The sequence below is a fragment of the candidate division WOR-3 bacterium genome, assembly GCA_039804025.1.
In the GTDB taxonomy this organism is placed as follows: domain Bacteria; phylum Hydrothermota; class Hydrothermia; order Hydrothermales; family JAJRUZ01; genus JBCNVI01.
Genome location: JBDRZP010000001.1, coordinates 115,344 through 173,014, shown reverse-complemented (window position 1 = coordinate 173,014; position 57,671 = coordinate 115,344). Strand labels below are relative to the sequence as shown.

Sequence of the window (57,671 nt, the reverse complement as noted above, 5' to 3'; positions counted from 1 at the left end):
GAATCACCGGATTCTCCTTTAACTGATGAGGAAATAAGGAGGATAATAAAGTTTGAAAAAGGTATTGATATAACAAGGAGAGAGGTTTGCAAATTGAGAAAGGAAATGAAAATAGAAAGTTATGATAAGAGAAAAAGGAAAAAAATTTGAAATAGATTCTTAATAAAATTTTTGGAAAACTTGACAATTAATTTCTTTTGTGTTACAATTAAAGGAAAAGGTTTAAAGGTTCAATTCCCCAAAAGATTATTAAGTATGAAAATAATGAAAAAATATAGAGTTGATTATAAAACTAAAGTGTGTGATTTATATACATATTAGAATAACAATTGTTCTTTATATAATTAATCAAGAAACGGGATATTTCGCACCCTAAAGGGTGCGGCTACAATAAAATTATGGAATTGTAGGAATAAATGTTAAAAAGATTTTCAAAAAAACTGGTAGGCGCAGGCTTTAGCCTGCGAAAAGTTGGAATCAATATTTTTGCTACCATAAAATTATGGAATCAAGGGAATAAATTTTTAAAAAAATTTCAAATAAGAATATTACCATAAAATTATGGAATCTTTGCTACTCCAAAAATTAAGGGTGGAGGAGATATGAGGGACGATAGAAACAATATTTTAAAAATTTTAGTATTTTACACCTTAAAAGATTTAGCTTCCTACTGAAGCGAAATATTTCTTTTCTGACCCAAAAAGAGCAGAGTAGGGTGAAAAATTTTAAAGAGATATTAATTATTATCAAATTTTTTTAAAAAATAGGGTACCAGGAGATAGTGAAAGGGTCAAAAAATTCAGGTTGTGAATATCAGTGAATGAGGTACAATAATTAAAGTGCTCTTTAATGAATTTTGTAAGAAAAAAATTAAAATCTCTTTTTGTCACTTCTATTCTATTGATTATTTTTCAAAAACTTATATTAAAGAACTTTATAAATCTTAAATATTTTTGAATAATAAAAGATATTTAAAACTATGTAGCTAACCTATTCAATATTATTCCTGAAACAATTAAAATTAGACCAAAAAAGGTGCTTATCAAAATTTTCTCCCTGAGTATTAAGTTGATAAAAAATAAAGATAGAAAAGGAGATAAATAAATTATGTTTGATGTAAGGGCAATATTTTTTGATTTCTTTAAGGCTTTTAACCATATTAAAAATGTTATACCCATTTCAAATAAACCAATATAAATTGAACCTAAAAGACCTTTAAAATTTATTATTTTTAAAGAACCTGTTAAAAATTGTGTTATTAGAATATAAATAAATCCAAAAAAGAAATTTAAACTCAATTTCTCAACCTCTTCTCTTTTATCCTTTAAATTAAAAATCCAGTATAGAGCAAATATAAAAGAACTTGATATTGCAAGAAAAACTCCCAATGGTTCCTGAATTTTTATTTTAAAAATATTACCTTCAGTTGATATAATAAAAACTCCTGTAAAACTTATTAATAAGGATAAAATATTAATTTTTTTAATTTTACTTTTAAGAATTAAAGCAGAAAAGATTGATAGAACAATAGGCCAGGTATAATTTAAGGGCTGTGCTATCTGAGCCTTTAAAAGGGAATAAGCCCTAAATAAAATTAAATAATAAAGATAAGGATTCAAAAAACCAAGAAAAAGGGAATTTAAAATTTCCTTTTTTGACCTGATAGTAAAAATTTTTTTGTTTTTAAATAAAGTTATTAAAGAAAGAATTAAAAATGAAGTAAGAGAGGAATAGAAAAGCATATTTCTGAAATCTAAGTATCTTAATGTTAATTTAAAAGCAGTGGCAACAGTGGACCAGAAAAGTGTTGTTAAAAGTGCTAAAATTAATCCCTCATCCATTTTTTATAAAATTCATTAAATAAATTAACATTTTTAAAAAAATTTTTTTTATCATATTTTCTTAGATATAAAAGTAAATTGTAAGTTGAAACTTCTTTCTGAATTTCACCATTTTTTTCTATTTCTTTTATTAATTCTTTTACACTTTCTTCAAGTATGGTTCTTTTTTGTGTTTTGTTTATATAAAATCTTATAAACCTAAAAGCCTTTAATAAGTTGAACCATAAATAGAAATCTTTCACAAAGTTTTTAAAATGTTTTGTCTTATTTCTAATAATTTGAATTCTCTTTTTTATTTTTTCTCTTAATAGGTAAGCTTTTAATAAATCTGGAAGCTCATCAATATTTTTATCTCCCTTAACAAAAAATTTTAACTCTTTTAATTCCCTGAAAGGCTCAAAAGGGAGGGAATAATAAAATTTCTCTTTCCCTTCTATAAAATCTTTTAGGGCTTTCCCTGTTCCAAAAGGAACCCTTTCTGAAATTCTTGCTTGTGGATAAACTGTTGTATCTATTATCTCTGTAAATTTAATATGTGGAAGTATTTTTTGAACGAAGTAGAAATCTTCTCCTGCTTTTCTTTTTGCTTTAAATCCACCAAATCTTGCATATGTATCTGCTCTTATTGCAAGACATGAACCTATTGTATAGGATACATAAGGGTAATCAGCAAAAATTAAAGAATTTTTATAAAACCTTAAAAAAAGTTCATAATAAATAATTCCTGTTTTTAATTTTTCATCTTCTATATCGTGAAGAGGATGTTCAAAATAGATATGTGCAAACTCAGTTTCATAATCTGAAAAAGTTTTTATCACTTCGTCAAAATAGTTTTCCTTTACAGTGCAATCTGCATCAAGAGTGGCTAAAATTCCTTTTTCTTTTTTTATAAACTCATATCTTCTTATAGCTTCGTCACAGGATATCTTTCTTGCATTTCCGATTCCAAACTTTTTTCGTGGGATATTATTTACATAGAGAGGATGAATTTTAAAATTTTCTTCTTCCAATTCTTTCTTCTTTTTGTTTAAGAATTTTATTATTAATTTATGTTTTTCTTTAACTTCTTCTTTTTCATCTTCAGGTTCATTAACTAAAAATATTAATTCAATTTTAAATTCTTTCTTATAAGCTTTAATCAATGAATTTAATAATCTTTCCAGATTTCCTATATCTTCATTATAAACAGGAATTGAGACAATTATATCAATATCTTTAATTGTTTTTTCTTTAATTAGAGGAATGCTGGAAGAGAATCTTTCTAAATAGTATTCAAGGATCAAAGGTGATTTAAAACTTCTTCCACATGACCTTCAACTTTAACATTATAAAAGGTTTTTTTGATTTTTCCCATTTCATCTATTATAAAAGTTGACCTTATTATACCTGTTTTCTTTTTTCCATACATAATTTTTTCCCCGTATGCACCATATTTTTTTGCTACTTCATACTCAGGGTCAGAAAGTAGAGGAAATTGTAAACCGTATTTTTCTTTAAATTTTTTATGTGATTTTATACTGTCAGGACTTACACCAAGGATAATTGCTCCTTTTTCTTTTATTTTATTAATGTTATCTCTGAAACTGCATGCTTCTTTTGTGCAACCAGGGGTATCATCCTTCGGATAAAAGTAAAGGACAATTTTTTTGCCTTTATAATCTTTAAGGGAGAATTCTCTTTCTTCTCCCTTTTCGTCAATTCCTTTTAAAGTAAATTCTGGTGCTTTAAGTCCTTCTTTTAACATTTTTTTCCTCCTTTATAAGATATTTTTTATTTTTCTTTTTTAATCCTTCCCAGGTTTCAAAGGCTCTTCTTAAGTGAGGTATAGTTATTGAGCCTCCTACAATAAGTCCAACACTTAGTGCTTCTACAAGCTCTTCATCCTTAACCTTTTCCTCTTTACATCTAATAAGATGATAGGTTATGCAATCATCACATCTTAAAACAAGTGATGCTACAAGACCGAGTAATTCTTTAAATTTTCTTGGTAATGCTCCTTCTTCATAAACTCTACTATCCAGATTAAAAAATCTTTTTATTTCAAGATTTGACTTTTTAAAAATTAAATCATTCAGTTTTTTTCTTTCCCTTATAAATTTATCAATTTTTTTCATAGTTTAATTTTATACTATTTTAAAGTTATTTCACAAAATAAAATCTTTTATAAATTTGATTTGTTTTTCACTATAATCTCTAATTTTTTCTTTAAATTCAAACTTTTTTTTCTCCTTTATAATTTCTTCTATGTAATTTGATAAATAATTAAGCTTATCTAAAACAAGACCTGAATCAGTTTCTTTTATAAAATTTGCATTACCCTGTTCCTGACCTGGTAAGGGATTTATTGCTATTAATGGTTTTAAGAGGTAATTACTTTCTGCTACTGTGCTACCCCCTGGTTTTGATATAATAATAAAAGCATCCTTCATTAATTCATAGATTCTATCGGTGTAACCGATAATTTCAATATGATCAAGTTTTTTTTCCTCTTTTACTTTTAATAATTTATTTTTTAGTTTTTCATTTGTTCCGCATATATAGATTTCTTTTATTTTAAAATTTTTAAGGATTTTAAAAATTTCAAGTATTGGTCCTGCTCCCCTTCCACCTCCCATAATAAGTATATAATCTTTCTTTAATTCAGTAATATTTCTAAAACCTCTTCTTACAGGATAACCGAGAACCTCATAATTTCCCTTTAGTCCAGTTTTCTTTTCTATTTCCTTTTTAGTAAATTCAGAGGGTATCCATAAAAGGTCATAATTATTTATAAGCCATGCTTTATGAATTTCTCCGAAGTCAGTTATTACTGATATGATTTGAAATTTTTTGATAGATTTTAGTTCATTAAGAACAGGAACAAAAAAGGGATGGGTACAGAATATTATATCAGGTTTTGTATTTTCAACAATTTTCTTCAATGTATCCTGTAAAAAGAAGTTCTGTATTTTTAAGAATTTTTCATATTTTTCATCATTTGAGAGATAATAAAAAAATTTCCATAAGGAGGGTAAATTTGAGAGAAAATAGTATATTTTATCAGAAATTGAGTAAGGGAATTTACTTAATTTAAGAGCGTCAATTAAAGGGACTTCTTCTCCTTTTATATCCTCAATAAGTTCTTTTATAGATATACCTGCAATTTTATGACCTGCACCAGTTGATGAAACGAGAATTATTATTTTTTTCAAGTTTAATTATTATATTTTTTGTATAAGTTTAAAAAACTAAGTGGAAAAGTTTTTTGTCTTAATGTTTTTTTGTTGGGAATTATATGCTCTAAATTATTTTCCTTCAAAAAAGTGAATGCTTCTTGTTTTTTTCCTTTTGCGAGAAGATAGATGAAGTATAATTGTGGATATTCTTTTTCGCTGCCATTTATTTTCTTAATGAAACTATCCAAATTACCATAATACAGATGGAACATATAAACATAAATTGGGGTAAGATTGGCTATTTTTGCAATTTCATCAGATTTTTTTGCAAACAAAAAGGCTTTTTGTTTTTTTCCTAACATAACATAAAGATTGGATAGTGCTCCCAAAGCTATACTTTCCCAATAAGGAAATCCAGAAAGCCGAAAATTTTTTAAAGCTTTTTTAAGATAATTTAAGGAGATTTCAAAATTTTGTTTTAACATTTCAATCTGACCCAGTCGCAGAAGACAACAACCTTCTGAAAATAAATCATTTTCATCAGTAAATTCTAATGATTTAAGAAAGTATATTTCCGAGAGTTTATAATCTTTTTCCTTGAAATAAATCCAACCGATATTGTAAAGATTTGTTGATATGGAGTATTTTTTCTTGAATTTTTTAGCTAATTTAAGTGCTTTTTTGTAGCTATAAAGTCCTTTTTCATTCTGTCCGGTCATATCATAATAAATGCCCCATAATTCAAGGTAGTTTATTTTTTCTTCAATATTCATTTTAAATTTTTTTAATTTATTTAAAACTAATTTCATCTTATTATATTGATTACTCCAGTCATAAAGTTGAGCGAGTCCAAAAAAAGCGTTTTTTTGAAAGATTTTATTTTTTAAAAGATCTAAAAATATTTCTTCTGCATCATAATAATCTGCCATTCTTGTTAGATAAAAGCCGTTTAATAACATACCAATATTCCTTTTTTGTTCATCTTTCTCCAACAATAAATTATTAATTATTGTAGAAATATCATTGAGTAGACCTTGATCAGATAGATTTGAATATGTATTAAGCCAGTAAGGTAATGCCTTATAGATTTTTTTACCTTCTGTGAGGTGGTAAGCAATTTCGTATGAGGTTCTCTTTTCTCCAATAAATACTTCCCCAATCATTCTGTGATATTTTATTTTTTTACTTTCAGTTAATGTTTCTAATATTGCTTCCTGAATTAATCTATGTCTGAATATACATATTGGGTCTGATAATGTTATTATACCCTGTTTGTATGCTTCTTTTAAATCAATGTTTTGTTTTTTTATAATTTTTTTCAAAGTTATCAAAGAAAATTCCCTCCCCATGCAGGATCCTATTTCTAATGGCTTTTTTATTTTCTCTGATAGATTATTAAATTGAGATAATATAATAGATTGAATACTGAAAGGAATGGTTTTTATATCAGAAGAAATTGAAAAAAAATTTTCTTTTTTGATGATATTTTTTTTAATGTTTGTATCTTTAAGAATCTGTTCAAAATAGAAAGGGTTCCCCTGTGTGTGTTCTATAAGAAAACTGAGTAGTTTTTTGTCCGGAGGCAGACCAAATATACTTTCAAAAAGTTTAATTAAAGAAGATTTTGATAAATTTTTGAGTAAGATTTTTTGAATTTTGAGTCCATTAATAAATTTTTCACCATCAGGTCTTGAGGAAGCAATAATGGTAAAGGGTAAAGGTGTTAATTCTTTCAGTAATGAAAAGGAAGCATCATCAAGCCATTGAAGGTCATCAATAAATATAATAAGATTATTCCTTGTTTTCAAGAGTATTCTTAGTAAATCAAGAACTTTGTTAAAGGAAAGTTTTATTGAGCCTTCCAGATATTTCTTCAGTTCTGGTACTTCACCTTCTGGAAAATGTTTGAATATTTCTTTAATAAAAAATAGTGGTGGTGCTAAGGGGGGTAGTCCAATTTCAATAATATTATTATCCTTTATTTTTTTTCTTATTTCATACAGCATTCGAGATTTGCCAGTTCCTGCATCACCTATAAAACAAAAACTCTTTCTTTTATTCAAAAGAAGTGTTGCTTGTTTTATTTCTTTTTTTCTTCCGACGAATTTATTGGGAAATAGGGAATGTTCAAATATATAAGAGATTCTTTCACTTGGTCGGAACACATTTACTTTTTCAAATTTACCTTTTAACTTTATTGCTCCAATATTAACAATATGATATTTACCACGCAGTGTTTTTTCAATTTCTTCAGAAAAGTATATACCATTATCAGGAGCAATTGAACACAAACGAGCTGCTATGTTTACTTTATCGCCTATTACTGCAAATTCCCTAAATTTTTTTGTTTTTATTTCTGCAGTAAAAACAATACCTGCAGAAATACCCATTCTTATTTTATAATCTTTAAAAGCATTTTTTAGAGTATTGAATGTATCAACCATAATTTCTGCTTCTCTCCCTGTAGAGATTGGAAAACCTGAGATAAGAAGAGCTCTGAAACTTTTTTTAGAAGGTATCCACTTAAGAATTTTTATTTTTTCTTTTTGGTATCTTAAGAAATCAGTTATCTTATGCACTAATAAAAAATCCTGAGGAACTTCAAGAAAGGCAACAAAGAGAGGACTATGTGCAGCTCTTTTACTCAATACTTTTGACTTTATTTGAATATCTGGAATTGAAGATTCCCTTATTTTGTTTGCCATTGAAACAATTCTTACTTCACCCGCAGGTGTGTTTTCCTCAAGCAGGTCAAGATCATAAATAGCTTTCCCTGAAATAAGCAAATCACTAAATTTATCAGAAATTTCAATCAACTTGCCTGAAACATATCCCTTGGTTGCAACAAATCGAGTTTTTAGTTGAGCTTTTTTTAATGTCTTTAAATTTAAAAGTTTATAGCCTAAATCTCTTATTTTTTGTTCCTCAATGTAAGATGGAAATATTGCATAATAAGCATCACCTGCCAACTTGAAAATAATTCCATTATAATTTAATATTTCTTCTTCTGCTTCTTTAAAAAATCTGGTAATTATATTAAATAATTCCTCTGTCCCTTCTTTACCTTTTTTAGCGAGTTCTTCGCTCAAGGAAGTAAATCCACCGATATCCTGAATTGCAATCCAGTAATTTCCCTTAATTGTATTCATTCTAATAAATTATAAAAAAAATTATACTTTAATTGCTTTTGATATATTTCGCTTTTATAATTCCAATATGGAAATATTTGTAATAGGATTTACATTGCTTGCAGGAGTTTTAACTTATTTTGCATGGAGTAATGGCAGATGGATGAAAGAAATGATAAGCAAACAAAATGAAATGCTAAATAAACAGAATGAAATTTTAAATAAACATACTGAAATATTAAACAAGCAGACTGAGATGTTAGAAAAAATAAGTGAGATGCTTTATAAAATGGACGAGACTTTAAGGGTTATGGAAAAGAATGCAGAGGAAAGACATAAGGAAGTATTGGAAATTATAAGACATTTGAAATAAAGAGTCAAAACCACTAAACTTGATAAATTAAATCTATATATGGTATTATTTAAAAAACCCTTCTTTTTGGGGAGAGGGTTTTAAATTTTCCGTCCCCCGGGTTCAGAAAAAAATCCCTCTCCCCCTTTTATTTTAAAATTTAGTTTATGTATAATTTTAGACTATGGGAACAGAAATAATTTCAGTAGGGCATTATGTACCGCCCTTTATACTTTCAAACTTTGACCTGGAAAAGATTGTTGAGACTTCAGATGAGTGGATTACAGAGAGGACCGGGATAAAAGAGAGAAGAATAGCAGAACCAGGAATTGCTACAAGTGACCTTGCTAAAGAAGCGGCATTAAAAGCACTTTCTAAAGCTGGTATTTCTCCTGAAAAAATTGAAGCAATAATTGTTGCCACTGCTACTCCTGATACCTATGTAGTTTCAACAGCCTGTCATACACAGGATAAATTGGGAGCAAAGAATGCTTTTGCCTTTGACATCTGGGCAGCCTGTCCTGGTTTTATTTATGGTCTCAAATTGGCAAAAGGTCTTATAAATAGTGGAGAAATTAATAATTGTCTTGTAATTGGAGCTGAAACTCTATCAAGATTTCTTGACTGGGAAGATAGATCAACCTGTGTTTTATTTGGAGACGGTGCAGGAGCAGTATTAGTAACAAATTCAAATTCAAAGGATAAAATTATTGATGTGTTTCTTGGTTCTGATGGTTCTTTAAAAGACCTTCTTATTATGCCTGCAGGGGGTTCTTTAAAGCCCTTTTCACCTGAAGTTTTTGAAAAGAGAGAATGCTTTATAAAAATGAAAGGTAAAGAAGTTTTTAAAAATGCAGTTTTAAAAATGGAAGAAGCCGTTGATATTATTCTTAAAAGGAACAAAATTAAACCTGAAGAAATTGATTTTTTTGTTCCCCATCAAGCAAATATAAGAATTATTGAAGCTTTGAGAGAAAGGTTAAATATGCCAAAAGAAAAGGTATATGTGAATATTGATAAATATGGTAATACTTCAGCTGCTTCAATTCCCATAGCTCTCTCTGAAATGGAAGAAAAAAATATTCTTAAAAAGGGAGATTTAGTTCTTCTCGTTAGTTTTGGAGCAGGTTTTACCTGGGGTTCTGCTTTGATAGAATGGTAAAAGCTATTTTCTTTACAGGTCAGGGCTCTCAGTTTGTTGGTATGGGTAAAGATTTATATGAGAAAAATGGAATATTTAAAAAAGTTATAGATGAAGCTGAAAAAATCCTTGATTTTCCTTTAAAAAAAATTATGTTTGAAGGTCCTGAGGAAGTGCTTACACAAACAGAAATTGCTCAACCAGCTATACTTGCACTTGGAATAGGAAAATTTGAAATTTATAAGGAAGAAAAAGGATTAGATGATATAGCTTATGCACTTGGACATTCACTCGGAGAATTTGGAGCACTTTATGCTTCTTCTGTTTTAAATTTTGAAAGTGTAATAAGACTTGTTAAGATAAGGGGAAAACTTATGCAGGAAGCAGGAGAAAAAACAAGAGGAACAATGGGGGTAGCTCTTGGAATGAAAAAGGAGGAAGTTGTTGAAATAATTAAAGAAATAGATGATCAGAATCTTGTTATAGCAAATCATAATACAGAAGAGCAGTATATAGTTTCAGGACCTGTTTCAAGTGTAGAGAAATTTTTAGAACTTGCAAAAAAGAGAAATTACAAAAAAGTTTTAAAATTAAATGTTTCAGGAGCATTCCATTCACCTTTAATGAAAGATGCTGCAATTGAATTTGAAAAATACATTGAAAGGGAAGAATTTAAAAAACCCTTATTTAAGATTATTCAAAATTCAACTGGAAAGGCAAGCAATGACCCGGAAGAAATAAAAGAAAATTTAAAAAAACAGATTTTATCACCTGTTTTGTTTATTGATTCAGTTTTATTCTTAAAAAAGGAAGGGGTAAAAGAAGGGATAGAATTTGGTCCAAAACCTGTTTTAAAGGGACTTATCGAGAAGATTGAGAAAGCTTTTTCTGTAGAATTTTTTTAATGGAAAAAGAGTTTATACTTTTAATTTTTTTTCTTCTTTTTTTATCCTTTTTATGTTCTGGATTTGAAACAGCCTTTGTTTCCCTTGATATTGATAAAATTTTTTTAGCTTCATCAAAATATGCAAGAAAAGTATTTTTAAAAAAACCAAGAGAAATTTTAAATACTATTTTACTTTTAAATAACTTAGTTAATGTTTCTATAGCAATTTTATTTACAGGATATTTTAGTCTTGAAGTTTCAATGTGGGAGGCAATTTTTTCAGGAGCTTTTTTTTCTTTTCTTCTAATAATAATAGTTGGTGAATTTTTACCTAAATATTTAGCTTCTAAATTCTCTTTTAATTTTATAAGAATTTTTCATCCAATAATCTTTATTTTTTACTTAATTTTTTCCCCTTTTATTAACCTTTTAACAAAAATTTATAACAAATTTTTGAAAGGTGAATTTCAATCTAAAAGGGATGAACTTTTATGGCTTATTTTTCTTAAAGAAAGAAAAGGTATAATTCCACCAGAGATAGGAAGAAGCCTTAAGTCATCTCTTTATTTCAGCGAAAAAGAAGTTATAGAAGTTTTGAAACCAAGAACAGAACTATTTGCAATTAACATTAATGAGCCTTTAGAAAGCATTAAAAAAACAGTTTATAGTATTGAATATAAAAAAATTCCTGTTTATAAAGATAATGTTGATAATATAATAGGTTACCTTTTAAAGAAAGATATACTGAATTCCTTAGCTAAAGAAGAACTTTTACAAAAAGTAAATAAAATTTTATTTTTTGCTGAAAATACAAAAATTGAAATGGCTCTAAAAAAAATGAAGGAAAATAATATTCATATCGCAATTGTTGTAGATGAATATGGTGTGATAAAAGGTTTCTTTACAATAGAGGATATTATTTTTGAACTGCTTGGTGAATTTCATGAATTTGAAAAAGAAATAGTTGTTGATGGAAAAACAAGAATAGATGATTTAAAAGAAGTTTACGGAATTATTTTTCCAGAAGGACCTTACGAAACAATTGCAGGTTTTCTGATAGAACTTAAAGGTGATTTTCCCGAAGAAAATGAAATTCTTGAGTTTAGTGATTATAAATTTCAAATAATATCAAGAGATGAAAAAAGTATAAAAAAAGTTAAAATTTTTAGATAGATTTAACTTACCTTTAAAACAATTTTTCCAAATGCTTTTCTTTCCTCTAACATTCTATGTGCTTTAATGATTTCTTCAAGTGGCAAAACTTCGTAAATAACTGGTTTTATTTTTCCCATATTAACAAGTTGAAGTCCATCAAGAAGATCCTTTCTTCTTCCCATAGTTGAACCTATTAAACTTATTTGTTTAAAAAATATATACCTTAAATCGATGTTTGCATTAGCTCCAGAGGTTGCACCACATGTTACTATTTTTCCTCCCCATTTTACAATTCTAAAAAGGGAAGGTAAAAATTCCTTTCCTGTGTGATCAAATATGCAATCTATTGTTCTACCTTTAAGTTTTTTTTCCCAATCATTTTCTGAATAGTTAATAACTTCGTCAACACCAATTTTTTTTGCTCTTTCAAGTTTTTCTTTTTTACTTGATGTTGCGATTACATAAACATTGAGAGCTTTTAAAATCTGAATTAACATAACACTTACCCCACTACCTGCCGCCATAACAAGTGCTGTTTGATAGGGTTTTATTTTACTTTTTTTAACCATATGCATTGCTGTTAATAAAGTAAGAGGTAAAGAAGATGCTTCTTCAAAGCTTAAATCAGATGGAAAAGGAAAAATTAACTCTTTTTTCACAACAATGAATTCAGCATTTCCGCCCCAGATGTTTTCTCCGAGTATTTTATATTCCTTACATAAATTTTCTTTTCCTGATATACATTTATCACAAACACCACAGAAAGTGGCAGGATAAAGAATTACTTTGTCGCCTTTTTTAAATAAGCTTTCTTCCCCCTTTATATCTTCAATTATTCCAGCTATATCAGAACCAAGGATATGGGGAAACTGGATTTTTAAATTTGGGAGTCCCTTTCTAACCCATAAATCAAGATGGTTTAAACTAACAGCCTTAACCCTAACTTTTACATATCCCTCTTTTAATTCAGGTTCTTTCAATTCCCCAATTTTTATAACCTCAGGACCACCATGAGATTCTATGTAAGCAGCTTTCATCTATAAATTCTTTTTGGCCTTATAAACATTCCATGAACCTTTTCGGGTGTATTCAAGAGAATTTATAATTTTTTTTACTGAATATAATCCAAGTCCTCTTCCTCTTTTTATTATTTCTTTCCATTCTATTTTATTATTACTATCAAGAGGCGGCTTTTCTCCTTTATCCATTATTTCAATTTTTATGTAGTTTTTGAATTTACAGATCTTAATTTTAATTTCTCCTCCTTTGCCTTTGTATCCGTATTCTTCAGTATTTGAAACAAGTTCATCAATTACATATACAAGCTGGTGGGAGAGATTATTATCAAAATTTCTTTTTAAAATTCTGTATATTTTATCTCTGAACTTATCCCTTTCTTTGAGCGGAAGCATAATAATATCCTTGAAGAGAACTGTTCCAGGAGACATTAAAAGAATTATAAATTTAAGTCTTGAAAAAAATCAAATAAAAGAGTATATATAAAAATAAGTTAATCGAACGCTATGCGAATATTTTCTCATATAATTTTGTCCGGTATTAATTCATATTTGAATTTCATAAATTCTAAAATTTTTTTCTTTTCAAGGGTTCAAGTCCCTTTTTATTTTGAGAAAAGGAGGATTAGGTAATGTCCAAAAAGTCTAATAAATTCCCAGTAAGACCACTTGCAGATAGAGTTGTTATTAAAAGAATCGAAGAGGAAGAGGAAAAATCTCCGGCTGGTATAATTATACCTGATACAGCCAAAGAGAAACCGCAGAAAGGTGAGGTTATGGCAGTTGGTCCAGGAAGGCTTGATGATAATGGAAATAGGCTTCCAATGGAGGTTAAAGTTGGAGATAAGGTTTTATTTTCTAAATATGCAGGAACAGAAGTAAAAATTCAGGGAGAAGAATATTTAATAATGAGAGAGGATGATATCCTTGCAATAATTGAAAAAACTGAATAAAAAAGGAGGTAAAAAAATGGCAGCAAAAGATATTCGCTATAATGAAGAAGCGAGAAGGAAACTTTTAAGAGGTGTAGAAATTCTTGCTAAAGCTGTAAAGGTCACACTGGGTCCAAAAGGTAGAAATGTAATTCTTGAAAAAAAATTTGGAACTCCACAGGTGACAAAGGATGGTGTAACAGTTGCCAAGGAAATTGAACTTAAAGACCCCTTTGAAAATATAGGTGCTCAGCTTGTTAGAGAAGTGGCTTCAAAAACAAGTGATGTAGCAGGAGATGGAACCACTACCGCAACTGTTCTTGCTGAATACATTTTTAAAGAGGGTCTTAAAATGATGGCTACTGGTGCAAATCCAATGGAAGTCAGAAAGGGTATTGAAAAGGCTGTAAATACTGTTGTGGAAGAATTGAAGAAAATTTCAAAAGAAGTAAAAGATAGAAGGGAAATTGAACAGGTAGGTACTATCTCAGCTAATAATGATGAAGAAATAGGTAAAAAACTTGCTGATGCAATGGAAAAAGTGGGAAAGGATGGAGTAATTACTGTTGAGGAAGCAAAAGGAATTGAGACTTATGTAGAATTTGTAGAGGGAATGCAGTTTGATAGAGGATATATTTCACCTTACTTTGTTACCAATCCTGATAAAATGGAATGTGTTCTTGAAGATCCCTATATTCTAATTCATGACAAAAAGATTTCCTCTTTAAAGGATATCCTTCCTGTTCTTGAAAAAGTGGCACAGAGTGGAAGACCACTCCTTGTTATTGGTGAGGAAGTTGAGGGTGAAGCCCTTGCGACACTTGTTGTAAACAAGTTAAGAGGGACATTACTATCCTGTGCTGTAAAAGCACCTGGTTATGGTGAAAGAAGAAAGGCAATGCTTGAAGATATTGCGATTCTTACAGGGGGACAGGTGATTTCAGAAGAAAAGGGATTAAAGCTTGAAAACGCAAGACTTGATGACCTTGGAAGGGCTAAAAAAGTTATAGTTGATAAGGATAATACTACCATAATTGAAGGTGCAGGAAAAAAAGAAGATATTCAGGCAAGAATTAAACAGATTAAAAAGCAGATTGAGGAAACAAAGAGTGATTATGACAGGGAAAAACTTCAGGAAAGACTTGCAAAACTTGCTGGTGGTGTTGCGATAATATATGTTGGTGCTGCTACAGAAGCTGAAATGAAGGAGAAAAAAGCAAGAGTTGAAGATGCAATGCATGCTACAAAAGCTGCTGTTGAAGAAGGAATTGTTCCTGGTGGTGGAGTCGCTTATTTAAGATGCATTCCTGCTTTAGAAAAACTTGAAGCCACCCTTGATGGCGATCAAAAACTCGGTGTCCAGATTGTAAAGAAAGCCTTAAGAGAACCTACAAGATGGATTGCTGAAAATGCTGGATATGAAGGAACTCTTATTGTTGAAGAAATTTTAAGGAGAGGCGGAAATATAGGGTTTGATGCAAGGGATGGACAGCTTAAAGACATGTTTGAAGCTGGAATTATTGATCCTACAAAAGTTACAAGAATTGCCCTTCAGAATGCTGCATCTGTTGCTGCACTCCTTTTAACCACTGAGGCTCTTGTTACTGAAATAAAAGAAGAAAAGAAAGATTCAGGAGTTCCAACACCACCTATGGATGAATACTGATTAAAAAAAGGGGGAGGGGTTTAAATGAAAAAATATACCCTCCCCCTTTTATTTTATAATATAATTTAAAAAGGAGGTAAAATATGCCTATATATGAATATAAGTGTGAAACATGTGAAAAAAGTTTTGAAGAACTTGTTTTACCAGGAGAAAAAGAGCCTGAGAAATGCCCTGAATGCGGAACTAAGACTTTAAGAAAAGTATGGAGAGGAAGTGTAGGTTTAATTTTTAAAGGTTCTGGTTTTTATATAACTGATTACGCAAGGAAGAATAGTGGGGGTAAAAAAGAAGGAGAGAAAGAAAAAGAAAGTAAAGGTAATTCCTGTTGTTCCGGTGGAAGCTGTTCTTGTGAGTGATGAAAAGAAAGAAAGTAAAAGTTAAAGATATAGAGTTTGGAGATGATAGATTAGTTTTTATAGGTGGACCCTGTGTTATTGAAGATGAAAATTCAACTTTAAGGACCGCAGAAAAGATAAAAAAAATAACCGAAAAACTTTCCATTCCTTTTGTATTTAAATCCTCATATTTAAAAGATAATAGATCCAGTGAACTTTCCTATCAGGGTCCTGGTCTTGAAAAGGGTTTGAAAATTCTTGAAAAAGTTAAAAAAGAATTTGATGTTCCTGTTCTCTCAGATATCCATACACCTCAGGAAGTGGATATAGCAAAGGAAGTTCTTGATATTTTGCAGCTTCCTGCTTTCCTTTCTATGCAAACTTCTTTAACCCTTGCACTTGCTAAGACAGGTAAAACTATAAATGTTAAAAAAGGACAATTTCTTTCTCCTACTGATATTAAAAAAGTTGTTGAAAAAATTGTAAGACAAGGAAATGAAAATATTTTATTAACTGAAAGGGGGACTTTTTTTGGCTATCATAATTTGATAGTTGATTTTCGTTCTTTCCAGATAATGGCTGAAAATGGCTATCCATTAATTTTTGATGCAGGTCATTCAGTTAGGAATTATGGAATCCCCTCATCTGATCCCAAGGGCGGTGATAGGAAATTCATACCCCTTTTAGTAAGGACAGGTCTTTCTTCTGGGTTTGTTGATGCACTTTTTCTTGAAGTTCATGAGGACCCTGAATGTGCTAAATGTGATGCTTCTACCCAGTGGCCCTTAAGTAAATTAGAAGATTTGCTTTTAATGGCAAAAGAGTCTTTTATAAAAGGTAAAGAGTTAATTAAAAAATATAATTTTTAATTTTGTTAAGTTTTTTTCAATTTACAGGTATCAATACGGAAAAGGAGCCACAGGGGACAGAATCCGATTAAACCGGTAATTAGAGGAATAATTCCAATCAATCCCCAAAGTGTTTTAAAAATGATGCCAATTAAAATTATTAAAATACCCAAAATAATTCTTACTGTTTTATCTAAACCACAAACATTCTTTTTCATATTTTTTAATATTTTTTTAAGGATTTGAACCTGTATTTAATATTATAATATAGTTTTCTTAAAATTTTCAAATGCAAAAAGTAAATCCCTTTGAAATAAGTTTCGAAAGCGAAAAGAGATTAAATAAATTTTTTTTTATTTTTAAGAAAATTTTTAATACCGATTATAGGGTTATAAATATTTATGAAGTTTTGAGTTATTCTCTCGGTTGGAGAATATTTCCCTTGATAAGGGATGAATTATTATCAGAAAGATGCAATGATAAAAGCTATTTAAATATTTTTAACAAAATAAAGGAAAGGGAAAAATTTTTGAAATATAAGCTTTTTTTAAGAATTTTTAAGTTTACGGTTTTATTTTTTATTTTTCTTATTTTAAGAAAAAAAAGGAAAGCAAAGGTATTAACTACTTTTTATTTAAAAGATATTGATTTTTTGTATTACACTCAATCCTTTAAATTTTTTCTTAAAAAAAGGGATTCCTTTTATTTTCCTAAATATTCTTTTTTTTTAAAATCTTCTTTTAATCTTTATTTAGATTCAAGGAAATTTTTAAAAAAACTATTTTTTAAATTACCATCAACCTTAAGAGAAAAATACAGAGAGATTTTTACATACTATCTTTTTTACAGGATTCCCTTTCTTTTCTCTTATTTATGTTATTTAGAAAGAGAACTGAAAAATTATGAATATTTTATAAGTCACGAAAATGTAACTAAATTTATGATAATTTTAAAAAAATTTTTTAATAAATCTTTTACACTTCAACATGGTCATGTTTGGAAAAAGGGTAGTGTTCCAATGGGTGAGTTTGGCTTTTTTATTAAAAATAAAGATAATTTCTTCCTTTGGGGTGAGGAATTTAAGAAAAGATTTTTAGAGAGAAATATAGATAAAGAGTGTACTTTTGTAACAGGTTCTCCCTTTCATGTTTCGCTTTTTAAAAGAGAAAAAAAATATGAAAAAGAAAAGGGCAGAATACTTTATATTACCCAGCAAGCAAAAGGGATGGAAGATGAACTTATTTATCTGTTTTCTACTTTTCTTGAAGGTTATAAAAGAGCACTTGAAGTTAAAAAAGATTTGTTCCTTGTTATAAAGGCAAGAAAAAGAGAAAATTTAAAGATTTATAAAGAATTACTCAAAAAATTTAAATTAAAAAATTATTTTATTTTAACTACTAACTTATGGGATGAGATAGAAAAAGCAGAAATTGTTTTTTCTTCCTATTCAACTGCAATTTATGAGGCTCTTTTTTTAAATAACTACATTTTCTGTATCTTTCCCAGAAATTTAACTTTTCCTTTCCCATATGATTTATTCAAAATCCCCTTTTCTACTGATCCTGAGGAAATAAAAAATTACATAATTAATCCCTATCCTATTAATAATGATAAAAATATTTTAAAAAAATTTTTTGATAATCTTTTAGAACCTGATTCGGTTTTTGTGAAAATTAAAGATATTATAAAGTAAAATTAAAGAAATGATTTTTGATACACATACTCACCTTAATGATGAAGTTTTTGAAAAGGATCTTGACTCAGTTATTGAAAGAGCTTTTGAAAAGGGTGTTGAAAAAATGATTGTAGTTGGGTATGATGTTCCTTCTTCAGAAAAGGCTATTGAAATTTCAAGGAAATATAAGGGGAAAATCTTTGCTTCCTGCTCAATACATCCTCATGAAGCTGATGATTTTGAAAAGGATTTTCCAAAAATAGAAGAACTTTCAAAGGAAGAAGGAGTAGTTGCAATAGGTGAAACAGGTCTTGATTTTTATAAGGATTTTTCTAAAAAAGAGGCTCAAATTGATTGTTTTAAAGCCCATATAGAACTTTCCAAAAAAAGAAATTTACCCTTAATTTTACATGTAAGAAACGCCTTTCCAGAAGTTTTTGAAATTTTAAAAGACAATAAAAATTTAAAGGGTATATTTCACTGTTTTTCAGGAGGAATAAATGAAGCTAAAAAGGCTTTTCAAATTAATTTTTTTATTTCTTTCTCAGGTTCTCTTACATACGGGTCAAAAAAACTTGAATCCTCTCTAAAAATTTTACCCTTAGATAGGATTTTATTTGAAACAGATTGCCCTTATTTAACTCCAAGACCTTTAAAAGGCAGAAATGAACCCTCTTATATTCACTACACAATAGAGTTTGCAGCTAACCTGCTTAAAATCGATTATAAAGAATTAAGCAAGATCTCCTTTGAAAATTCATTAAAAATTTTTAACCTTGAATAAGAAAATTCTATTTCTTTTAAAGTTCTTTTTAACTTTCATAATTCTTGGATTTATTTTTTATAAAATAGATATTAAGGAGTTTCTGTTAATATATAAAAAGACAAATTTTTTCCACATTATTTTATCAATTATATTTTACTATTTAGCTTTTGTCTTTCTTTCAATAAGATGGAAATTGCTTTTGCTTGAACATTCAAGAAATTTTACAGTTTCAGAAATTTTTAAAATTTATTTACTCGGTATGCTTGTAAATACTGTTTCCCCTGCAACCCTTGGTGTTGATGTTTTAAGGGGTTATATGATTGGGGAAAAAATCAAATCCGGGAAATCTTTTGCTTTTGCCTCAGTCCTAGTGGATAGATTTATAGGTCTTTTTGGTATTTTCTCCTTTGCTCCTTTTGGCATTCTTTTTTTAAAAGGTATACCCAATTCAAAGAAATTGATTTTTATTTCCTTTTTCTTTTCCTTTTTAATAATTCTCCTTTTTTATATTTCTTGGACAGATATATTTGAAAATATTTATAAAAAAATTTTATCAAGATTTCCCTTTACATCTTTAAGAGATAAATTTTTTAAATTGTATGACTCTTTTAAAATATATTCAAAGCATAAGAAACTTTTAATTTTGAGCTATTTTCTTACAATTTTTTTGCAAACTTTTTTTTCAATTCAAGCATACTTCTGTGCAAGAGCAATTTCTATTAATCTATCTCCTCTTGTCTTTATTTTTATAATACCCCTCATTAATTCTCTAAATTCAATCCCACTTACAATCTCTGGACTTGGAATAAGAGAAGCAGGTTTTTATGCCCTTTTCAGCTCTTATTTTTCTCTTGAGACATCAGTTTCTCTTTCATTACTTTATTTTATTTCTGGTGTTGTAGCTAACATCCCTTTTGGGGTATATTTATTTAAATCTCCTTTTAAAAGTGAAAAAGATATATAATTTGTTATATAATTGATTTTTAATGAATATAAAAGAACTTTATGAACCCGTAAGAGAAGGTATAGAAAGAGTAAATGAAAAACTTAATGAAATTTTTAAAAAAGATTACTTTCCCTATATACCCGATAATTTATTAATGGGAAAAAGACTTAGACCTTTACTTACCCTTTATTCTTCTTTTGCCTTTGAAGATTTGAAGGAAGAGAAAGTTGATGTTGCATGTGCTACTGAACTTGTTCATTTTGCATCTTTGATTCATGATGATGTTGTCGATGGCTCAACCATAAGAAGAAAGTCTCTGACTTTAAATTTTTCTTATGGAAATCACACGGCTATTTTAATTGGAGATTATGTTTTTTCAAAGGCAATGGAATTTATAGGAAAAGCCAAAAATGTAAGGCTTTTTGAGATTCTTGCACAGACTTCTGTTGAAATGTGTGAAGGAGAAATAATTGATGAATTTCTTGATAGAGAAAAAAGATTTGAATTAAAAAATTATTTACTTCTTATAGAAAAAAAGACAGCTTCTTTATTTTCAGCCTGTTGTGAAATGGGGGGGATAATTGTTAATTATAAATATGTTGAAAGTTTAAAAAAATTTGGAAAAAAATTTGGAATTCTTTTTCAAATTCTTGATGATTTATATGATTTTTATAAAGAAGGTGAAGATATAGAAAAGGGAAAGATAACGCTTCCCCATATACTCTTTAAAGAAGAAATTGAAAAAAAATTTCCAGAGTTTTTTAAAGAAAAAAATTTTGATTTAAGCAAAAAGGTTAGGGAGTTTCTTTTAGAAAAAGGTGTAATGGAAAGGTGTTATGAATATTTAATTCCAGATTTTTTAGAGTTGAAAAAACTTGTTTCAGAACTTGATAACCCAATTAAAAATTACTTATACTCTTTTATTATTTATCTTGAAGAAAATAGACATTTTTTATTTAATGAAGAAGAGGTTCAATCCCCTTAAAATTTTAATAAAAAATGATATCAAAACTTTTGAAACCAGAACTTGTAATTTTAGACCTTAAGGGGAAGACGAAGAGTGAAGTTTTAAAGGAAATGATTGATGTTTTACCAATAAGTGAGGAAAAGAAAAAAAGTGTTTATGAATCAGTTTTAAAAAGGGAAGAAATAGGTTCAACGGGTATTGGAAAAGGGATTGCAATTCCCCATTCAAGGAGTGTGATGCTTGATGATGTTTATCTTGTTGTTGGATTAAGTAAAAAAGGTGTTGATTTTGATGCTATAGATGGAAAACCTGTTCACCTTATTTTTTTACTTTGTGCTACCCCTATTGATCCTGATTCAAGATACCTTATTACTCTTGGGAAAATTGCTCATCTCGCGAGGATACTTTCAAAGGATAAAAATTATTTAAATTTTGATAACGAAAAGAAATTTATAAATTATTTAAAAGAACTGGAGGCGAAAGGTGGCTAAGGAGAAATCAAATCTTATTAATATTTTAATAGCAATTAACGACCTTGATGCTCAACTAAGCCTACTGGAAAATCCCTATTATAAAGAGTTAGGTTTTGAAGTTGATGAGAAAAAAATAGAGAAACTTAAAGATGTCAGGAAAAAGGAAATAGATAAGTTGCCTCCTGATATACGAGATGAATATGAAATGCTTTTAAAAAGGTATGGAAAAGGTGTTGCCCCACTTATAGAAGGAACCTGTTTAAATTGCTTTGCTGTGCTTCCCACCTCACTTTTAACAGTAGAGGGTAAAACGAAACTTATTAGGTGCCCCAATTGTTCAGTTTTCCTTTACAGGGTATAAGAAAATGGAAGAGAAAACATTACATCAACCCCCGATACAGATTGAACTTGGAGAAAAGGAAGCTGAGGGAATATATTCCAATTTTGTAATGATAATACATTCCCCATCTGAGTTTATTTTTGATTTTGCGAGAATAATGCCAGGGGTCCCGAAAGCAAAAGTTCAGGCAAGGATAATAATGACACCATCTCATGCAAAGTTACTTTTGAAAGCATTAGGTGAAAATATTGAGAAATTTGAAGAAAAATTTGGTGAAATTAAAATACATGAACAGGAAATAAAGAAAATCGGTTTTACACCAAAATAATTAAATAAAATTAGTATTCTTTACCCTGAAATAGTTGAATTTATAAAAATGTCTATGTTGAAAGATTTAAAGAAGATTATACAGGAACATTTTATAGAATGGTATTCTACAGATTATTGCTTTTTCACTTATTGTATATTATATTATAAAGATGAAAATTTTTCTAAAAGAACTTAAGGAAGGAAAAACTGATTTTTCTTATACTCTTGAAGGTAAAGAAAGTGAAGAACTATTTAAAGATTCTGAAATTAAAAGAGTAAATTTAAATTCTTCTGGATGGATACAGAGAAAAGGTCTTGAGTATATTTTTTATTTACATGTAAAAGGCTTTGGAACCTTAATCTGTGCAAGATGTCTTGATGAATTTCAGTTTTTTTTCAATGAAGATTACACCTATAATGTTTTTCTGGGAAAAGACCCTTCCATATCAAAAAAAGAATATAACATTTCTGATAAGGATGTAGCATCAATTTATGTTGAAAATTATGAGCTAAATGTTTTACCATTAATAAAAGAAATTGTTCTTCTTACAATACCTATGAAACCTTTATGTAAAGAAAACTGTAAGGGATTATGCCCTGTTTGTGGGGCAAACCTGAATAATAAAAATTGTGGCCATGAAACTAAAGAAACTTATTCCCCCTTTACTTATTTACTTAAAAGGATAGAAAAAAAAGAATAAGGGTTCAACCCCCTTTTAAAAATTAAAAATAAAAATGCCTGTACCCAAAAGAAGACACTCCCGTGCAAGAGGAAGAAAAAGGAGGACTCACTATAAAGTAAAACCAATGAGTTTATCAAAATGCCCCAATTGTGGAGAAGCTAAATTACCCCATAGAGTTTGCCCTCATTGTGGATATTACAAAGGTAAAGCTATAATACAGATAGAGGAAAAAATAAGTTCTTAGTTTAAATGAGGATTGTTCTTGACCTTCTTGGAACAGATAAAGCTCCTTCTCCTGAAATTGCTGGGGCTGAACTTTTCTTAAAAGAAAATCCTAAGTCCTTTTTGTATATAGTTGGCACTCCGGAGTTTAAAAATCAAATAAAATTTAATGGAAGGTATGAGTTTATTGAGGCTGAAAATAGAGTCTATTTTGAAGAAAAACCCTCTGAAGTTTTAAGAACAAAAAAAAATTCAACAATTGCTATTGGTCTTTCACTTTTAAAAGAAGGTAAAGCTGATGCTTTTGTAAGTGCTGGTAATACTGGAGCAATTCTTGCCTATTCAATAAAGATTTTAGGGAGACTTAAAGGTGTTAAAAGACCTGCAATATGTGCCCTTTTCCCTTCACATAAAGGTTTTTGTGCTGTACTTGACGTCGGTGCAAATGCTTTTGTAAGACCTTTATTTCTTTATCAATTCGGTGTTATGGGTAAGATATTTGTAGAAGAAATAATGGGGATAAAAAATCCAAGAATAGCTTTACTTTCAATAGGTGAGGAAGAAACAAAAGGAAATGAACTTATAATGAAATCTAAGGAACTTTTTGAAAAGGACCCAAATTTGAATTTTATAGGATTTATTGAAGGGAATGAAATTTTAAAAGGTAAAGCGGATGTTGTTGTAACAGATGGATTTACAGGAAATACTCTTTTAAAATTTGGTGAAGGTGTTGTTGAGTTCACCCATAATTTTTTTCTTGATTCAATAGAAAGTTCAATAAAAAACAAAATAGGGTTTTATTTTATGAAAAATTCCTTTAAATCCTTTTTTAAAAAGGTAAGTTATGAAGAATTTGGAGGAGCACCTTTGCTTGGAATTAACGGAGATGTTTTTATATCTCATGGAAGAAGTTCAAAAATTGCAATTAAAAATGCTTTAAAATCTGCTTTAAAATTTGTTGAGTTGAGAATTAACGAAAAAATTGAAAAGTCGCTTCTTGAGTTTGAAAAAGTTGATATAGAATAAATTTTTAAAACCCCATTAGTTTTGAAAAAGACCCTGAAAAGGAACTCATCTGTATTGTTAAAGGAAAAATTAAGGCACCTAAACAATTGAGTCTCCTTGTTCCAAAAAGAGGTGGTAATAAACCTATGGAGCTTGATACGATAAGTATAATAATGCCTTTAAAACCTGTTATTAAAACGGTTAGAAATAATATGAAAATTATAATAATAATTGATAAGTTTTTGTAAGGTATTTTGTGAATTTTTTTTGCTATTAATTTCGACATTTTTATAGTAAAATAAAAGGAAATAAAAGAGGATAAAAGTATTATCCCAACCATTAGAAAATACTCGCTGTAAGATTTTGGACTGTAAAAAATGTTAAGCATCCAGGCAGCACCTCCTCTTCTTATATGAAGGAAAGGAACAAAAAAGAGTAAAAAACCCCCAACATAATATAAAAATCTGTTTGCACCCTGACCTATTAAGAAAATATCATCCCCCCTCTGTGCTGTTGCATGACCTGAAAGAAATGCTCCAATTCCTCCTGTTATGACTGGAAAAAAAGCAGCAAGTGAACCTCCAAGAGAACCTGCAAATATACCCCTTAAAATTCTTTGATAATTTGTTGTTAATTTGTCTTCTATTATCTGTGGTGGTAAAATTGGATTTGTGATTATATTAAGTATAAGCCAGGGTATTGCAAAGAGTCCCAGAAATAAAGGCATAAGATTTTGAAAGGAAGTTTCTGGATCCATTATCCCCCCTCTTAAAACTATATAACCTAAAATTCCGGAAAGGAAAAAAACAAGAATTCCAGCACTTAGAGAACCCCAGGCTTCTTTTAATCTTCCAAGCCGTGTCCTTGATCTATCAGTTGTTCTTGGCCACTCGGAGAGCAGCATAAAGGCACCTATGGAAGCTAAAATCCATTCCATATGGGGTGTGAGTAGTTCTCTTATAGGGGGGAGAATATAGGGTAAAAAGATAGCGAAAATTAATATTAAGAAAGAGGCACCCAGAGACCCTGTTAGGGAAAGTAAAACTGCCTCGTGAGCTCTTCCATACATCAGAAACTTCTGTGATGGCAAAAGATAAAATAAAGTGGAATCATCATTTGTAGAAAAATATATCGCAGGTAAAATTCCTGCAAAAGTATAACTAACAATAGATCCTGCAAAAAAATAAGGTATAAGTTCTAAAGGTAAAAAGTCTGTTTGAACTTCAAGGAATATAAATAAAGCTAAAATGTTGTAAATATGAAGTGCAGGAATCCAGGAAAAAAGTATTCCTGTTATTGTTCCTATAAGAGAAATTAAAATAGGATAAATTAAATTCATTTTAAAGGGACGACATCATCTTTAATTCTCGGTACAAGCTCAATTTTACCTTTATATTCTTTTAATTCTCCTGCAACAATAATATTATCCTTCTCCTTAAATGAACCTTTTAAATCTTCCCATAAATCACTCCATATCCACACAGTTAATTCACCTGTATCATCTTCAAGAATTACTCTTGTTCCAGCTTTAAATTCTTTAATCTCCTTTATATTTCCCTTTATTTTTAAAAATTCACCAATGTTCTTTTGAATTGCTTCCTTAATTTTATATGGATTTTGTGGATAAGAAATTATTTTTAAACTTTTAACATTTTTTTCCATTCGGCCCTTGTATTCCTTTTCATATACTTCAAATTCTACTATGGAACCTGTAAGGAGTTTGTTTGATTGACCTTTATAATTTTTTTCAAGTGTGCTTTTCCATAAGGTAACTTCCTCGATTCCCTTATCAGTTTTAATTTTGAACCTTATTCCTTTTTTAAAAGTATAGCCTGATAGAATTTCGCCTTTTAACTTTAAATTTTCATTTTTTTGAGAATATGTAATTTCCTTTTTACCTGCAACACTTATATCACTAACATAGTGGGGTATAATCTCTGGTTTATCTTTATACAGAAAAACTGCTCCTTTTACCTTTATGATAGTTCCTTTTTCAAGAGATAGAATTTTCTCTTTTTCTTTGTAATAAAAGGGAATAAAAACTGTAATATTTGCATCCTCGTCCTGCATTCTTAAACCTATTGAATTATTCCTATATTGGGTTATTGAATAAATAGTTCCTTCTGTTTCTACTCTTTTTCCGGTTAGTGTGTCTGTTATATCTTTAATTTTTACATTTTTGGGCTCGGGTGTTTTTATTTTTAAATCCTTTGCATTATTGATAGTTAAAATAAAATTTTCTCTTGCATAAAGTGTCCCTGTAACAAAAACAGAGTCGGAAACCGAAGGGTATAAATCCTTTTCTATAAGTTCCTTTGCGACATCTCTGAAAGCCCTCACTTTAATACTACCTGTTCCATCATTAAGCCAGAAGGAAAAATACCCTCCCTTTTCTTCATCATAATAAGGTGAGGATTCAACAATTCCCTTCATGCTGACTTTTGCAAAATTCATTGTAGGTTTAAGCTCTTTAACCTTTACATAGGGTGCAGATTCTGTTCTTGCTGATATAAAAAGAAAAATAACACCACCAATAGCAAGGAAGAGACTTATCCATCTTAAGAATTCAATTCCAACAGGTTTTAATTGTTCCTCACCACAATAAGGACATATGTCCTTATTACCTATATATCTTCCACAATTAAAACATATTCTTATTTTTTCCATTTTTTTCATTTATTATAAGACATAAATAATTTGAAAGAAAATTGTTCTTAATCTTAAAATGTTCTATGCTAATACTTGGAATTTCGGGTTCACCGCATAAGAAGGGAAAAGTTACAATATTATTAAATTCTGTTTTAGAAAAAGCAAAAGAACTTGGCTCTGAAACAGAAATTATTTTTCTTACCGATTATCCTATTACTTACTGTATGGGATGTTATTCCAAAAATGTGAGGGATTGTAATCCTGAAGTTTTTAAGGGAGTTTTGCCAGCAGTTTATGAGAAAATATTGAAAGCCGACGGAATTGTATTTGGAACCCCTGTTTACTGGTTTGGACCTTCAGGATTAATGAAGAATTTTATTGATCTTTTAACAGCATTGGAAAATATTGAACCTTTACTTGCAGGTAAAGTTGTTTCCTGTGTTGTTTCCTGTGAGGAAGATGGAGCAATAAGCACAGCTTCCTCTATTATTATTCCTTTAAATTTTATGGGAGCCATAATCCCTCCTTATTCTATTACCTATGCTGTGGGACCAATTGAAGAAAATATGGATACACTTTTAGAATGTGAAAGGATTGCAAAAAATATGGTTGAAACAATTAAAAGGACAAGGGATTTAAAAAATGACTTCTGGTTCAGACCTTTAAAGAAAAAGAATGAAAATTAAAAGTATCCTTCTACATGGTTTTAAATCCTTTTATGAAAGAGAAGAAATATTTTTTTCAGATAAAATATCTCTTGTTATTGGACCAAATGGCTGTGGGAAAACTAATATTTTTGAGGCTATTAGATTTGTCCTTGGAGAATCAAGGTTAAATAAATTAAGGGTAAGAGAACTAAAAGAGATAATTTTTGCAGGAAATAAAGAAAAAAAAGCTTTGCCCTATGCAGAAGTTACAATTGTACTGGAAAATGAGAAAGGTGAGAGTAAATTTACAAGAAGGGTTTATAGAGACAATTCGCAGGAGTTTTTCTTAAATGATGATAGAATATCCGAAAAACATTACAAAGAGGAAATTGAGGGAATTTTTGGTAAAAAGAGCTATTCCCATTTTCAGTGGGAAGATGTTGAAGAATTAATAAGAAAACCAAAGGAGAGAATAAAAGAAATGATTTTAGAGGCTTGTGAACTTTTTGATTTTGACCATAAAAAGAAAGTTATGGAAAGAAGGCTTGAAAAAGCAGAAAGAGAACTTAAAGCTTTTGAGATTGTTATTAAGGATAAAGAAGAAAGAATAAAGAAACTTGAGGAGGAAAGAAAAAGGGCTTTAAGGTACAGAAGTCTTCAGGAAATTTTAAAGGAAAAGAAATTGCTTCTCGTTAAAGCAGAATATTCAAAACTTTTGAAAGATAAAGCGAAAAAGGAAAAAGAATTGAAAGAAAATGAAGAATTTTTTAAAAAACTTGAGGAAGAAATTTTTATTCTAAAAAAAGAAATTGAAGAAATAAAGTTAGAAAGAGAAAATTTATCTAAAGAGGAAGAACTTTTAAAGAGTTTGAAAATACCCTTAGAAAGTAAAAGAGAGAAAATTCTTTCAGAACTTAACAGAAAATATGGTGAGTTTTCAGGATTAAGGGACAGGGAAAATTATCTTAACTTATTAATAGAGGAACGAAAAAAAGAAATCGAAAAATTAAAGGAAGTTTTGAGGGATAAAATAGCTTATGAAGAGATTGATGAAACCAGTTTGGAGAAAACTGAAAGAGAATTTTTTGAAATTTCAAAGAAGGTAAGGGAAATTGAAGGTGAATTTTTAAAGTTAAATATTAAAAATGATGAGTTAAATATAAGATTAAATAATATTTTAAAAAGAGAAGAGGATTTAAAAAGAGAGATGATAGAAGTGGAAAATAAAAAGAAAATTAAAGAGGATGAAATTGAAAGTCTCAAGAAAGAAAGAGAAAAATTAGATAGTATTTATATTGAAATTGAAAAAAAATATGAGGAACATTTAAAGGAAGAAAAATTTTTAACAAGTACCATAGATAAAATTGAGAGAGAGATAAATATATTAGAAGGAGAGCTTTTGAAATTAAAATCAGCAAGAGAAGTTGATGAAAATCTCTTACCAGAGCTTTCCTTTCTATCTTCTTATATAGATTTTAGCAAAGAAGATAAATTTATATATGTTATTGATGATTTGCTTGAAGCAAAAATTTTAAATAATGAAAGTATAAATGGTATAGAGAAATTCCTTGAAAAGGGAGGGAAAATAATAATTGAAAGAGAGGAATTTAAGGGTGAAATGCCCCCTGTTTTAAAACGAAAGGAAGGAATAGGTGACCTTTTAAATACGAGATTTTTGAATTTCAAAGTTTTTAAAAATTTTAAAGAAGGAATAACTGCATGGAAAAATAAAGAATGTGATTATATGGTAACTGAAGATGGATTTGTAATTACCAAAGATGGTGTTTTAAGAAAAATTTTTACTCAAAAAATTGAAAAAAATAAAAGAATTACAGAAATAGAAAAAATTCTACCTGAAAAGAAAAGGAAATTAAATGAAAACAAAGATAAACTTGAGAGTTTAAGAAAGATTATTGAAAAAATTTTAAAAGAAAGAGAAAATATAAAGGAAACCCTTTTTAAGTTAAATTTAAAAATAAATGAAATAAATTCAGAAATTAACTTTTTATCTTTTAACATAAAAAAACAAAAAGAAGATTTGGATAAAATAAAAATTGATTCAGAGAAGATAAGAAGAGAGAGGGAGGAAGTTTTATTTAAAATAGGCGAAAGGGAAAAAGAGTTGAAGGAACTTAAAGATAAAGAAGAAAATTTTTCAAAAAAAATTAGTGAAATTAAGTTAATCAGAGAAAAGTTAAAGGAACTAAAGAATACAAGGGAAAAAGTTGAAATCTATGAAAAGTCTTTAAAGGAAAGAGAAGAGGAATTAATTGATGTGAAAGAAAAAATGAAAAATCTGGAAGAAGATTTAAAAAAACTTGAATCTGAGAGAAAAAAAATAGAGGAGGAGCTTTTTGAAATAAATAAAAGAGAAAGTGAACTTGAAGAAAAAATTAAGTCAATAAATGATAAATATGAGGAGAAAAGAAATATTTATCACATAAAGGAAAATAGTATTGATAAAATTTCAGAGAGGATTATAAAGTTAAAACAAGAAATTGATGAGATTGAAAAAAATATAGAATTCTACCCTGATAATATTGAATTTATCCCTGATAATATTTCAATTAAAAAATTAAAGGAAGAAATTGAAGAAATCGAAAGGGAGATTTATTCAATGCATGATGTTAATTTACTTGCTGATGAAGAGTATAAAATTCTTGAAAAGGATTATTTTGAAAAAATAGATGCTTATAAGGACTTAAAGGATAGTATTGATAAATTGAAAGAATCTATAAGAATTATGGAGGAAAGGGGTAAACTTCAATATACGGAATTTCTTGAACTTTTCAAAGAGGAATTAAAAAATGTTTCCTCTGTTTTAATGGGGGGTGAAATTAAAATAAAACCTCTTGATGAAAAGAATATTCTTGAATCCGAGCTTCTTATAGATGTTTCTCCCAGCGGAAAGAAAGTAAGGTCAGTGCTTTTGCTTTCTGGAGGTGAAAGGAGTTTATTTGCTCTGACAGTTTTATTTACCCTTGCCAAACTTTCACCTTCAGTTTTATTTGCTCTTGATGAAGTTGATGCTGCTCTTGATGATGCAAATACTCTGAGATTCAGAAGTTATGTAGAAAAATTGTCAGAAAGCTCACAGGTCTTAATCATAACACATAATAAAAGAACAATGGAGATAGCAAATAGAGTTTATGGAATAACAATGGAAAATGGGGTCTCCAAAATATACGGGATTAAATTTGAAGATTGAGCAAATTTTTTAGTTGAAAATCATCGTAATAAAATTGCAGCTACACTAAGATAGGAGAAAGTCCCGAGAATATCTGCTATTGTTGTTACAAGAGGAGCACTGGCAGATGCCGGGTCTTTCTTGAATTTTGTGAGAATAAAAGGTAAGGATAGTCCAACTAAACTTCCAATCATAACATTTATAATTATAGCAATAAAAATACAAAATGTTATGATCAAGGATTTGCTTCTCAATATTCCTATAAAGGAAATTCCTATTCCAAGAGTTAAACCAAGCGAAGCTGATACTAAAATTTCCCTTAAAATTAAATAAACATAATCTTTTATTTCTACATTTTTTAATGCCATTGCTCTTATTACAAGAGTTGCAGACTGGGAACCAGCATTACCAGCTGTATCTATAATAACTGGTAAAAAGGTAACAAGAACAATATACTTTGCAATAGTTTCTGTGAAGTTATTAATAATTCCACCTGTTATAAGATTTATAAAAAGTAAAAGTAAGAGCCATCCAATTCTACTTTTATATAATTTAATTAGCGGAATTTCCTTTATTTTTGTAATCAATTCAGGTCCAATCAAATCAGGATGAATTGCCGAAATCTTTGCAATATCTTCTGTTTGCTCTTCTTCCATAACATCCATGATATCGTCCACAGTGACAATTCCCAAAAGATGATTTTCATTATCAACAACAGGAAGGGAAATTAGGTTATATTTTTTCATAATTTCAACTGCTTTTTCCTGGTCCTCATAAGGACTTATTGATATAAAGTTATAATCAAGTAAAGATTCAATTTTATCATCAGGGTTTGCAAGTATAATTTTTCTTAAAGGTATATCATCAATTAAACGAAAATTTTCATCAACAATATAGATCATATTTATTGTTTCTGCATCTACACCTTTTTTCCTTATATGCTCTAATGCCTTTCTTACTGAAAAATCTTTTCTTATTGCTACATAATCAGGGGTCATAAGTCTTCCAACACTTCCTTTAGGATAACCTAAAAGTGTAAGTGTTTCCTTTCTTTCTTCTGGTGGTAAAAGATTAAGAAGTTTTCTTGTAAGGGAAGGTGAAACTTCTTCAAGAAGGGATGTTCTGTCATCAGGAGATAATTCTGATAAAATAATTTTTATTTCCTCATCTTTTAAACCCCTTATAATTTCCTCCTGAACATTACTATCGAATTCTGAAAAAACTTCTGTTTGTAAGTCTTTTGGAAGCATTAAAAAGATTGATACTGCTTCTTCTTTTTTTAAATTTTCAAGTAGTTCTGCTATATCTGCTGGTTCAAAACTGCTTAAAGCTGTTTTTAATTCTCTATAATTTTTATTTTTTATAAGCTCTTCTATCTCAGGTTTTAGAAGTTCAGCAAGAGATATTTTTTTTCTTCTTTTTTCCATTGGTTTTTAATTATAAATAAAATTTTTAAATTTTGTAAATTATTTTTCCTTCAAATTTTGAAAAATTTCCGCTCCTGTCCTCCGCATATATTTCAAATTTGCTTTCTTTTTTATTTATACTCCTTTTAATAACAGCTTCTGCTTTTCCTGTTAAAGGGTTAAAACTTACGGGTTCCCATTCACCATCAAGGTAAAAATTTATATCTTTTACTTTGAAATTGTCCCTGACCCAGAATTTAATTTCAAAATTAGAAGGATTGATATAGTAAATTTTATTCGCGATTATTTGAGGTTTTAAAGTATCAATTCCCCTAAAAAATTTTCCCCAGGAATAGGTTATAAAAACTGAATCAGAGGAGAAAAAATCATATTTATTTTTAAATCCATTATTTACTAATATAACTTCCTTTTCCTTTTTGTTCTTTACCTTTATTTTGAGAGGATTTTTAAAAAGGATTTCTGCAGAGAATATAAAAAGGGTATCTTCTTTTTCTTTAAAAAATAATGGGTAAGGGAAAAATTGGGTTTCTTTACTAATTTCTATTTCATAGTTTTTAAATTTAATATTGTAAGATTTTTCTGGTAAAGGAAAAACATATGTTAAATCTCTAAATTTTCCATAACTCCCAGGGGAAAGTATAATTTTTTTCTCGGTTGAGTCAATAAATACAATTCCATCAAATACAAAATAGGTATTTTTTTCCCTTTTTAAATGTTTTGAGTTTTTCTTTTTCATCCAGAATATTAGGGAATCTTTATTACCTTTAAAATCATAAACAAGAATTTTAAGATTTGTTAATTCCTTTTTTAAACTTATAAAAGTATTCCCGGTCCATAAATTATTCTGTAAATTAATAGGATGAATATAACTTGATGAAAAGGAGTTATTAATCCTCGTATAAAGTGCCCTTGCAATGAAGTTATTACCAAAATTTATGCTGTCATATTTTAAATCACATATAGGTGTATCTGAAAGAAAGACTTTAAGTCCGTAAATAGCCATTCTATCGGAATTTTCAGATTGTAAATCATAGGCTGATATCCATAGGAAAAAGTCAGAGGTTATATAAAGTGTTTCAGGAAAGGGTTTTTTAAATTCATAGGGTGCAAAACTTCCAAAAAGTAAACTTTTACCAAGAGGATATATTTTTATTTTATCAATTACTGGTTTTATTGTATCTTTGATATCAAAAAAATATAAAGGATTTATAGGTTTATCAAAATTTCTTCTTGTTTCAAGGTGTATATGAGGTATAACTGTTCCACTATTTCCTGAAAAACCAAACCTCTCATCTTTTTCAATTTCTAATTCTAAATAAAGGTCAATTTCATTTTTTTTGATTTTTTTCTTTTCAAAATATACTTTTTCTTCTATTTTTTCATCAAATTTATCTAAGTGTGCATAAACATATATTAAATTTTCATTATTCTGTATATAAATTGCTTTTCCATAACCTTCCCATTTATCAACAATTCTAACAATTTTACAAGAAAAAGGAGAAAAAATGGGTATTCCATTTTTTTTATATGTGGAAATATCAATACCTGTATGAAACCTTATTCCTCTGTTTTCAAGAAAAGAAGATGTGAGAGTTTGGGTAAGAAGAAAAAGAAAAAGCATTTATAAATTTTATCTTATTTCTTAAGACCTATTCCAATGTAGAATCCATCGTAAAAATCATTAGGACCACCTATATATTTAGAGTAACCGGCTGAAATCGTTTTATTTTTACTTAGATTTAAATTTATTGAAAAGGTGTTTATTTGAGGATAAAGATAGGTATAAGAAAGTGTCAATAATTCGGGATTATAAATTCCAAGTAAAACTCCTGCTTTAAAATAATTTGGATAATTAAAACCACCTTTTAAACTCAAAATAAACATATCTGAAGGCATAGATAATTTTAAAAATAAGTCTCCATGACCCCATATTATACCAGGTTGAGATTTTTCTCCCTCTACTTGCATGCTATAAATTGCCCCTGAAGCCTCTACACCTGCTGCAATATTTTTTGTAAATCCATAATAGGCACCACCTGTTACCTGCGAACCGTATACTTTATAGTTTTTATAACTTGTATAACCGCATCCACTCTCCGAGTATCTTCCCGTCATATAATATCCATTGGCTCCAAAATAGAAATTTCCTCCCTTTTCAATCGCTGCCTTGTCATAATTCACAGGCATTACACAGTAATAAATTAAAAAGGGTAAAGAAATTATTAATTTTTTCATAGTTTTATTATAAGAAAAGTTACAGATTGTTTTCAAATTTAAAAATAGATTAAATTTATATTATGATTTTAAAAGAAGTAAAGGTAAAAAGTATTTTATCAAGATCAAAGGTTTACGAATATACTATAAATCCCTATGTTGGCTGTCAGTTTGGTTGTGTTTACTGTTATGCTCAATTTATGAAAAATTATACTGGTCATAATGAAAAATGGGGAGATTTTGTGGATGTTAAGATTAATTCAGCAATATTACTTGAGAGAGAAATTAAGAAAAAGAAAAAGGGAGTTGTTTGGATAAGTGGTGTTTGTGATCCTTATCAACCTGTTGAGAGGAAGTATGGCTTAACAAGAAGGATTCTTGAAATTCTCTCTAAAGAAAACTGGAGTGTTGTAGTGCAGACAAAATCCCCTCTTGTTTTAAGAGATATTGATATTTTTAAAAAATTTAAAAATATTGAGATAGGTTTTTCAATTGGAACAGCAGATGAAAATATAAGAAAACTCTTTGAGCCCAGAACAGCAAGCATAGAAAAAAGAATTGAAGCTTTAAAAAGATTGAAAGAGGAAGGTTTAAGGACTTACTGTATGGTAGCACCTCTTTTACCAGGTGCTTTTGACCTTCCTCAAAAACTTAAAGGTTCTGTTGATTATGTAGTAATAGATAAGATGAATTATCATTATGCTGATCATATTTATAAAAAGTATGGGTTAAAAAAAGATGTTAATATAAATTTACTTATTGATTTATTTAAGAAGGAAAAAATTAAAACCTATCTTGTTAAATAGTTATTTTTGAAATTTTTTAATTTCCCATCAAGGTTAAAAAGGAAAGAATTTTCTGCTTTTTTTAAGAAATCTTCAATTTTTTCTTTTTTAAATCTTTTATTTATTTTATAAACTATTTTGGATTTAATGTATAAAAATCTTTATAATATTATTTAAAAACTGAAAGGAGGGAAATAAATGGCAATACTTTTATCAAAGGAAACAAGAGTTATTGTTCAGGGAATAACAGGACGCGATGGCTCATTTCATGCAATAAAAATGAAAGAATATGGGACAAATGTTGTTGGAGGAGTTACTCCTGGTAAAGGTGGACAAAAAGTTGATAATATACCTGTTTTTGATAGTGTATTTGAAGCTGTTAAAAAAGAAAGTGCAAATACATCGATAATTTTTGTTCCCGCGCAGTTTGCGAAAGATGCAATGTATGAAGCAATAGATGCTGGAATAAAACTTATTGTTACCATAACTGAGGGAATTCCGGCTCAGGATATGGCAGAAGTTCTCGATTATATAAGGGGTATGGATGTAAGGATAATAGGTCCTAATTGCCCTGGAATTATTGCTCCTTCAATAGCAAAGGTTGGTATAATGCCAGGTCACATTTTTAAAAAGGGAAATATAGGTGTTGTTTCAAGAAGTGGGACATTAACCTATGAAGTTGTTTATCATTTAACCAATAATGGTTTAGGACAATCAACAGCTATTGGAATTGGAGGGGATCCTATAATAGGGACAAGATTTATAGATGTTCTTGAGTTATTTGAAAAAGACCCTGAGACAGAGGGAATTGTTTTAATTGGTGAAATTGGAGGAACGGATGAAGAGGATGCTGCAGAATTTATTAAAAATCATGTATCAAAACCTGTTGTTGCTTTTATAGCAGGAAGAACAGCTCCACCTGAAAAAAGGATGGGTCATGCAGGTGCTATTATTGAAGGAGGAAAAGGAACTGCTGAAAGTAAAATTAAAGCATTAGAAGAAGCAAATGTAAAAGTTGCCAGTTTACCTTCAGAAGTTGCCATTTTAATGAAAGAATCCCTTTCAAAATGATAAATTTTTTTTCTTTTTTAATTTTTCTTTTGCCCTGGGAGGAGATAAACAAATATTATTTAAACAATGTTAATGCCCTATACGCGGAGTTTGATGAAATTTTAGTTTCTGATGGAGAAAGGACAGAATACAAGGGAAAATTATGGGCAGATAGAAAAGGGTATCTAAAGTTTTTAATAACAGAGCCTGATTCACAGCTTTTATTTGTCCGTAAGGATAAAGTTTTTTTATATGATTTTGATGATAAAAAGGAAACTGAAATCTTTTCTTCCCCCTATTTACCAGATTTTTTCCTTTTTAATTTTGAAAATTTATATTCTTTAAAAGAAGAAAAAAATAGGAAAGATACTGTTATCTATGTTTTTGAAAGAAAAGATACAAATTATGTTTATGATTTAATAAAGTTATTTTTACCTATAAATGATAAAAAACCTTACAAATTGAATATAATTTCTTCATCACTTTCAGTAGAATATGTGATAGTTTTTAAAAAGTTTATTATAAATCCAATTTTAAGTGAAGAGATTTTTCAAAAGGTTCAATCCCTGAAAAAAGAGAAAAAATAAAATGGAAGATGTAATTAAAAAAGCACAGGAGAAATTTTCAGAAATTTTAAAAAAACAGATTGAAAGAGTCCAAAGAATTAAAACCGGGGAAGACTGGATTGATTATTCAAAATTAAAACCAATTATAATTGGGATTGCAGGGGGAGATGGAATAGGTCCTTTTATAACTGATGAGGCTTTCAGAGTGCTTAAATTTTTATTAAGTGATGAAGAAAAAGAAGGTAAAATAGAATTTAAAAAAATTGAAGGACTTACAATAGAGGAAAGGGCAAAAGTTAATAAGGCAGTACCTCCTTACGTTCTTGATGAAATAAAAAAATGTCATGTTCTTCTTAAAGGACCTACTACCACACCAAAGGCAGGTGATCCTTGGCCAAACATTGAAAGTGCTAATGTGGCATTAAGAAAAGAACTTGATCTATTTGCAAATATAAGACCGGTTAGAGTTCCTTCTGAAGGTATTGACTGGATATTTTTCAGGGAAAATACAGAGGATCTTTATGCTGTTGGAAGTGAAGGAATAGATGTAACAGAGGATTTATCTGTTGATTTCAAGGTTATTACCACACCTGGAAGTGAAAGGATTATAAAACTTGCCTTTGAATATGCAAGGAAAAACGGAAAGAAAAGGGTAACAGCAGTTACAAAGGCTAATGTTATAAAAAAGACAGATGGAAGATTTTTGAAGGTTTTTTATGAAATAGCAAAGGAATACCCTGAAATAGAGGCAGATGACTGGTTTATTGATATCATGACTGCAAAATTGATTGATAAAAAAAGAAGGACTGAATTCCAGGTTTTTGTTATGCCAAATTTATATGGTGATATATTAACAGATGAGGCTGCTGAATTTCAGGGTGGTGTTGGAACTGCCGGAAGTGCCAATGTTGGAAAAAGATATGCTATGTTTGAAGCAATACATGGTTCTGCTCCAAGAATGGTAGAGGAGGGTAGAGCCCGCTATGCTGATCCTTCAAGCATTATGAGAGCTTCAGCAATGCTTTTGAGGCATATTGGTTATAAGGAAAAGGGTGATTTACTTGATATGGCTCTTGATATATGCGGACAGTATGAAAAAAAAGTGTTAATAACAGGAAGATCAACAGGTGCCACAGGTTCTGAGTTTACAGATTATGTAATTGATACTCTTAAAAGGGGAGATTTAAAGGAATACTGGCTTTCTTTTCAGAGCCATATTTAATTATTGACTTTAAAGCAGTAAAACCTTTTTCAAAAATAGCCCGGTTTTACGATGAACTTATGGAATATGTTTCTTATAAAACCTGGGTTAATTATTCCCTTTCCTTTCTTGATATTTTTAATGTTAAAAAGAGAAGATTTCTTGATCTTGCATGTGGCACATTAACTCCAACTATTTATCTTTCTGAGTTTTGTGAAGATATTGTCGGTCTTGATAGGTCAATTCAAATGCTTGAGGTTGGAAAAGCTAAAATTCAGAAATTAAAAGATAAAAAAATTAAGCTTATAGTTTCAGATTTAAGAAATTTCCATTTCAAGAAAAATTTTGATGCTATTTTCTGTTTTTTTGACAGTATGAATTACTTGCTTTCTGAAGAAGATCTTTTCAATTGTTTTAAATGTGCCTACGAAAACCTTGAAAGAGGCGGTGCTTTTATATTCGATATGAATACCATTTTTGCTTTGAAAGAAATATGGGATAAAAGATTAGAAGTAAAAGTTCATAAAAATTTTACTTCAGTATGGAAAAATGAGTGGTTTGAAGATGAAAAAATTTCTAAACTTGAAATACAAATTGAATGGGAAGAAAACGGATTAAAAAAATCTGTTAAAGAATTTCACTTTGAAAAAGGTTATAAAGTAGAAGAAATTATAGATATTCTAAAAAAAACTGGATTCAGAATAACTAATGTATATGAACATTTGAAGTATAGTGAGCCAAATTCTTATACTACAAGAGTGCAATATGTATCAATAAAATGAAATACTTTATTACCGATATTCATGTTCATTCCCCTTACTCAAGAGCGACAAGCTCAAATATGAGGCCTGATATTCTTTCTAAATATGCAAAACTTAAGGGGATTAACTTATTAGGAACAGGTGACATCCTGCATCCTGAATATAGAAGAGAACTTAAAAAAATTTTAAAAGAAAGAGGAGATGGATATTTTGAGGTGAATGAAGTTTTATTTATATTAACTACTGAAGTAAGTCTTGTATTTTCAAAAGAAGGAAAGGTGAGGAAAATTCATATTGTTTTAACCTTTCCCGATTTTATAACAGTTGAAAAACTTGAAAGAAAGTTATCCCTTTATGGTTCTCTCACTTCTGATGGAAGACCCACTCTATCCCTTGATACTGTTAGATTTATAGAAATTGTGAGGGAAATTTCAAAGGATATAATGATTATTCCTGCTCATATATGGACACCTTGGTTTTCCCTTTTTGGTTCCAATTCAGGTTTTGATTCACTTGAAGAGGCTTTTGAAAATTATGTATCAGAAATTACAGCTTTAGAAACAGGTCTCTCATCAGATCCAGAAATGAACTGGATGCTTTCAGGTCTTGATAAATTTTCCCTTGTTTCCAATTCAGATTCTCATTCACCTGATAGAATAGGTAGGGAAGCTAATGTTTTTAAAGGTTATCTTTCATATAAAGAGTTAAAAGAGGTTTTAAAGAAAAAAGATAGAGAAAAATTTTTATTTACTATTGAATTTTTTCCTGAAGAGGGGAAGTATCATTATGATGGACACAGGAATTGTGGAATCTCACTCCATCCAGAGGAATCCAAAAAATTGAATTATATTTGTCCAAAATGTGGAAGATTATTAACTGTAGGTGTGCTTTCAAGAGTTTATAAACTTGCTGATAGAGAAATGGGTTATAAACCTTCAAACTATATACCATATAAAAATCTTGTCCCTTTAAAAGAGATAATATCGCAAGCAATAGGGAAAAGCGAGAATACAAGAGAAACCGAAAAAATATGGGAACTTCTAATAAAAAAATTTGAAAACGAAATTAATGTTTTAATGGATGTTACTTATGAAGAAATTTCAAAAACAGTGGATTCAAGAATTGCTTTAGGTATTAAAAATATGCGAGAAGGAAAGGTTAAGAAAATTCCGGGTTATGATGGTGTTTATGGAATAATAAAAGTTTATGAGGATATCGAAGTAAAAATTGTGGAAAGGGATGAGGATAATGAGGAGAAACCTCCCCAAATGTCTCTGTTTTAGAATATGAGATACTTTCATATTGGAATTGATAAACTTACAATTGATGAACTTTTTTTAATTGGAAAAGGTAAAAAAGTTAAGATAGAACAGGATGTTTTAAAGAGAGTTAAAGAAAACAGGGGAGTTCTTGAGAATATAGTAAATAAAGGTGAAACTGTATACGGAGTTAATACAGGTGTTGGGAGACTCGCTGACAAAATACTAAATTTTGATGAATTGAATGAATTACAGAGAGATATAGTAATATCACACTCTTCAGGCTATGGAGAACCTCTTAAAAAGGAGATTGTTAGAATTGCTATGTTTTTAAGGCTTTATATGCTGTCAAAGGGTTATTCAGGGGTAAGACCTGAAGTTCTTAATAAGATAGAGGAATTTTTAAATAAAGATATTGTTCCTTATGTTCCTGCTTTCGGCTCACTTGGAGCAAGTGGAGATCTTATTCCTCTTTCTCATATAGCTCTTGCCCTTACAGGTAGAGGAATGGTTCTTCATGAGGGCAGAATTTTACCTACATATCTTGTTTTAAAATCAACGAATACATTACCTCTTGAACTTAAGTATAAAGAGGGACTTGCTCTTATTAATGGAACTCAGGTTTCCCTTGCTTTTTTAGTTTATCTAATTAAAATTCTTGAAAATATACTGAATATATACGATAGAGCATATTTATTTTCTTTTGTTGCAGTAGATGGAAATCCAGATATATTTAATGAGAACCTTATAGTTTTAAGAAATTCTAAAAATGAGAAAAAAATAGCTAAATATTACAGGGATTTACTTAAGGATTATAAATTTGAAAAGAAAAAGAAAATTATTCAGGATCCTTACTCTTTCAGATGTATGCCACAGGTAAGAGGAACATGTGATGAAATTTTTGAGTTCTGTAAAAGAGTGATAGAAGAAGAAATAGAGTGTGTAAGCGATAATCCTTTAGTCATAGGAGATAGGGTTATTTCAGGTGGAAACTTTATTGGAATCCGGCTTTCCTTTGTTTCTGAGAATTTAAAGAAGGTAATAGCAGTTTTATCAAATATCTCAGAAAGAAGGATTAATCATTTGATGGGAAGTGAGGTAATTGATATGCCTAAATTTCTTTCTAAGGACCCCGGTAAAAAAACAGGTCTAATGATATTACATAATCTTGTTGTATCTCTTTTATCTTATATAAAAACTTTAACCTTTCCGGATCTTTCTGATTCAATACCAACTTCACAAAATCAGGAGGATTATGTTCCCATGACAATGAATTCCTGTTTTAAACTTTTTGATATGGTTGATAAGTTTAAAGTAATAACTTTTTCAGAACTTTACGCAGGAGTGAGGGCCTGTTTGCTTTTAAATAAAAAATTACCCTCAGAACTTGATAGTTTTCTATCTTCAAATTTTAAAGACTTAAAGATATTTCTTGAAGATTTAGAACCAGGGGAAGTTATTAAAAGGATAAAAAATGTTTTAGATTTTAATTAACCAATGTGAAATTCAAAATCCTTTTTTAAAAGTTCAATAATACTTTTGTCTACTTTTTTCTTATCCTGTGAATAGGTTACAAAAAGGGCATTAGCACAGAAAGTATTAATTAATCTCGGATACCCTTTTGTAGCTTTATAAATTTCTTTAATTGCTTCTTTTTCAAATATATTTTCATCTCCACCTGCAACTTTTAATCTGTGTTTTATATATTCTTCTGTTTCCTTTTCAGTGTAAGGATTTAAAGTATAGGCAATGGCAATTCTTTGCATTATTGCAGGATGTTTTTTTAACTTCTTTTTTAATTCAGGTTGTCCAAAAAGGACGATTTGAAGGAGTTTTCCCTCGGATATTTCCATATTTAAAAGCAACCTTATTTCTTCAAGGAGATTTTTATTAAGAAGCTGTGCTTCATCAATTATTACTATATATTTAAAAGGTTCACTTTTAAGTTTTTTTTCGAGTTCATTCCTTAAAAATGTTTTGTTTCTTTTTATGTTTTCTTCTAACTTTAAAAATTTCTTAGCAAGTATATTAAGGAATTCTAAAGGAGTTATTAAGGGATCATAAAAAACTGTGACTTCTTTACCTTTTTCTCTTAAGTCCTTTTCAAGTAATTTAGCAAGAGTTGTTTTCCCGCACCCTATTTCACCAAGAATAAGTGAAAGTCCACCTTTTAGTTCAAAGATATGATATAAAACCCTTGCATAACTTTCTTTTACTTTATCAGCCCAGAACAAAAAATCAAGGTCTACAGTATTTTTGAAGGGATTTCTTTTAAATCCAAAATATTCTTCAAGCATTTTTAAAGCCTTTCTTTTGCTTTTTGTGCCCATTTTGAATCAGGGGCAATTTCTATTACTCTCCTAAAGCTCTCTTTTGCTTTTTCATATTCCTTTTTCTTTTCATAAGCTATTCCTAAATGGTAAAGGGCTTCAACAAGATTTGGTCCTCTATCAAGGGCTTTTTTGAAAAAAGAAATAGCATCATCATACATTTCTCTGTCAAGGTATATTAAACCTAAATAATAAAGGGCATAAAGTGTCGCTGAAGGATTGTTATCAATTCTTATAACTTTTGCTAAGTGTTCTATTGCTTCACCGTAAATTCCCTTTTTATAACATATAAAACCAATATCTTTCATTGCCAGAGTGTTTCTTGGTTCAAGCTGGAGAACTTTTAAATAAAGAGGAAAGGCATCATCATATCTTCCAGCCTGAACATAAGCCCATCCTAAAAGATTTAAAACCTTTGTGTTATCTGGTGCTTTTTCTTTGACTTCTTCCAGTATCTTAATAGCATTTTCATAGTTTCCTTTTGCTATTTCATTCCATCCTTTTTCTATAAAGGTTGTTATGTCGACTTCTGTAATCTGAAGTCTCTGAACAAATTTATATGGATCAATAGTTCCTGCAGCGGATTTAAGTTTTAGAGTTTCTCTTTTTATTTCTTCAAGAAGTTCTAATAGGAGATCAACTTCATCTTTTACTTCTATATAAAGTTCTTTTAATTCTTCCCTAACTTCATCAAAAGTTGCCCCTTTTTTAATCTTATTTTTTATCTCTTCAAATTTTTCAAACAGAGAAGGATAATGTTTACTCTTCACAATCTAACATAATACAAAAAGCAAGAGCATATTTTCCATTATGTGTAATTGATAGGGAAAATTTTTTATTTTTGAACTTTTCCTTCGTCTTTCCATGAAGTTTAACTTCGGGTTCAAGACCAGGTTTTCTTATTATTTCAATGTTTTTAAAATAAACACCCTTTCCAAAACCTGTTCCCAGTGCTTTCATTACTGCTTCTTTTGCTGCAAAACGACCTGCAAGGTGTGGAAAAGGATTTTTTCTTTTAAGGGCATATTCTATTTCTTTTTCTGTGAAAATTTTTTTTAAAAATCTTTCTCCAAACTTCTCATAGGCTCTTTTGATTCTTTCAATTTCTATTAAATCTACGCCTATTTTTATATTATTCAATCTCATTTAGTTTTTTAACTATATCAAGAAGTTCAAGCGGATCTTCAATTTCATAATGGGCACCTGAATTTTTTGTTCCAAAAGTGTCACCATATTTTGCAAAAACTGTTATCATTCCCACTTCCTTTGCTCCATATATATCTCTTTCAGCCCAATCTCCTACCATTATACTTTCATTGGGTTTAACATCAAGTTTTTTTAAAACTGCAAGAAAAGGTTCTGGTTTTGGTTTTCTTATTCCTGTATCATCCCAGGTTACAACAGCGTTAAAAATTGTATGGAGTCCGACTTCTGCAAGTCTTGTCCATGCTTGGAGCCTCGGAGCATCAGAAATTACACCCAGTTTTAATCCCATTCTTAAAAGTTCAGTTAATACAAATCTTATATGAGGATAAAGTATCATATTTGCTGTTTTTGCTTTCCTATAAGCAACAATTCCTGCTGCAAGTATTTTATAATCAACATATCCGAGTTCTATTTCTAAGAATCTATCAAAAATTTTTTGATCCTCAATATGAGTCTCTGCGTAAAGTTTGAAAATTTTTTCGATTGCTGCTTCTTTTTTAATTTTTAAACCAGCATCAATCATTGCCTCAACTGCCATTTCAACTGATTCTCTTTTCATTCTCATAAAATCTAAAAGTGTATTATCAAGATCAAAAATGCAAGCTTTTATCATTTTAAAGCTTTACGCGCCCGGTGGGATTTGAACCCACAACCTCCGCCTCCGCAGGGCGACACTCTTTCCAGTTGAGCTACGGGCGCCCCTTCTTTAATTTTATTATTTATTTTATAAATTTTCAAAGTAGGGGTAAATAATTTTTCAGTTCATAATCTGTAACCTGAATCCTGTAATCTTCCCATTCCTTTTTTTTATTTCTAATAAATTTTGTAAATACCTCTTCCCCGAGTGCACTTTTAACAAGCTCACTTTTTTCCATTTCAAGAATTGCAGAGTAAAGAGAATCAGGTAAAGCATCAATTCCATATTTCCTTTTTACTTCTTCAGGCATTGCATAAATATCTTCCTCAATGGGTTCTCTTAAAGGATACTTTTCAATTACCCCTTTTAAACCGGCTCTTAATATGACACTAAAGGCAAGATAGGGATTACAGGCAGGGTCAGGAGCTCTGTATTCAATTCTGCAAGATTTTGGCTTATAGGGTTTAAAAGCAGGAACTCTCACCAAAGCTGACCTATTTTTTCTACCCCAGGATAAATAAACAGGTGCTTCATACCCAACTACAAGTCTTTTGTAAGAATTTACCCATTGATTTGTAACTGCTGTTATTTCCCTTGCATGTTTTAAAAGACCAGCAATAAATCCTTTTGCTATTTCTGATAAATTAAATTCATCATTTTCAGAATAAAAAGCATTTTCTTCTCCCTTAAATAAAGATATATGACAGTGAAAACCACTCCCATTTATTCCAAAAACTGGTTTTGGCATAAAGGTAGCATATATTCCGTATTTTCTTGCTATATGCTTTATTATAACTTTTGAAACCTGAACTATATCAGCCATTTTTAAAGCTTTTTGATATCTGAAATCAATTTCATGCTGGGAAAAAGCAACTTCATGGTGAGTTGCTTCAATCATAATTCCCATTTTTCTTAAAGTAAGTAAAGTCTCTTTTCTTGCATTGACAGCTTCTTCAATAGGCAAAATATCAAAATATCCACCTCTATCAAGGATTTCTACTTCTTTATCACTTTTAAAATAAAAATATTCAAGTTCAGGACCAACATAAAAGTCAAATCCCAGCTCTTTTGCAAAATTTAAATTTCTCTTCAAAACATATCTTGGACAGGATTCATAAAAAGACCCATCAGGATATAAAATATCACAGATGAAAACAACAGAAGGATTCCCATCAAAGTTTTCAAGGAAAAAGTAAGAATTTAAATCAGGTTTTGCTATTAAATCGGATTCCTCTATTCTTACAAAACCCTCAATAGAAGAACCATCAAACCCTATTCCCTCTTCAATAGCCCTTTCCAGTTCCTCTCTTGTTATGTTGAATCCCTTAACATTTCCGAGAATGTCAGTAAACCATAAGCGTATTACCTCTATCCCCCTTGAATCAATTTCTTTTACAATTTCATTCATTTTTTTCAATTATTATTTTAATTTGGATTGGAACCTTAATATTTTTTATTTTATAATAAAAGATTATAAATTAATTTTTTATAAGGTTCAAATCCTTTTTAACCAATACTTATTAGAATGAATTTATTTTTTACTTTAATTTTTTTAATGTTAAGTACAAGAGAAAAAATTGGTATAGGTAACCTTATACAGAAACCTGAAAAGTATATTAATAAAGAAGTTCTTGTTCAGGGTAAAATTGTGGATGTTTGTCAAGGTTCTGGATGCTGGGTTTTAATTGAGGAAAATGAAAATAAAATTTTAGCGAAAAGTATTGATCATAAAATTACCTTTCCTATGGATTCAAAGGGAAAAATTGTTGAAGTAAGGGGGATTTTAAGAGGTAAAATAAAAAGTTCTTGTGATATCAAGGAACATGAGGAAGAAGGTCATAAGTGTCCTTCACCCGAATATTTTATAGAGATTAAACAAGCTAAAATTATAAAATAGTTAAATTTTTATAGAAAAAAAATCGTAACCTCCTTTTATTTCCTTTAAATTCCCCTTTTTATCTTTTAAAAATAAACCTTCTCCACTTTCAACTTTTCCAATTATTTTAACCCACTCAGGTAATTTATTCTTTTCTGTTTCAGGAATTGTAAAAAGGATTTCATATTCTTCGCCTGAATTGAGCAAATAATCAATAATATTTTTCTGAAAACTCATTGTGTATTCAAGTAATTCTTTAGAAAAAGGAAGTTTTTCCTCTTCAATTATTATTTTCACTTTTGAACTATCAGCAAGTCTTTTTGCATCCTTAGCAATACCATCTGAAATATCTATTCCTGAGTTTATTTTAATTTTCTCTTTTAATTCAATAATTTCAGCTATCTTGGGTTTGGGAAATTTTAATTTTTGTATTAATTTATTTTTTATGTCTTCATTAATACTCAAATTTTTTTCGAGAATTTCAAGGGATGCTAAAACCCTTCCTGTATCCCCTGTAATACATAATAAGTCATTTTCTTTTGCTCCTTTCCTCAATATGGGGTAATCGTCCACTTCACCTAAACATGTTATTGTAAAGGAAAATTTATCTTTTACTTTTATAAGATCACCACCGGAAGGAGATATTCCAAAAAATTTTGTTATTTCCCTAATTCCTGAATAAAATTCTTCTATATCATTTTTTGTAAAGTTTTCGGGTATTAAAAGAGATATAAGAAGAGTTATGGGTTTTGCTCCGCAAGCTGCAAGGTCACTTAGTGCACCAGCCGTGCATCTAAAAGCTATTTCTTTTAAAGTGAGATAAGTTCTCCTAAAGTGAATATCTTCAGAGTAAGAGTCAGTTGTAATTGCTAAGATTTTTTTATCAATTTCTAAAATTAATGTATCATCACCAATTCCTTCCCTTATATATGGATGGGGGATTTCAAATTTTTTGACAAATTCAACAAATTCTTCTTCTGATTTAAAAAATTTTTCCATAAATAATTTTAATATATTTTGTAAAAATAATTGAAAAAGTATTTAAAATAAATTATTATTATTAAATGGAATTTTTGTTTGGACTTTCCGGTGTTTTAGCATCAATTTTAGGTCTTGTTCTCGCCATATATGCTGTTTTTGTTAACGGTAAAATGACAAAAGAAATATTAAAAAAGATGGATGAAAAAATTGATTTAATGAGAGAGTATTTAGTTAAAATGGATGAAAGGCTTGAGAAGATGGATTTAAGGCTTGAGAAAATGGATGAAAAGCTTGAAAAGATGGATTTAAGACTTGAAAAGATGGATGAAAGGCTTGAAAAAATGGATGAAAGGTCTGAAAGAATTTCTCAAATTTTAAGGTATGTTGCTGATCTTGTTAAGGCAGAGAGTGAAAAGATAATACAGAAGATTAAAGAATAAAATTTTATCTATCTATAGCATCTATATCTGTTAAGTATCTTCCAACAATTAAAGTATGAATTTCATAGGTTCCTTCATATGTATGAACGCTTTCCATGTTGTTTGCGTGTCTCAGTGAATTATACTCTGTTGTTATACCGTAAGCACCGAGAATTGTTCTTGCTTCTCTTGCTACTTCAAGAGCAACCCTTGTATTATTTCTCTTAACAAGGGATACATGAATATATCTTGCTTTTCCCTTTTCCTTCATTCTTCCGAGATGCAAACATAAAAGTTGTGCTTTCCATATTTTTTCAAACATATCAACAAGTTTCTTCTGAGTGATTTGGAATGAAGCAATGGGTTTTTTAAATTGTTCCCTTACAAGAGCGTGTTTATAGGCTTCTTCAAAGCATGCCCAGGCAGCACCAACACATCCCCAGGTTATTCCATACCTTGCTTCATTTAAAGGCATTAAAGCAGATTTTAGTCCCTCTGTGTTTGGAAGTCTCTGCGATTCTGGAATTCTTACCTCATCAAGTATCAGTTCTGAAGTATCAGAGGCTCTCAAAGATATTTTGGTTTTAATTTCCCTTGAGGTAAAACCTTTTGTTCCCTTTTCCACAATAAAACCCTGAACTTTTTCATTTTCATCTTTTGCCCAAATAATGGAGAGGTCGCACATTGTTCCATTTGTTATCCACATTTTTCTCCCGTTTATTACCCATGTATTTCCATCTTTTCTACATCTTGTTTCCATTGAGGCAGGATCACTTCCAGCATTCGGTTCTGTAAGACCAAAACTTCCTATAAGTTTTCCTTTAGCCATAAGAGGTAAGTATTTTTTCTTTTGCTCTTCGGATCCAAAGGTAAATATGGAATACATAGCAAGGGAAGATTGAACTGAACAGAAACTTCTTATTCCTGAATCACCGTATTCGAGTTCCTGCATCATTAACCCGTAAGCTACATAACCAAGACCGGCACCTCCATATTCCTCTGGTATGGTTGGTCCAAAAAGGCCAAGTTCAGCCATCTGTGGTATAAGATGTTTGGGAAATTCTCCTTTTAACCACCATTCACCTATATAAGGCAATATTTCTTTCTCAACAAAATCTCTTACAGTATTTCTTATTAATTTTTCTTCTTCTTTCAAATAATCGTCCAAGTCAAAGAAATTTTTTAATTCAAAAATTTTAGAATCTGACATTTTAAAAAATTTAAAAAAAGAAAAAGGAATCGAACCTTATATTATTCGGTAATTTTTAGATTTTCTTTTTTTCTATTTTCTTCTAAAGCTCTTTTTCTTGATAATCTGATTCTTCCAAGTTCATCAATTCCTATTACTTTAACAATTACTTCATCTCCAGGTTTAACTTCTTTATTCAAATCTTTAATCCTGTATTGAGCCCATTCCGATACATGAACAAGACCTATTTTCCCTGGAAGTATCTCAACAAATACACCGAAATTTTCAACCCTTGTTACTTTTCCCTTGTAATTTCTTCCAATTTCAATATCCTGAACAATCTCTTCAATCAATTTTTGTGCTTCTTCCACATTTTCACTATTTTCTCCATATATAAAAACTTCTCCCTTTGTATCATCAATATCAATTTTTACATTTGTTTTTTCGATTATTCTTTTTATTACCCTTCCACTTGGACCTATAACTTCTCCTATTTTTTCTTTTGGGATTAAAAAGGCTCTTACTTTAGGAGCATATTTTGAAATTGAACTCCTTGGCTTGTTTATTGTTCTTGACATTGTCTGTAAAATAAACTCCCTTGCTTTTTTTGCTTCAAATAGTGCTTTTTCAAAAATTGATAAGGGTAAGTAAGGTTTTTTAATATCAAGTTGAATTGCAGTAACACCTTTATCTGTGCCTGCCACTTTAAAATCCATATTTCCGAAATGATCTTCTGAACCTATTATATCTGTTAGAAGAACATCTTCACCATCGTAATCCATCCATCCAATTGAAATACCGGCACAGGCAGATTTTATAGGTATACCAGCATCCATAAGGGAAAGAGAAGCACCACATACAGAAGCCATTGAAGTGGAACCATTTGACTCAAGAATTAAAGACACAACTCTAATTGTATAGGGAAACTTTTCTTCAGGTGGAATTAGTGGTTCAATTGCTTTTTCAGCAAGACTACCATGACCTATTTCTCTTCTTGAGGGACCTTTTAAAGGAGCAACTTCGCCTGTAGAGAATCCAGGAAACATATAGTGAAGCATAAACCTTTTCACTTCTTCTCCTTCAAGTTCACCGAGTTTCTGAGCATCTTCCTTTGTTCCAAGAGTTGTTACACATAAAGCCTGTGTTTCTCCTCTTGTAAAAATAGCTGAACCATGAGTTCTTGGTAAAACTGAAATTTCACACCATATAGGTCTTATTTCATTTAAAGATCTTCCATCCATTCTTATTTTTTCTTTTACTGTTCTTTCTCTAACTATTTCCTTTTCAAGATTATTAAGAGCTATATTGATTTCTACTAATTTATCCGGAAAGTCCTTTAATACTTCGTTTTTTATTTTCTCTCTAAGCTCATCTAAAGCCTTTGTTCTTAATACCTTTTCCTGAATAAATAGTTTTTTCCTTAATTCATCTCTGTAATTATTTATTCTTTCAATAATTTCTTTATCAATTTCGATTTTTTTGTAATCGTATTTTTCCTTTCCTATTTCCTTTTGAATTTTTTCCTGTAATTCAATTAACTCTTCTATATACGGTTGTGCAAATTTATACGCTTCAACTATATCCTCCTCCTTTATCTCATTTCCTTGGAATTCTATCATACATATTCCCTCTTTTTTACCTGCAAGTAGAAGGTTGAAATCACTAAATTCAAGTTCTGACCTCTTAGGGTTTATCTTTAATTTTCCATTTATCCTTCCAACTCTTACAGCACCTATGGGTCCATTGAAAGGTATATCAGAAATTGAAAGAGCACAGGATGCTCCGATTATACCAAGTAAATCACCTTCCTGTTCCATATCATAGGACAATAAGAAAGACACAATTTCTACTTCATCTGTAAAATCAGAAGGAAAATGTGGTCTTATACTTCTATCTATAGCTCTTCCGTATATTATTTCTTTATCTCTCGGCCTACCTTCTCTTTTTATGAAACCTCCTGGAATTTTTCCTGCAGCAAAAGTTTGTTCTCTGTATTCAACTAAAAGAGGCAAAAAATCAGTTTTTTCTTTTGAAGGTGAAGAAACTGCTGTTGTTAAAACTACAGTTTCTCCGATCTTCACTAAAACAGATCCCTGACTCTGTCTTGCTATATCTTTTATTTCTATTATTAGCTCAGAATCCCCTAATTTTAAAGTATAAGTTTTCAATTTATCCTCTAATGGAAAGTTCGTTTATAACTTTTTGGTAGAGTTTATAGTCCTCTCTTTTCAGATAGTTTAGAAGTCTTTTTCTTTTTCCTACAAGTTTAAGAAGACCGTATCTTGTATGAACATCTTTTTTATGCTTCTTTAAATGTTCTGTAAGATAGTTTATTCTTTCCGTAATTAGAGCAATCTGAACCGGTGCACTTCCTGTGTCTTTTTCATTTATTCTAAATTTTTCTATTATTCTTAATTTATCCTCTTTTGTCAACATATTATTCTAAATTTTTTTCATTGGGATTTGAACCCTTTTTTAAAAAATAAGTATATCCTATATTTATATCTTTTTCAATTTGTTTTTTTAGTTCTTCAACACTATCAAACTTCATGTCATTTCTAATAAATTTGTGAAATTTTACCTTTAAATTTTTGTTCTTAAACTCACCATTAAAGTTAAAAAGATATACTTCGAAAACTTTTTCTTTTTCATTGAAAGTTGGTCTTGAACCATAGTAAAGTAAACCCTGATAGGTTTTGTTTTTTATTTCAGTTTCAACAATATAAACCCCTTCTTTAGGTTTTATCTTTAATTCTGATATTTTTAAATTTATGGTAGGAAACCCAAGTTTTTTACCCCTACCAGAACCTTTAATTTTTGTTCCATTTATGAAAAAGTTGTATCCGAGTAAAGTATTTGCTTCCTCTATTTCTCCCTTTTCTATAAGTTCTCTTATTCTCGTGCTTGAAATTTTTCTGTTTTTGTAAGTTATAAAGGGAAAAATAGTTAAAACTTTACCTTTTTCTCTCGCTATTTCTACCATTGTAAATATGTTACCTTTTTTATCTTTCCCAAAAGTATGATCTGGTCCAAGAATAAGTCTTGAAATTTCTAAATTAAGAAGTTTATCTGCAAAAATTTCAGGTGAAGTCTCAGCAAGTTTTTCATCAAAATTTAAAATCCAGACCTCATTTACTTTCAAACTTTTTAAGATTTCAATTTTTTCTTCAAGTGTGGTCAAAAGGAAATTATTTCTGTTTTTATGAAAGAACAAATAAGGGTGGGGTTCAAAAAACAAAACTACTAAGTTAGTTTTAAGAATTTTTGAAATTCTTCTGCCTTCTTCAATTAGAATTCTATGACCTCTGTGAACACCATCAAAGTTTCCAGGTATTAAAACTGGGGGTTTTTCTACTGAAGGAAAATAAGGGAATTCAATCTTCTGAATTTTCAATTTCTTCAATTTTAGAAAAAACTTTTCTTGGATTGAGAAAATCAACATCTATCTGTCCTATCCCTATAAAGTTTTTATTTTCATCGTAAACTCTAACAAAAGAAAATCTTTTTAAATTGGCAGAAAATCTTATAAAACTGCTGAAAGGAACAGGAACACCCTTTTCAAAGTTTGAAACAGCTTCATTTTTTAGAGAAACTTCACCAAAATGAAGAACACCATACTCAAGGGGTTTCAAATTCTGTATGAGGTCATTGTTTGGATCAATTGATTCCTTTATATAAAAGTGCCCAACTCTTTCTCTTAAGAGGTTTTCAATAACACCAAGGGTTCCAAGTTTCTCGGCTATATCCTTTGCTAAAGCTCTTATGTATGTTCCCTTTGAACAAGTTACCCTCATTGTAAACCCGTTTTTCCTTATATCAAGAAGATTTATCTGCTTAATAAATACCTTTTTTGATTTAGGCGTAACAAGTATACCTTGTCTTGCAAGTTCATATAATCTTTTTCCGCCTTTTCTGACTGCGGAGTAGGGTGGGGGCACTTGCTCTATTTCTCCTTCAAATTCCTTTATTATTTTTTCCAATTTCTCCTTTGAAAATTCAGGAATTTCTTTACGTTGTATAACTTCTCCTGTAATATCCCATGTGTCTGTTAAAATTCCCAGTTTTACATCAGCAATGTATACTTTTTCGAGTTCCATTACATAGGGTAAAAGTTTTGTAGCTTTTCCTATTCCTATAACAACAACACCAGTAGCATGAGGGTCAAGATTTCCGGCATGACCTACTTTTTCAACGTTTAAAGTTTTTTTTACATGTCTGACACAATCATAAGTTGTCCAGCCCCTCGGTTTTTTTATGTTGAGAAACCCGTTAATTTTTTCACTCATATAATCTTTACCTCCTTATAAAAAAAATTTCTGGCATAAATTTAAGTTCTATTTTTTCTGCAATTTTTTTTCTAATAAAATTTTTTGCTTTTTCAATGATCATATCTATTTTTTCTTCTTCCTTTAACTGGGTATAAAAGATTTTCGCTCTCTTTAAATCACTCGATATCTCTACATCAAGAATTACTAAATTTAATAATCTTGGATCATTTATATCGTTCCTTATTACTTCATTCAGGACTCTCATAATTTCTTTTGAAACTCTTTCAGGTCTGTATGTTTTCAATTTAGTCCTCAGGTAGAAAATTTATCTTTAAAACCTCAATACTGTTTTCTCTCATCAAAAAATCCTTTATTTTTGAAATTCTTTCATTTAAATTATACATGTCTTTTGCTGCTATTGCAATATCAAGCACACTTTTATTCCATAATTCATTATCATCAACTTCCGCGACTGAAGCATTAAAATTATTTAAAATTTTCTGTTTTAAACTGTTTAAAATTTTCCTTTTCTCTTTTAATGAAAAGCTCTCGGGAATCAAAATTTCTATTCTTATACCTCCTATGCTCACTTTAATGTTTTTTCTTTTTTGATTTTAATAAATACTTCAATTATGTCACCTTCTTTAATATCTGAATAGTTTTCTATATGGAGGCCACATTCTTTACCCGAATCAATTTCAGAAACATCTTCCTGGTAGTGTTTAAGAGAATCTATTTTACCTTCATGAATAACTTCACCATTTCTTTTTACCCTTGCAAGGTATCCTTTAACAATTTTTCCGCTTTTAACCAAACAACCTGCTACAAAACCAAGTTTTGATACCCTAAAAACTTTTTTTACTTCAGCTTCACCAACTACTTCTTCTATTTCTTCAGGTTCAAGCATTCCAACTAATAATTTCTGAATTTCATCTAAGGCATGGTAAATGATTTTATGTTCCATAATAAGTATTTTTTCGTTTTTTGCAAGATTTCTTGCCTTTGAATCCACCCCAGTATTAAAGGCAAGTATTACCCCCTTAGAAGCTGATGCAAGTAAGACATCGTTTTCTGTTACCATTCCAATGCCTTTATGAATTACATTTACCTTTATTTCTTCATATTGCATTTTAGAAAGAGTATCAGATAAAGCGTCTACTGAACCCTGAGTATCAGCCTTTATTATAAGTGGCAATTCTTTTAATTCACCTTTTAAAATCTTTTCCTGTATATTTGTTAGGGCTGTCTGAAGCTCAGCTCTTTTTATCTGCTCTTTTTTCAATTCCTTTCTTCTTTCAGCTTCTTCTTTAGCTTCTTTTTCAGATGGCATGGTAATAAGTATATCTCCTGGAGTTGGTAGCTCTTCTAAACCCTGAACTACACATGGTGTTGAGGGATAGGCTTCCTCAATAACTTGGTCCCATTCATTATATAGATTTCTTACCTTACCCCACGTAGTTCCCACTAAAACCGGATCTTTTTTTCTTAAAATACCTCTCTGAACTATTACAGTACAAAGAGGTCCTCTTCCTTTATCAAGCTTAGTTTCTATAACAACTGCCCTTGCTCTATCTTTTAAAGATGTTCTTATATCTAACTCTTCAGCAACAAGTAGGATTGCTTCAAGTAAATTATCAATTCCCATTCCTGTTTTTGCTGATATTGGTACTACAATTGTTTTACCACCCCATTCTTCAGGAACAAGCCCTTCTTCTGCAAGTTCTGCCATAACTTTTTCTAAATTGGCATTTGGAAGATCCATTTTATTTACTGCTACAATTATAGGAACACCTGCAGCTTTTGCATGACTAATGGCTTCTCTTGTCTGTTCCTTTACTCCTTCATTTGCAGCAACAACAAGGAGAGCAATATCAGTAACTTGAACTCCTCTTGCTCTTAAAGCTGTAAATGCTTCGTGTCCTGGTGTATCTATAAAGGTTATTTTATGACCCTGATACTCAATCTGATACGCGCCTATATGCTGGGTAATTCTTCCAGGTTCTTTTTCTGCCAGTTTAGTTTTTCTTATGTAATCAAGAAGTGTTGTTTTACCATGGTCAACATGTCCAAGAACTGTAATAACCGGTGGTCTTCTTTCCTCAAGTTCTTCTTTTTCTTCTTCAACCATTTCCTCTGCTTTAATCTCTACTTTAAACCCAAATTCTTCTCCAATTATCATCATTGTTTCTACATTAATAACCTGATTTATTGTGGCAAAAACACCATGGGATATACATTTTTCTATTACTCTTGCAGGATCTACTCCCATCATTTTTGCAAATTCACCCACCGTCAATGCTCCGGGAATGTATAGAATATTTTCCTTTACTTCTTCAAGGGTTTCTGTCTCTTCTTTTTCTTTTTTAATTTTTTTCTTTATTTTGGGTCCTGTTCTTAGTCTGGAAAGAGTCTCCTTTAATTTATGTTCAATTTCTTCTTCTGTTAATACAGGTCCTTCTTCAACAGTTTTTAATTCTTTCTCTTCTTCACCCCATATTTCTTTTTTCTTTTTTAACATTTCCATCTCTTCTGTTTTTTTTCTCTCAATAAATTCTTTTATTTTCTTTTCTGTATCCTCATCAACTAAACTTGTATGTGATTTTACCTCAATTCCCATTTCTTTCATTAATTCCTGTAAAGCTTTAGAAGACATTTCCAGTTCTTTTGCTAAATCCCTAACTTTTTTACCTTTTTCCTTCGGTTTTCTAACCCTTTTTACTTCTTTTGTTTCCTTTTTAGTTTTTTCTTTTAATTTTACTTTTTTTTCTTTTTTCTTTTCTTTTTCTTTTTTTTTCATCTTTCAAATTTCTCCTTATTTTCATTTAAAATTTTTCTAATTTCATCTTCTTCCAGCTTCATTGCTTTTAATCTACCTCTAAGTTCGTGTATTGAAAAAACTCCATCCGTCTCTTTCTTTAATTCAACCTTTATCTCTTCAGGCAAAATCATTTCCTCAATAAGAACTTTTTTTCTTCCTTCCCATTCACTCTGGGATATTACCCATATCTCAACGCCTACAAGTTTTGAGGCAAGTTGAACATTCTGTGAACCTGTTCCTTTCGCAATTTTTATCTCTTCATCATGCACAACAGCAATAATTTTATTTTCTTCTTCAATCATTTGGATTGGTCTTGCAGGTGAGAGTGCATTCTTAGCAAATTCTATTTTATTTTCTGACCACGGGATAACATCAATTTTTTCTCCTGCAAGTTCTCTTGTGATTATCTGTATCCTTGAACCTCTCACACCGATACAGGCACCCTGAGGATCAACTCTCGGATCATGGCTTCTTACAGCAATTTTTGCCCTTTCTCCAGGAATACGAACAATTCCCATTATTTCAACTATTCCATCAAGAATTTCAGGAACTTCAAGTTCCAGTAATTTCTTTAAAAAATTAGGGTGGGTTCTTGAGATTTTTACAAGTGGTCTCCTTCCAGAGGTTTCAACACTCAACACAAGACCTCTTACTTCAGCTCCAATTCTATACTTTTCTTTTCTAATCTGTTCCTCGGGCGGCATAAAACCATCTGCCCTTCCCAGTCCTAAATATACGCCTGATTTATCTACTTTTTGTATAATTCCTCTTACTATATCACCAATTTTTGTTTCAAAATCCTTGTAAATCCTTTCCTTTTCAGCTTCTTTTATCTTTTTTGTAAATATCTCCCTCATTCTATATACTACACCTCTTCCAAGTTGTTCTATATCCATTTCAATTTTAATACTTTCTCCCGGAACAACAAGCGGTTTGATTTTTTTTGCATCCTGATAGGTTATCTCATAGGTTGGATTTTTTAATTCATTAACTACCTTCTTTAAAATCCATATTTTAATTTGTCCTGCCTTATCATTGATTTCAACTTCAACAGGAAAGGCGTTGTCTCTATAATACTTTTTAATAGCTATTTCAAAGGCATCTTTAAGTGATTTTATAACATATTCCCTATCAATTCTTCTCAATCTTGTTATCTGATCAATGTATTCCATAAGTTCATAAGCCTTCATTTAAAATTCCTCCATTTCATATAATTTTATTTTTTTTACTTCTTCAACGGGTATTTTAATTAAATTTTCACCAATTACAATATAAAATAAATTTTCCTTAAAATCAAGTAGATGTCCCTTAAACTCACGATCCTTTGTTATTATTTTTACCCTTTTACCTTTAGCCCATAAATATTCTCTTTCAGATTTAAGTTCTCTGTCCAATCCTGGAGATGTTACTTCAATTTCAGGTTCTATATAAATACCTTCCACTTTAAGAATATTAATTAACCTTTCTGCCCATTTTTCAGTATCTCTTATAGTGATACCGTTTTTTTTATCTATTGTTAAAACTATTCTAAATTTTCTTCCTGTACCTTTAACTTGCAGATCAAGGAGGTATATATTTTCTTCCTCCAGTTCTTTTTCTAATATATTCATAAGGGCTTTTTTAATACTATCTGCATCAAACATTATTAAGTTCCTTTTTCTTTTTTTCTATAATTTCTTTTGTTTTTAAAGTAATATCTTTTAAATTTACCTCTATTTTTTCTTTACTTTCTCTTATGAAAATATCTATTAACCCTTTTTCAATATTTTTACCAAGTGTTACTCTGATGGGTACACCTATAAGATCAGCATCCTTGAATTTAATACCCGGAGTTTCTTCCCTATTATCTATGATATAATCTATTTTATTTTCTTTAAACTCTTTTTCAATTCTTTCAGTTAAATTTTTGTTTAAATTAAAATCAACAATGTGAACCTCAAAGGGTGAAATAGTAATGGGAAGTGAAAGACCATTTTCGTCCTTATAGAGGTCAGCAGCAGATAAAAGAATTCTTCCAATTCCTATACCGTAACTCCCCATAATTATTGGTTTTTTTGAACCATCTTTATCAGTAAAGTATGCTCCCATTGTTTCAGAATACCTTGTACCAAGTTTGAAGATGTGACCCACCTCTATTGCATTTTTAAAAATTAGTTCCTCAGAACAAAAATAACATAAGTCTCCTTCCTTAGCCTCTCTTATATCCCCGATTTCCATTATTTTGAAATCTTCTTTTGGCACTATTCCCTTTATATGATAATCTTCTTCACCAGCTCCAATTACTCCACCTTCAATCTCATAAGCATATTCATCAATAATAAGAGGTAATTTACAATTTAATGGTCCAACAAAACCAGCAG

General features: G+C 29.8%; 61 protein-coding genes and 1 tRNA gene (2 of these 62 cut by a window edge). 30 read left to right on the top strand and 32 right to left on the bottom strand.

All coding sequences use genetic code 11. The annotated features are described in order from the left end of the window. Positions 1-150, top strand: the 3' end of a protein-coding gene (rpoN, locus tag ABIN73_00830) for an RNA polymerase factor sigma-54 (GenBank protein MEO0268272.1). Its footprint begins 1,230 nt before the window's first position; the window shows 150 of its 1,380 coding nt (coding positions 1,231-1,380); its start codon lies beyond the left edge, outside the window; its stop codon occupies positions 148-150. An 827-nt stretch (positions 151-977) separates the two neighbouring features. Here rpoN and ABIN73_00825 read toward each other — a convergent pair. The 6 genes from ABIN73_00825 to ABIN73_00800 are packed head-to-tail and all read right to left on the bottom strand — an operon-like array spanning position 978 to position 8,145. After that, positions 978-1,841: a DMT family transporter gene (locus ABIN73_00825; protein ID MEO0268271.1), complete on the bottom strand. Its 864-nt coding sequence runs from the start codon at positions 1,839-1,841 to the stop codon at positions 978-980. Continuing rightward, a complete protein-coding gene (locus tag ABIN73_00820; protein ID MEO0268270.1) occupies positions 1,826-3,124 on the bottom strand; it encodes a glycosyltransferase in 1,299 nt (432 codons plus the stop codon). Before ABIN73_00820 ends, ABIN73_00825 begins: the two co-directional genes overlap by 16 nt. Beyond that, the gene (bcp, locus tag ABIN73_00815) at positions 3,121-3,585 is read right to left on the bottom strand and encodes a thioredoxin-dependent thiol peroxidase (protein ID MEO0268269.1); all 465 of its coding nucleotides are present in this window, start codon (positions 3,583-3,585) and stop codon (positions 3,121-3,123) included. The genes ABIN73_00820 and bcp overlap by 4 nt, the downstream gene beginning before the upstream one ends. Further along, positions 3,566-3,955 carry a carboxymuconolactone decarboxylase family protein gene (locus ABIN73_00810; GenBank protein ID MEO0268268.1) on the bottom strand — a complete coding sequence of 130 codons (390 nt, stop codon included), beginning with the start codon at positions 3,953-3,955 and terminating at the stop codon, positions 3,566-3,568. Before ABIN73_00810 ends, bcp begins: the two co-directional genes overlap by 20 nt. Before the next feature lie 30 nt (positions 3,956-3,985). After that, the gene (locus ABIN73_00805) at positions 3,986-5,032 is read right to left on the bottom strand and encodes a glycosyltransferase (GenBank protein MEO0268267.1); all 1,047 of its coding nucleotides are present in this window, start codon (positions 5,030-5,032) and stop codon (positions 3,986-3,988) included. Positions 5,033-5,034: 2 nt separating this feature from the next. Next, positions 5,035-8,145 carry an adenylate/guanylate cyclase domain-containing protein gene (locus ABIN73_00800; protein MEO0268266.1) on the bottom strand — a complete coding sequence of 1,037 codons (3,111 nt, stop codon included), beginning with the start codon at positions 8,143-8,145 and terminating at the stop codon, positions 5,035-5,037. Between the two features lie 67 nt (positions 8,146-8,212). On the opposite strand from ABIN73_00800, the gene ABIN73_00795 reads away from it, so the two are divergent. From ABIN73_00795 to ABIN73_00780, 4 genes are all read left to right on the top strand, one after another. Beyond that, complete coding sequence (locus ABIN73_00795) at positions 8,213-8,497, top strand: hypothetical protein (GenBank protein MEO0268265.1); 285 nt, start codon at positions 8,213-8,215, stop codon at positions 8,495-8,497. Positions 8,498-8,660: 163 nt separating this feature from the next. Beyond that, positions 8,661-9,638 carry a beta-ketoacyl-ACP synthase III gene (locus ABIN73_00790; protein MEO0268264.1) on the top strand — a complete coding sequence of 326 codons (978 nt, stop codon included), beginning with the start codon at positions 8,661-8,663 and terminating at the stop codon, positions 9,636-9,638. Continuing rightward, positions 9,632-10,522: an ACP S-malonyltransferase gene (fabD, locus tag ABIN73_00785; GenBank protein ID MEO0268263.1), complete on the top strand. Its 891-nt coding sequence runs from the start codon at positions 9,632-9,634 to the stop codon at positions 10,520-10,522. Before ABIN73_00790 ends, fabD begins: the two co-directional genes overlap by 7 nt. Then, positions 10,522-11,676 (top strand): hemolysin family protein, encoded by a 1,155-nt coding sequence (locus ABIN73_00780; protein MEO0268262.1) that lies wholly within the window; start codon positions 10,522-10,524, stop codon positions 11,674-11,676. The genes fabD and ABIN73_00780 overlap by 1 nt, the downstream gene beginning before the upstream one ends. 2 nt (positions 11,677-11,678) lie before the next feature. Here ABIN73_00780 and ABIN73_00775 read toward each other — a convergent pair whose 3' ends face one another. Then, positions 11,679-12,695, bottom strand: a complete 1,017-nt coding sequence (locus ABIN73_00775; protein MEO0268261.1) for a zinc-binding dehydrogenase — start codon at positions 12,693-12,695, stop codon at positions 11,679-11,681. Beyond that, positions 12,696-13,106, bottom strand: coding sequence for an ATP-binding protein (locus ABIN73_00770; protein ID MEO0268260.1), 411 nt, complete (start codon positions 13,104-13,106; stop codon positions 12,696-12,698). It lies immediately after the preceding gene. 200 nt (positions 13,107-13,306) lie between these two features. Here ABIN73_00770 and groES point away from each other — a divergent pair, with 200 nt between their 5' ends. The 4 genes from groES to kdsA all read left to right on the top strand — a co-directional run bounded on the left by groES (position 13,307) and on the right by kdsA (position 16,476). Continuing rightward, on the top strand, positions 13,307-13,627 hold the full coding sequence (gene groES / locus ABIN73_00765; protein MEO0268259.1) for a co-chaperone GroES: 321 nt from the start codon (positions 13,307-13,309) through the stop codon (positions 13,625-13,627). A 16-nt stretch (positions 13,628-13,643) separates the two neighbouring features. After that, the gene (groL, locus tag ABIN73_00760; GenBank protein ID MEO0268258.1) at positions 13,644-15,272 is read left to right on the top strand and encodes a chaperonin GroEL; all 1,629 of its coding nucleotides are present in this window, start codon (positions 13,644-13,646) and stop codon (positions 15,270-15,272) included. Positions 15,273-15,355: 83 nt separating this feature from the next. Further along, the gene (locus ABIN73_00755) at positions 15,356-15,628 is read left to right on the top strand and encodes a zinc ribbon domain-containing protein (GenBank protein MEO0268257.1); all 273 of its coding nucleotides are present in this window, start codon (positions 15,356-15,358) and stop codon (positions 15,626-15,628) included. After that, complete coding sequence (gene kdsA, locus ABIN73_00750) at positions 15,628-16,476, top strand: 3-deoxy-8-phosphooctulonate synthase (GenBank protein MEO0268256.1); 849 nt, start codon at positions 15,628-15,630, stop codon at positions 16,474-16,476. The genes ABIN73_00755 and kdsA overlap by 1 nt, the downstream gene beginning before the upstream one ends. 5 nt (positions 16,477-16,481) lie before the next feature. Here kdsA and ABIN73_00745 read toward each other — a convergent pair whose 3' ends face one another. Continuing rightward, entirely contained in the window at positions 16,482-16,673 is a 192-nt protein-coding gene (locus tag ABIN73_00745; protein ID MEO0268255.1) for a DUF2892 domain-containing protein, read from the bottom strand. 71 nt (positions 16,674-16,744) lie between these two features. Here ABIN73_00745 and ABIN73_00740 point away from each other — a divergent pair, with 71 nt between their 5' ends. The 10 genes from ABIN73_00740 to plsX all read left to right on the top strand — a co-directional run bounded on the left by ABIN73_00740 (position 16,745) and on the right by plsX (position 23,862). Further along, entirely contained in the window at positions 16,745-18,148 is a 1,404-nt protein-coding gene (locus ABIN73_00740) for a hypothetical protein (protein MEO0268254.1), read from the top strand. 10 nt (positions 18,149-18,158) lie between these two features. Continuing rightward, on the top strand, positions 18,159-18,914 hold the full coding sequence (locus ABIN73_00735) for a TatD family hydrolase (GenBank protein MEO0268253.1): 756 nt from the start codon (positions 18,159-18,161) through the stop codon (positions 18,912-18,914). After that, a complete protein-coding gene (locus tag ABIN73_00730; protein MEO0268252.1) occupies positions 18,907-19,860 on the top strand; it encodes a lysylphosphatidylglycerol synthase transmembrane domain-containing protein in 954 nt (317 codons plus the stop codon). Before ABIN73_00735 ends, ABIN73_00730 begins: the two co-directional genes overlap by 8 nt. A 22-nt stretch (positions 19,861-19,882) precedes the next feature. Then, positions 19,883-20,827 (top strand): polyprenyl synthetase family protein, encoded by a 945-nt coding sequence (locus ABIN73_00725; protein MEO0268251.1) that lies wholly within the window; start codon positions 19,883-19,885, stop codon positions 20,825-20,827. A gap of 14 nt (positions 20,828-20,841) precedes the next feature. Further along, positions 20,842-21,300, top strand: coding sequence for a PTS sugar transporter subunit IIA (locus tag ABIN73_00720; GenBank protein ID MEO0268250.1), 459 nt, complete (start codon positions 20,842-20,844; stop codon positions 21,298-21,300). Continuing rightward, complete coding sequence (locus ABIN73_00715; protein ID MEO0268249.1) at positions 21,293-21,643, top strand: hypothetical protein; 351 nt, start codon at positions 21,293-21,295, stop codon at positions 21,641-21,643. The genes ABIN73_00720 and ABIN73_00715 overlap by 8 nt, the downstream gene beginning before the upstream one ends. 4 nt (positions 21,644-21,647) lie before the next feature. Further along, complete coding sequence (locus tag ABIN73_00710) at positions 21,648-21,950, top strand: DUF3467 domain-containing protein (protein MEO0268248.1); 303 nt, start codon at positions 21,648-21,650, stop codon at positions 21,948-21,950. A gap of 151 nt (positions 21,951-22,101) precedes the next feature. Continuing rightward, entirely contained in the window at positions 22,102-22,632 is a 531-nt protein-coding gene (locus tag ABIN73_00705; protein ID MEO0268247.1) for a DUF177 domain-containing protein, read from the top strand. A 34-nt stretch (positions 22,633-22,666) separates the two neighbouring features. After that, the gene (rpmF, locus tag ABIN73_00700) at positions 22,667-22,858 is read left to right on the top strand and encodes a 50S ribosomal protein L32 (GenBank protein MEO0268246.1); all 192 of its coding nucleotides are present in this window, start codon (positions 22,667-22,669) and stop codon (positions 22,856-22,858) included. Between the two features lie 5 nt (positions 22,859-22,863). Next, positions 22,864-23,862, top strand: coding sequence for a phosphate acyltransferase PlsX (gene plsX / locus ABIN73_00695; protein ID MEO0268245.1), 999 nt, complete (start codon positions 22,864-22,866; stop codon positions 23,860-23,862). Positions 23,863-23,866: 4 nt separating this feature from the next. Here plsX and ABIN73_00690 read toward each other — a convergent pair whose 3' ends face one another. Next, a complete protein-coding gene (locus tag ABIN73_00690; protein MEO0268244.1) occupies positions 23,867-25,180 on the bottom strand; it encodes a tripartite tricarboxylate transporter permease in 1,314 nt (437 codons plus the stop codon). Further along, positions 25,177-26,508 carry an OB-fold nucleic acid binding domain-containing protein gene (locus ABIN73_00685; GenBank protein ID MEO0268243.1) on the bottom strand — a complete coding sequence of 444 codons (1,332 nt, stop codon included), beginning with the start codon at positions 26,506-26,508 and terminating at the stop codon, positions 25,177-25,179. The genes ABIN73_00690 and ABIN73_00685 overlap by 4 nt, the downstream gene beginning before the upstream one ends. A 65-nt stretch (positions 26,509-26,573) precedes the next feature. On the opposite strand from ABIN73_00685, the gene ABIN73_00680 reads away from it, so the two are divergent. Both ABIN73_00680 and ABIN73_00675 read left to right on the top strand, forming a co-directional pair. Then, positions 26,574-27,176, top strand: a complete 603-nt coding sequence (locus tag ABIN73_00680; protein ID MEO0268242.1) for a flavodoxin family protein — start codon at positions 26,574-26,576, stop codon at positions 27,174-27,176. Further along, complete coding sequence (locus tag ABIN73_00675) at positions 27,166-30,345, top strand: AAA family ATPase (GenBank protein MEO0268241.1); 3,180 nt, start codon at positions 27,166-27,168, stop codon at positions 30,343-30,345. Before ABIN73_00680 ends, ABIN73_00675 begins: the two co-directional genes overlap by 11 nt. Before the next feature lie 20 nt (positions 30,346-30,365). On the opposite strand, the gene mgtE is transcribed toward ABIN73_00675, so the two are convergent. Genes mgtE through ABIN73_00660 form a run of 3 tightly spaced genes read right to left on the bottom strand, consistent with a single transcriptional unit; the run spans position 30,366 to position 33,986 of the window. Continuing rightward, positions 30,366-31,751 (bottom strand): magnesium transporter, encoded by a 1,386-nt coding sequence (gene mgtE, locus ABIN73_00670; protein ID MEO0268240.1) that lies wholly within the window; start codon positions 31,749-31,751, stop codon positions 30,366-30,368. 25 nt (positions 31,752-31,776) lie between these two features. Next, positions 31,777-33,372, bottom strand: a complete 1,596-nt coding sequence (locus ABIN73_00665; GenBank protein ID MEO0268239.1) for a M23 family metallopeptidase — start codon at positions 33,370-33,372, stop codon at positions 31,777-31,779. Positions 33,373-33,386: 14 nt separating this feature from the next. Beyond that, the gene (locus ABIN73_00660) at positions 33,387-33,986 is read right to left on the bottom strand and encodes a hypothetical protein (GenBank protein MEO0268238.1); all 600 of its coding nucleotides are present in this window, start codon (positions 33,984-33,986) and stop codon (positions 33,387-33,389) included. A 62-nt stretch (positions 33,987-34,048) separates the two neighbouring features. Between ABIN73_00660 and ABIN73_00655 the strand changes: the two genes are divergently transcribed. From ABIN73_00655 to ABIN73_00625, 7 genes are all read left to right on the top strand, one after another. Continuing rightward, positions 34,049-34,771 (top strand): radical SAM protein, encoded by a 723-nt coding sequence (locus tag ABIN73_00655; protein MEO0268237.1) that lies wholly within the window; start codon positions 34,049-34,051, stop codon positions 34,769-34,771. A 177-nt stretch (positions 34,772-34,948) separates the two neighbouring features. Further along, a complete protein-coding gene (gene sucD / locus ABIN73_00650; protein ID MEO0268236.1) occupies positions 34,949-35,821 on the top strand; it encodes a succinate--CoA ligase subunit alpha in 873 nt (290 codons plus the stop codon). Next, entirely contained in the window at positions 35,818-36,387 is a 570-nt protein-coding gene (locus tag ABIN73_00645; protein ID MEO0268235.1) for a hypothetical protein, read from the top strand. Before sucD ends, ABIN73_00645 begins: the two co-directional genes overlap by 4 nt. Before the next feature lies 1 nt (position 36,388). Next, entirely contained in the window at positions 36,389-37,588 is a 1,200-nt protein-coding gene (locus ABIN73_00640; protein MEO0268234.1) for an isocitrate/isopropylmalate family dehydrogenase, read from the top strand. Beyond that, positions 37,558-38,349: a class I SAM-dependent methyltransferase gene (locus ABIN73_00635; protein MEO0268233.1), complete on the top strand. Its 792-nt coding sequence runs from the start codon at positions 37,558-37,560 to the stop codon at positions 38,347-38,349. Before ABIN73_00640 ends, ABIN73_00635 begins: the two co-directional genes overlap by 31 nt. Beyond that, complete coding sequence (locus ABIN73_00630; protein ID MEO0268232.1) at positions 38,346-39,611, top strand: endonuclease Q family protein; 1,266 nt, start codon at positions 38,346-38,348, stop codon at positions 39,609-39,611. The genes ABIN73_00635 and ABIN73_00630 overlap by 4 nt, the downstream gene beginning before the upstream one ends. Positions 39,612-39,614: 3 nt before the next feature. Then, positions 39,615-41,081 (top strand): aromatic amino acid ammonia-lyase, encoded by a 1,467-nt coding sequence (locus ABIN73_00625; protein MEO0268231.1) that lies wholly within the window; start codon positions 39,615-39,617, stop codon positions 41,079-41,081. Here ABIN73_00625 and ABIN73_00620 read toward each other — a convergent pair. From ABIN73_00620 to ABIN73_00595, 6 genes are all read right to left on the bottom strand, one after another. Then, the gene (locus ABIN73_00620) at positions 41,078-41,884 is read right to left on the bottom strand and encodes an AAA family ATPase (GenBank protein ID MEO0268230.1); all 807 of its coding nucleotides are present in this window, start codon (positions 41,882-41,884) and stop codon (positions 41,078-41,080) included. The two genes, ABIN73_00625 and ABIN73_00620, sit on opposite strands and share 4 nt — an antisense overlap. A gap of 2 nt (positions 41,885-41,886) precedes the next feature. Continuing rightward, the gene (locus ABIN73_00615; GenBank protein ID MEO0268229.1) at positions 41,887-42,687 is read right to left on the bottom strand and encodes a tetratricopeptide repeat protein; all 801 of its coding nucleotides are present in this window, start codon (positions 42,685-42,687) and stop codon (positions 41,887-41,889) included. Continuing rightward, on the bottom strand, positions 42,677-43,063 hold the full coding sequence (gene acpS / locus ABIN73_00610; protein MEO0268228.1) for a holo-ACP synthase: 387 nt from the start codon (positions 43,061-43,063) through the stop codon (positions 42,677-42,679). The genes ABIN73_00615 and acpS overlap by 11 nt, the downstream gene beginning before the upstream one ends. Further along, positions 43,050-43,736 carry a TIGR02253 family HAD-type hydrolase gene (locus ABIN73_00605; protein MEO0268227.1) on the bottom strand — a complete coding sequence of 229 codons (687 nt, stop codon included), beginning with the start codon at positions 43,734-43,736 and terminating at the stop codon, positions 43,050-43,052. Before ABIN73_00605 ends, acpS begins: the two co-directional genes overlap by 14 nt. A gap of 12 nt (positions 43,737-43,748) precedes the next feature. After that, a tRNA-Arg gene (locus tag ABIN73_00600) sits at positions 43,749-43,822 on the bottom strand. Between the two features lie 35 nt (positions 43,823-43,857). After that, complete coding sequence (locus ABIN73_00595; GenBank protein ID MEO0268226.1) at positions 43,858-45,168, bottom strand: glutamine synthetase family protein; 1,311 nt, start codon at positions 45,166-45,168, stop codon at positions 43,858-43,860. Between the two features lie 147 nt (positions 45,169-45,315). Here ABIN73_00595 and ABIN73_00590 point away from each other — a divergent pair, with 147 nt between their 5' ends. After that, positions 45,316-45,657, top strand: coding sequence for a DUF4920 domain-containing protein (locus ABIN73_00590; GenBank protein MEO0268225.1), 342 nt, complete (start codon positions 45,316-45,318; stop codon positions 45,655-45,657). On the opposite strand, the gene thiL is transcribed toward ABIN73_00590, so the two are convergent. Next, positions 45,658-46,635, bottom strand: coding sequence for a thiamine-phosphate kinase (gene thiL, locus ABIN73_00585; protein MEO0268224.1), 978 nt, complete (start codon positions 46,633-46,635; stop codon positions 45,658-45,660). Positions 46,636-46,700: 65 nt separating this feature from the next. On the opposite strand from thiL, the gene ABIN73_00580 reads away from it, so the two are divergent. Then, the gene (locus tag ABIN73_00580) at positions 46,701-47,057 is read left to right on the top strand and encodes a hypothetical protein (GenBank protein ID MEO0268223.1); all 357 of its coding nucleotides are present in this window, start codon (positions 46,701-46,703) and stop codon (positions 47,055-47,057) included. Positions 47,058-47,061: 4 nt separating this feature from the next. Here the strand turns inward: ABIN73_00580 and ABIN73_00575 are convergent, their stop codons facing one another. The 11 genes in view from ABIN73_00575 to ABIN73_00525 are tightly spaced (at most 41 nt apart) and all read right to left on the bottom strand, a layout consistent with a single transcriptional unit that may run on beyond the window. Continuing rightward, a complete protein-coding gene (locus tag ABIN73_00575; protein ID MEO0268222.1) occupies positions 47,062-48,246 on the bottom strand; it encodes an acyl-CoA dehydrogenase family protein in 1,185 nt (394 codons plus the stop codon). A 41-nt stretch (positions 48,247-48,287) separates the two neighbouring features. Further along, on the bottom strand, positions 48,288-50,393 hold the full coding sequence (locus ABIN73_00570; protein MEO0268221.1) for a polyribonucleotide nucleotidyltransferase: 2,106 nt from the start codon (positions 50,391-50,393) through the stop codon (positions 48,288-48,290). A 1-nt stretch (position 50,394) separates the two neighbouring features. Then, on the bottom strand, positions 50,395-50,661 hold the full coding sequence (rpsO, locus tag ABIN73_00565) for a 30S ribosomal protein S15 (protein ID MEO0268220.1): 267 nt from the start codon (positions 50,659-50,661) through the stop codon (positions 50,395-50,397). A gap of 1 nt (position 50,662) precedes the next feature. Beyond that, complete coding sequence (ribF, locus tag ABIN73_00560; protein ID MEO0268219.1) at positions 50,663-51,619, bottom strand: riboflavin biosynthesis protein RibF; 957 nt, start codon at positions 51,617-51,619, stop codon at positions 50,663-50,665. Continuing rightward, the gene (gene truB / locus ABIN73_00555) at positions 51,600-52,511 is read right to left on the bottom strand and encodes a tRNA pseudouridine(55) synthase TruB (GenBank protein ID MEO0268218.1); all 912 of its coding nucleotides are present in this window, start codon (positions 52,509-52,511) and stop codon (positions 51,600-51,602) included. The genes ribF and truB overlap by 20 nt, the downstream gene beginning before the upstream one ends. A gap of 7 nt (positions 52,512-52,518) precedes the next feature. After that, positions 52,519-52,797: a 30S ribosome-binding factor RbfA gene (gene rbfA / locus ABIN73_00550; GenBank protein ID MEO0268217.1), complete on the bottom strand. Its 279-nt coding sequence runs from the start codon at positions 52,795-52,797 to the stop codon at positions 52,519-52,521. Between the two features lies 1 nt (position 52,798). Next, a complete protein-coding gene (locus ABIN73_00545) occupies positions 52,799-53,083 on the bottom strand; it encodes a DUF503 domain-containing protein (GenBank protein ID MEO0268216.1) in 285 nt (94 codons plus the stop codon). Next, entirely contained in the window at positions 53,080-55,290 is a 2,211-nt protein-coding gene (gene infB / locus ABIN73_00540; GenBank protein ID MEO0268215.1) for a translation initiation factor IF-2, read from the bottom strand. Before infB ends, ABIN73_00545 begins: the two co-directional genes overlap by 4 nt. Then, complete coding sequence (gene nusA / locus ABIN73_00535) at positions 55,287-56,501, bottom strand: transcription termination factor NusA (protein ID MEO0268214.1); 1,215 nt, start codon at positions 56,499-56,501, stop codon at positions 55,287-55,289. The genes infB and nusA overlap by 4 nt, the downstream gene beginning before the upstream one ends. Beyond that, positions 56,502-56,921, bottom strand: a complete 420-nt coding sequence (locus tag ABIN73_00530) for a hypothetical protein (protein MEO0268213.1) — start codon at positions 56,919-56,921, stop codon at positions 56,502-56,504. Positions 56,922-56,946: 25 nt separating this feature from the next. Beyond that, positions 56,947-57,671: the final stretch of a proline--tRNA ligase gene (locus ABIN73_00525; GenBank protein ID MEO0268212.1), read on the bottom strand. It continues 979 nt past the right edge of the window; only the last 725 of its 1,704 coding nucleotides appear in the window; its start codon lies beyond the right edge, outside the window; its stop codon occupies positions 56,947-56,949.

Coding starts and splice junctions, on each gene's coding strand:
- ABIN73_00825 (MEO0268271.1), bottom strand. CDS start 1,841: ATGGATGAGGGATTAATTTTAGCACTTTTAACAACACTTTTCTGGTCC.
- bcp (MEO0268269.1), bottom strand. CDS start 3,585: ATGTTAAAAGAAGGACTTAAAGCACCAGAATTTACTTTAAAAGGAATT.
- ABIN73_00810 (MEO0268268.1), bottom strand. CDS start 3,955: ATGAAAAAAATTGATAAATTTATAAGGGAAAGAAAAAAACTGAATGAT.
- ABIN73_00800 (MEO0268266.1), bottom strand. CDS start 8,145: ATGAATACAATTAAGGGAAATTACTGGATTGCAATTCAGGATATCGGT.
- ABIN73_00795 (MEO0268265.1), top strand. CDS start 8,213: ATGGAAATATTTGTAATAGGATTTACATTGCTTGCAGGAGTTTTAACT.
- ABIN73_00790 (MEO0268264.1), top strand. CDS start 8,661: ATGGGAACAGAAATAATTTCAGTAGGGCATTATGTACCGCCCTTTATA.
- fabD (MEO0268263.1), top strand. CDS start 9,632: ATGGTAAAAGCTATTTTCTTTACAGGTCAGGGCTCTCAGTTTGTTGGT.
- ABIN73_00780 (MEO0268262.1), top strand. CDS start 10,522: ATGGAAAAAGAGTTTATACTTTTAATTTTTTTTCTTCTTTTTTTATCC.
- ABIN73_00775 (MEO0268261.1), bottom strand. CDS start 12,695: ATGAAAGCTGCTTACATAGAATCTCATGGTGGTCCTGAGGTTATAAAA.
- ABIN73_00770 (MEO0268260.1), bottom strand. CDS start 13,106: ATGTCTCCTGGAACAGTTCTCTTCAAGGATATTATTATGCTTCCGCTC.
- groES (MEO0268259.1), top strand. CDS start 13,307: ATGTCCAAAAAGTCTAATAAATTCCCAGTAAGACCACTTGCAGATAGA.
- groL (MEO0268258.1), top strand. CDS start 13,644: ATGGCAGCAAAAGATATTCGCTATAATGAAGAAGCGAGAAGGAAACTT.
- ABIN73_00755 (MEO0268257.1), top strand. CDS start 15,356: ATGCCTATATATGAATATAAGTGTGAAACATGTGAAAAAAGTTTTGAA.
- kdsA (MEO0268256.1), top strand. CDS start 15,628: ATGAAAAGAAAGAAAGTAAAAGTTAAAGATATAGAGTTTGGAGATGAT.
- ABIN73_00745 (MEO0268255.1), bottom strand. CDS start 16,673: ATGAAAAAGAATGTTTGTGGTTTAGATAAAACAGTAAGAATTATTTTG.
- ABIN73_00740 (MEO0268254.1), top strand. CDS start 16,745: ATGCAAAAAGTAAATCCCTTTGAAATAAGTTTCGAAAGCGAAAAGAGA.
- ABIN73_00735 (MEO0268253.1), top strand. CDS start 18,159: ATGATTTTTGATACACATACTCACCTTAATGATGAAGTTTTTGAAAAG.
- ABIN73_00725 (MEO0268251.1), top strand. CDS start 19,883: ATGAATATAAAAGAACTTTATGAACCCGTAAGAGAAGGTATAGAAAGA.
- ABIN73_00720 (MEO0268250.1), top strand. CDS start 20,842: ATGATATCAAAACTTTTGAAACCAGAACTTGTAATTTTAGACCTTAAG.
- ABIN73_00710 (MEO0268248.1), top strand. CDS start 21,648: ATGGAAGAGAAAACATTACATCAACCCCCGATACAGATTGAACTTGGA.
- ABIN73_00705 (MEO0268247.1), top strand. CDS start 22,102: ATGAAAATTTTTCTAAAAGAACTTAAGGAAGGAAAAACTGATTTTTCT.
- rpmF (MEO0268246.1), top strand. CDS start 22,667: ATGCCTGTACCCAAAAGAAGACACTCCCGTGCAAGAGGAAGAAAAAGG.
- plsX (MEO0268245.1), top strand. CDS start 22,864: ATGAGGATTGTTCTTGACCTTCTTGGAACAGATAAAGCTCCTTCTCCT.
- ABIN73_00690 (MEO0268244.1), bottom strand. CDS start 25,180: ATGAATTTAATTTATCCTATTTTAATTTCTCTTATAGGAACAATAACA.
- ABIN73_00685 (MEO0268243.1), bottom strand. CDS start 26,508: ATGGAAAAAATAAGAATATGTTTTAATTGTGGAAGATATATAGGTAAT.
- ABIN73_00680 (MEO0268242.1), top strand. CDS start 26,574: ATGCTAATACTTGGAATTTCGGGTTCACCGCATAAGAAGGGAAAAGTT.
- ABIN73_00675 (MEO0268241.1), top strand. CDS start 27,166: ATGAAAATTAAAAGTATCCTTCTACATGGTTTTAAATCCTTTTATGAA.
- mgtE (MEO0268240.1), bottom strand. CDS start 31,751: ATGGAAAAAAGAAGAAAAAAAATATCTCTTGCTGAACTTCTAAAACCT.
- ABIN73_00665 (MEO0268239.1), bottom strand. CDS start 33,372: ATGCTTTTTCTTTTTCTTCTTACCCAAACTCTCACATCTTCTTTTCTT.
- ABIN73_00660 (MEO0268238.1), bottom strand. CDS start 33,986: ATGAAAAAATTAATAATTTCTTTACCCTTTTTAATTTATTACTGTGTA.
- ABIN73_00655 (MEO0268237.1), top strand. CDS start 34,049: ATGATTTTAAAAGAAGTAAAGGTAAAAAGTATTTTATCAAGATCAAAG.
- sucD (MEO0268236.1), top strand. CDS start 34,949: ATGGCAATACTTTTATCAAAGGAAACAAGAGTTATTGTTCAGGGAATA.
- ABIN73_00645 (MEO0268235.1), top strand. CDS start 35,818: ATGATAAATTTTTTTTCTTTTTTAATTTTTCTTTTGCCCTGGGAGGAG.
- ABIN73_00640 (MEO0268234.1), top strand. CDS start 36,389: ATGGAAGATGTAATTAAAAAAGCACAGGAGAAATTTTCAGAAATTTTA.
- ABIN73_00630 (MEO0268232.1), top strand. CDS start 38,346: ATGAAATACTTTATTACCGATATTCATGTTCATTCCCCTTACTCAAGA.
- ABIN73_00625 (MEO0268231.1), top strand. CDS start 39,615: ATGAGATACTTTCATATTGGAATTGATAAACTTACAATTGATGAACTT.
- ABIN73_00620 (MEO0268230.1), bottom strand. CDS start 41,884: ATGCTTGAAGAATATTTTGGATTTAAAAGAAATCCCTTCAAAAATACT.
- acpS (MEO0268228.1), bottom strand. CDS start 43,063: ATGAGATTGAATAATATAAAAATAGGCGTAGATTTAATAGAAATTGAA.
- ABIN73_00605 (MEO0268227.1), bottom strand. CDS start 43,736: ATGATAAAAGCTTGCATTTTTGATCTTGATAATACACTTTTAGATTTT.
- ABIN73_00595 (MEO0268226.1), bottom strand. CDS start 45,168: ATGAATGAAATTGTAAAAGAAATTGATTCAAGGGGGATAGAGGTAATA.
- ABIN73_00590 (MEO0268225.1), top strand. CDS start 45,316: ATGTTAAGTACAAGAGAAAAAATTGGTATAGGTAACCTTATACAGAAA.
- thiL (MEO0268224.1), bottom strand. CDS start 46,635: ATGGAAAAATTTTTTAAATCAGAAGAAGAATTTGTTGAATTTGTCAAA.
- ABIN73_00580 (MEO0268223.1), top strand. CDS start 46,701: ATGGAATTTTTGTTTGGACTTTCCGGTGTTTTAGCATCAATTTTAGGT.
- ABIN73_00575 (MEO0268222.1), bottom strand. CDS start 48,246: ATGTCAGATTCTAAAATTTTTGAATTAAAAAATTTCTTTGACTTGGAC.
- rpsO (MEO0268220.1), bottom strand. CDS start 50,661: ATGTTGACAAAAGAGGATAAATTAAGAATAATAGAAAAATTTAGAATA.
- truB (MEO0268218.1), bottom strand. CDS start 52,511: ATGAGTGAAAAAATTAACGGGTTTCTCAACATAAAAAAACCGAGGGGC.
- infB (MEO0268215.1), bottom strand. CDS start 55,290: ATGAAAAAAAAAGAAAAAGAAAAGAAAAAAGAAAAAAAAGTAAAATTA.
- nusA (MEO0268214.1), bottom strand. CDS start 56,501: ATGAAGGCTTATGAACTTATGGAATACATTGATCAGATAACAAGATTG.
- ABIN73_00530 (MEO0268213.1), bottom strand. CDS start 56,921: ATGAATATATTAGAAAAAGAACTGGAGGAAGAAAATATATACCTCCTT.